Annotated in this window: 54 protein-coding genes and 1 pseudogene (2 of these 55 running past the window's edge); 25 read left to right on the forward strand and 30 right to left on the reverse strand. The window is 68.8% G+C overall.

Annotated features, from left to right (window positions below; translation table 11 throughout):
• Nucleotides 1-527, reverse strand: the 5' portion of a protein-coding gene (locus G6N34_RS11665) for an EamA family transporter (RefSeq protein ID WP_276061736.1). 367 nt of this gene lie to the left of the window's left edge; only the first 527 of its 894 coding nucleotides appear in the window; it begins with the start codon at nt 525-527; the stop codon falls past the left edge of the window.
• 59 nt (nt 528-586) lie between these two features.
• Here G6N34_RS11665 and G6N34_RS11670 point away from each other — a divergent pair, with 59 nt between their 5' ends.
• Nucleotides 587-1,555: a LysR family transcriptional regulator gene (locus tag G6N34_RS11670; protein WP_085151092.1), complete on the forward strand. Its 969-nt coding sequence runs from the start codon at nt 587-589 to the stop codon at nt 1,553-1,555.
• Here the strand turns inward: G6N34_RS11670 and G6N34_RS11675 are convergent.
• Nucleotides 1,546-2,298 (reverse strand): SDR family NAD(P)-dependent oxidoreductase, encoded by a 753-nt coding sequence (locus G6N34_RS11675; protein WP_085151093.1) that lies wholly within the window; start codon nt 2,296-2,298, stop codon nt 1,546-1,548. The two genes, G6N34_RS11670 and G6N34_RS11675, sit on opposite strands and share 10 nt — an antisense overlap.
• A 139-nt stretch (nt 2,299-2,437) precedes the next feature.
• On the opposite strand from G6N34_RS11675, the gene G6N34_RS11680 reads away from it, so the two are divergent.
• Complete coding sequence (locus tag G6N34_RS11680; protein ID WP_085151227.1) at nt 2,438-3,016, forward strand: TetR family transcriptional regulator; 579 nt, start codon at nt 2,438-2,440, stop codon at nt 3,014-3,016.
• A gap of 113 nt (nt 3,017-3,129) precedes the next feature.
• Here G6N34_RS11680 and G6N34_RS11685 read toward each other — a convergent pair whose 3' ends face one another.
• A complete protein-coding gene (locus tag G6N34_RS11685) occupies nt 3,130-3,390 on the reverse strand; it encodes a hypothetical protein (protein ID WP_085151094.1) in 261 nt (86 codons plus the stop codon).
• Nucleotides 3,391-3,760: 370 nt separating this feature from the next.
• Between G6N34_RS11685 and G6N34_RS11690 the strand changes: the two genes are divergently transcribed.
• The 5 genes from G6N34_RS11690 to G6N34_RS11710 all read left to right on the forward strand — a co-directional run bounded on the left by G6N34_RS11690 (nt 3,761) and on the right by G6N34_RS11710 (nt 8,844).
• The gene (locus G6N34_RS11690) at nt 3,761-4,897 is read left to right on the forward strand and encodes an ABC transporter ATP-binding protein (RefSeq protein ID WP_085151095.1); all 1,137 of its coding nucleotides are present in this window, start codon (nt 3,761-3,763) and stop codon (nt 4,895-4,897) included.
• Nucleotides 4,898-4,970: 73 nt separating this feature from the next.
• Complete coding sequence (locus G6N34_RS11695) at nt 4,971-6,170, forward strand: polyamine ABC transporter substrate-binding protein (RefSeq protein ID WP_085151096.1); 1,200 nt, start codon at nt 4,971-4,973, stop codon at nt 6,168-6,170.
• A 22-nt stretch (nt 6,171-6,192) separates the two neighbouring features.
• On the forward strand, nt 6,193-7,068 hold the full coding sequence (locus G6N34_RS11700) for an ABC transporter permease (protein ID WP_085151097.1): 876 nt from the start codon (nt 6,193-6,195) through the stop codon (nt 7,066-7,068).
• A gap of 2 nt (nt 7,069-7,070) precedes the next feature.
• Nucleotides 7,071-7,934: an ABC transporter permease gene (locus tag G6N34_RS11705; protein ID WP_407663268.1), complete on the forward strand. Its 864-nt coding sequence runs from the start codon at nt 7,071-7,073 to the stop codon at nt 7,932-7,934.
• 79 nt (nt 7,935-8,013) lie between these two features.
• Nucleotides 8,014-8,844, forward strand: a complete 831-nt coding sequence (locus G6N34_RS11710) for a DUF1206 domain-containing protein (protein WP_085151099.1) — start codon at nt 8,014-8,016, stop codon at nt 8,842-8,844.
• A gap of 4 nt (nt 8,845-8,848) precedes the next feature.
• On the opposite strand, the gene G6N34_RS11715 is transcribed toward G6N34_RS11710, so the two are convergent.
• A complete protein-coding gene (locus tag G6N34_RS11715) occupies nt 8,849-9,616 on the reverse strand; it encodes a nuclear transport factor 2 family protein (protein ID WP_085151100.1) in 768 nt (255 codons plus the stop codon).
• Between the two features lie 2 nt (nt 9,617-9,618).
• Entirely contained in the window at nt 9,619-10,170 is a 552-nt protein-coding gene (pncA, locus tag G6N34_RS11720) for a pyrazinamidase PncA (RefSeq protein WP_085151101.1), read from the reverse strand.
• 59 nt (nt 10,171-10,229) lie between these two features.
• Between pncA and G6N34_RS11725 the strand changes: the two genes are divergently transcribed.
• The 4 genes from G6N34_RS11725 (at nt 10,230) to G6N34_RS11740 (ending at nt 16,304) form a co-directional block, all read left to right on the forward strand.
• Nucleotides 10,230-13,187, forward strand: coding sequence for an aminotransferase (locus G6N34_RS11725; RefSeq protein ID WP_407663223.1), 2,958 nt, complete (start codon nt 10,230-10,232; stop codon nt 13,185-13,187).
• A gap of 96 nt (nt 13,188-13,283) precedes the next feature.
• Nucleotides 13,284-14,522 carry an MMP alpha-(1->4)-mannosyltransferase gene (locus G6N34_RS11730; RefSeq protein WP_085151102.1) on the forward strand — a complete coding sequence of 413 codons (1,239 nt, stop codon included), beginning with the start codon at nt 13,284-13,286 and terminating at the stop codon, nt 14,520-14,522.
• A complete protein-coding gene (locus G6N34_RS11735; protein WP_085151103.1) occupies nt 14,516-15,247 on the forward strand; it encodes a class I SAM-dependent methyltransferase in 732 nt (243 codons plus the stop codon). The genes G6N34_RS11730 and G6N34_RS11735 overlap by 7 nt, the downstream gene beginning before the upstream one ends.
• Nucleotides 15,231-16,304 carry an MMP endo-(1,4)-3-O-methyl-alpha-D-mannosidase gene (locus tag G6N34_RS11740; RefSeq protein ID WP_109788403.1) on the forward strand — a complete coding sequence of 358 codons (1,074 nt, stop codon included), beginning with the start codon at nt 15,231-15,233 and terminating at the stop codon, nt 16,302-16,304. The genes G6N34_RS11735 and G6N34_RS11740 overlap by 17 nt, the downstream gene beginning before the upstream one ends.
• 13 nt (nt 16,305-16,317) lie before the next feature.
• Here G6N34_RS11740 and G6N34_RS11745 read toward each other — a convergent pair whose 3' ends face one another.
• On the reverse strand, nt 16,318-17,001 hold the full coding sequence (locus G6N34_RS11745; protein ID WP_085151104.1) for a class I SAM-dependent methyltransferase: 684 nt from the start codon (nt 16,999-17,001) through the stop codon (nt 16,318-16,320).
• A gap of 84 nt (nt 17,002-17,085) precedes the next feature.
• Here G6N34_RS11745 and G6N34_RS11750 point away from each other — a divergent pair, with 84 nt between their 5' ends.
• The 3 genes from G6N34_RS11750 (at nt 17,086) to G6N34_RS11760 (ending at nt 19,210) form a co-directional block, all read left to right on the forward strand.
• Complete coding sequence (locus G6N34_RS11750; protein WP_085151105.1) at nt 17,086-17,658, forward strand: TetR family transcriptional regulator; 573 nt, start codon at nt 17,086-17,088, stop codon at nt 17,656-17,658.
• An 87-nt stretch (nt 17,659-17,745) separates the two neighbouring features.
• Entirely contained in the window at nt 17,746-18,666 is a 921-nt protein-coding gene (locus G6N34_RS11755; RefSeq protein ID WP_085151106.1) for a DoxX family protein, read from the forward strand.
• Between the two features lie 40 nt (nt 18,667-18,706).
• Nucleotides 18,707-19,210 (forward strand): RDD family protein, encoded by a 504-nt coding sequence (locus G6N34_RS11760; RefSeq protein WP_085151107.1) that lies wholly within the window; start codon nt 18,707-18,709, stop codon nt 19,208-19,210.
• 12 nt (nt 19,211-19,222) lie between these two features.
• Here the strand turns inward: G6N34_RS11760 and G6N34_RS11765 are convergent, their stop codons facing one another.
• Both G6N34_RS11765 and G6N34_RS11770 read right to left on the reverse strand, forming a co-directional pair.
• The gene (locus G6N34_RS11765) at nt 19,223-20,617 is read right to left on the reverse strand and encodes a GntP family permease (protein ID WP_085151108.1); all 1,395 of its coding nucleotides are present in this window, start codon (nt 20,615-20,617) and stop codon (nt 19,223-19,225) included.
• Nucleotides 20,614-21,114 carry a gluconokinase gene (locus G6N34_RS11770; protein WP_085151230.1) on the reverse strand — a complete coding sequence of 167 codons (501 nt, stop codon included), beginning with the start codon at nt 21,112-21,114 and terminating at the stop codon, nt 20,614-20,616. The genes G6N34_RS11765 and G6N34_RS11770 overlap by 4 nt, the downstream gene beginning before the upstream one ends.
• A 138-nt stretch (nt 21,115-21,252) precedes the next feature.
• Between G6N34_RS11770 and G6N34_RS11775 the strand changes: the two genes are divergently transcribed.
• Together G6N34_RS11775 and G6N34_RS11780 are read left to right on the forward strand one after the other, a co-directional pair.
• On the forward strand, nt 21,253-21,969 hold the full coding sequence (locus tag G6N34_RS11775; RefSeq protein WP_109788404.1) for a FadR/GntR family transcriptional regulator: 717 nt from the start codon (nt 21,253-21,255) through the stop codon (nt 21,967-21,969).
• A gap of 9 nt (nt 21,970-21,978) precedes the next feature.
• Complete coding sequence (locus G6N34_RS11780; RefSeq protein WP_085151109.1) at nt 21,979-22,866, forward strand: SCO6745 family protein; 888 nt, start codon at nt 21,979-21,981, stop codon at nt 22,864-22,866.
• On the opposite strand, the pseudogene G6N34_RS11785 reads toward G6N34_RS11780, so the two are convergent.
• From G6N34_RS11785 to G6N34_RS11795, 3 genes and pseudogenes are all read right to left on the reverse strand, one after another.
• Nucleotides 22,863-24,841, reverse strand: a pseudogene (locus tag G6N34_RS11785) (DUF7064 domain-containing protein). The gene G6N34_RS11780 and the pseudogene G6N34_RS11785 overlap by 4 nt on opposite strands.
• Before the next feature lie 21 nt (nt 24,842-24,862).
• Complete coding sequence (locus G6N34_RS11790; RefSeq protein WP_085151110.1) at nt 24,863-26,803, reverse strand: primary-amine oxidase; 1,941 nt, start codon at nt 26,801-26,803, stop codon at nt 24,863-24,865.
• A gap of 60 nt (nt 26,804-26,863) precedes the next feature.
• Nucleotides 26,864-28,369: a carboxylesterase/lipase family protein gene (locus G6N34_RS11795; protein ID WP_085151111.1), complete on the reverse strand. Its 1,506-nt coding sequence runs from the start codon at nt 28,367-28,369 to the stop codon at nt 26,864-26,866.
• A 75-nt stretch (nt 28,370-28,444) separates the two neighbouring features.
• Between G6N34_RS11795 and G6N34_RS11800 the strand changes: the two genes are divergently transcribed.
• Complete coding sequence (locus G6N34_RS11800) at nt 28,445-29,143, forward strand: hypothetical protein (RefSeq protein WP_085151112.1); 699 nt, start codon at nt 28,445-28,447, stop codon at nt 29,141-29,143.
• A 7-nt stretch (nt 29,144-29,150) separates the two neighbouring features.
• On the opposite strand, the gene G6N34_RS11805 is transcribed toward G6N34_RS11800, so the two are convergent.
• On the reverse strand, nt 29,151-29,486 hold the full coding sequence (locus G6N34_RS11805; protein ID WP_109788405.1) for a hypothetical protein: 336 nt from the start codon (nt 29,484-29,486) through the stop codon (nt 29,151-29,153).
• Nucleotides 29,487-29,621: 135 nt separating this feature from the next.
• On the opposite strand from G6N34_RS11805, the gene G6N34_RS11810 reads away from it, so the two are divergent.
• On the forward strand, nt 29,622-29,960 hold the full coding sequence (locus G6N34_RS11810; RefSeq protein ID WP_085151232.1) for an RNA polymerase-binding protein RbpA: 339 nt from the start codon (nt 29,622-29,624) through the stop codon (nt 29,958-29,960).
• Between the two features lie 9 nt (nt 29,961-29,969).
• Here G6N34_RS11810 and G6N34_RS11815 read toward each other — a convergent pair whose 3' ends face one another.
• From G6N34_RS11815 to cobN, 7 genes are read right to left on the reverse strand one after another with little or no spacing between them, the layout of a single operon-like run.
• On the reverse strand, nt 29,970-30,728 hold the full coding sequence (locus tag G6N34_RS11815; RefSeq protein ID WP_085151114.1) for a polyprenol monophosphomannose synthase: 759 nt from the start codon (nt 30,726-30,728) through the stop codon (nt 29,970-29,972).
• Nucleotides 30,718-32,580, reverse strand: a complete 1,863-nt coding sequence (lnt, locus tag G6N34_RS11820; protein ID WP_085151115.1) for an apolipoprotein N-acyltransferase — start codon at nt 32,578-32,580, stop codon at nt 30,718-30,720. The genes G6N34_RS11815 and lnt overlap by 11 nt, the downstream gene beginning before the upstream one ends.
• Entirely contained in the window at nt 32,573-34,177 is a 1,605-nt protein-coding gene (locus G6N34_RS11825; protein ID WP_085151116.1) for an amidohydrolase, read from the reverse strand. Before G6N34_RS11825 ends, lnt begins: the two co-directional genes overlap by 8 nt.
• Before the next feature lie 36 nt (nt 34,178-34,213).
• The gene (locus G6N34_RS11830; RefSeq protein WP_085151117.1) at nt 34,214-34,705 is read right to left on the reverse strand and encodes an FxsA family protein; all 492 of its coding nucleotides are present in this window, start codon (nt 34,703-34,705) and stop codon (nt 34,214-34,216) included.
• A gap of 34 nt (nt 34,706-34,739) precedes the next feature.
• Entirely contained in the window at nt 34,740-35,123 is a 384-nt protein-coding gene (locus G6N34_RS11835; protein WP_085151118.1) for a PPOX class F420-dependent oxidoreductase, read from the reverse strand.
• Nucleotides 35,124-35,126: 3 nt separating this feature from the next.
• Nucleotides 35,127-35,504 carry a PPOX class F420-dependent oxidoreductase gene (locus G6N34_RS11840; RefSeq protein WP_085151119.1) on the reverse strand — a complete coding sequence of 126 codons (378 nt, stop codon included), beginning with the start codon at nt 35,502-35,504 and terminating at the stop codon, nt 35,127-35,129.
• 17 nt (nt 35,505-35,521) lie between these two features.
• Nucleotides 35,522-39,133, reverse strand: coding sequence for a cobaltochelatase subunit CobN (gene cobN, locus G6N34_RS11845; RefSeq protein WP_085151120.1), 3,612 nt, complete (start codon nt 39,131-39,133; stop codon nt 35,522-35,524).
• Nucleotides 39,134-39,207: 74 nt separating this feature from the next.
• On the opposite strand from cobN, the gene G6N34_RS11850 reads away from it, so the two are divergent.
• Genes G6N34_RS11850 through G6N34_RS11865 form a run of 4 tightly spaced genes read left to right on the forward strand, consistent with a single transcriptional unit; the run spans nt 39,208 to nt 43,371 of the window.
• Complete coding sequence (locus G6N34_RS11850; protein ID WP_085151233.1) at nt 39,208-40,128, forward strand: TauD/TfdA dioxygenase family protein; 921 nt, start codon at nt 39,208-39,210, stop codon at nt 40,126-40,128.
• A 22-nt stretch (nt 40,129-40,150) separates the two neighbouring features.
• On the forward strand, nt 40,151-41,263 hold the full coding sequence (cobG, locus tag G6N34_RS11855) for a precorrin-3B synthase (RefSeq protein ID WP_085151121.1): 1,113 nt from the start codon (nt 40,151-40,153) through the stop codon (nt 41,261-41,263).
• 9 nt (nt 41,264-41,272) lie between these two features.
• Nucleotides 41,273-41,908 carry a precorrin-8X methylmutase gene (locus G6N34_RS11860; protein ID WP_085151122.1) on the forward strand — a complete coding sequence of 212 codons (636 nt, stop codon included), beginning with the start codon at nt 41,273-41,275 and terminating at the stop codon, nt 41,906-41,908.
• Entirely contained in the window at nt 41,905-43,371 is a 1,467-nt protein-coding gene (locus G6N34_RS11865) for a precorrin-2 C(20)-methyltransferase (RefSeq protein WP_085151123.1), read from the forward strand. Before G6N34_RS11860 ends, G6N34_RS11865 begins: the two co-directional genes overlap by 4 nt.
• Here the strand turns inward: G6N34_RS11865 and G6N34_RS11870 are convergent.
• From G6N34_RS11870 to G6N34_RS11885, 4 genes are read right to left on the reverse strand one after another with little or no spacing between them, the layout of a single operon-like run.
• The gene (locus G6N34_RS11870; RefSeq protein ID WP_085151124.1) at nt 43,356-44,096 is read right to left on the reverse strand and encodes a cobalt-precorrin-6A reductase; all 741 of its coding nucleotides are present in this window, start codon (nt 44,094-44,096) and stop codon (nt 43,356-43,358) included. The two genes, G6N34_RS11865 and G6N34_RS11870, sit on opposite strands and share 16 nt — an antisense overlap.
• Nucleotides 44,096-44,851, reverse strand: a complete 756-nt coding sequence (gene cobM, locus G6N34_RS11875) for a precorrin-4 C(11)-methyltransferase (RefSeq protein ID WP_085151125.1) — start codon at nt 44,849-44,851, stop codon at nt 44,096-44,098. Before cobM ends, G6N34_RS11870 begins: the two co-directional genes overlap by 1 nt.
• Entirely contained in the window at nt 44,848-46,026 is a 1,179-nt protein-coding gene (gene cbiE / locus G6N34_RS11880) for a precorrin-6y C5,15-methyltransferase (decarboxylating) subunit CbiE (RefSeq protein WP_109788406.1), read from the reverse strand. The genes cobM and cbiE overlap by 4 nt, the downstream gene beginning before the upstream one ends.
• On the reverse strand, nt 46,026-46,784 hold the full coding sequence (locus G6N34_RS11885; RefSeq protein WP_085151126.1) for a decaprenylphospho-beta-D-erythro-pentofuranosid-2-ulose 2-reductase: 759 nt from the start codon (nt 46,782-46,784) through the stop codon (nt 46,026-46,028). The genes cbiE and G6N34_RS11885 overlap by 1 nt, the downstream gene beginning before the upstream one ends.
• A 35-nt stretch (nt 46,785-46,819) precedes the next feature.
• Here G6N34_RS11885 and G6N34_RS11890 point away from each other — a divergent pair, with 35 nt between their 5' ends.
• The gene (locus G6N34_RS11890; protein WP_085151127.1) at nt 46,820-47,233 is read left to right on the forward strand and encodes a F420-dependent biliverdin reductase; all 414 of its coding nucleotides are present in this window, start codon (nt 46,820-46,822) and stop codon (nt 47,231-47,233) included.
• Between the two features lie 8 nt (nt 47,234-47,241).
• Here the strand turns inward: G6N34_RS11890 and G6N34_RS11895 are convergent, their stop codons facing one another.
• A complete protein-coding gene (locus G6N34_RS11895) occupies nt 47,242-48,372 on the reverse strand; it encodes a M24 family metallopeptidase (protein ID WP_085151128.1) in 1,131 nt (376 codons plus the stop codon).
• 42 nt (nt 48,373-48,414) lie between these two features.
• Here G6N34_RS11895 and G6N34_RS11900 point away from each other — a divergent pair, with 42 nt between their 5' ends.
• Nucleotides 48,415-48,846: a nuclear transport factor 2 family protein gene (locus G6N34_RS11900; protein ID WP_085151129.1), complete on the forward strand. Its 432-nt coding sequence runs from the start codon at nt 48,415-48,417 to the stop codon at nt 48,844-48,846.
• Between the two features lie 15 nt (nt 48,847-48,861).
• On the forward strand, nt 48,862-49,824 hold the full coding sequence (locus G6N34_RS11905; protein WP_109788421.1) for a 5'-3' exonuclease: 963 nt from the start codon (nt 48,862-48,864) through the stop codon (nt 49,822-49,824).
• Between the two features lie 17 nt (nt 49,825-49,841).
• On the opposite strand, the gene G6N34_RS11910 is transcribed toward G6N34_RS11905, so the two are convergent.
• The 6 genes from G6N34_RS11910 to G6N34_RS11935 all read right to left on the reverse strand — a co-directional run.
• A complete protein-coding gene (locus tag G6N34_RS11910) occupies nt 49,842-50,678 on the reverse strand; it encodes a DUF4333 domain-containing protein (protein WP_085151130.1) in 837 nt (278 codons plus the stop codon).
• Between the two features lie 172 nt (nt 50,679-50,850).
• Nucleotides 50,851-53,631 carry a DEAD/DEAH box helicase gene (locus G6N34_RS11915; protein WP_085151131.1) on the reverse strand — a complete coding sequence of 927 codons (2,781 nt, stop codon included), beginning with the start codon at nt 53,629-53,631 and terminating at the stop codon, nt 50,851-50,853.
• Nucleotides 53,615-54,478, reverse strand: coding sequence for a twin-arginine translocase subunit TatC (tatC, locus tag G6N34_RS11920; protein WP_276061794.1), 864 nt, complete (start codon nt 54,476-54,478; stop codon nt 53,615-53,617). The genes G6N34_RS11915 and tatC overlap by 17 nt, the downstream gene beginning before the upstream one ends.
• 152 nt (nt 54,479-54,630) lie before the next feature.
• Nucleotides 54,631-54,873: a Sec-independent protein translocase subunit TatA gene (gene tatA / locus G6N34_RS11925; protein ID WP_085151133.1), complete on the reverse strand. Its 243-nt coding sequence runs from the start codon at nt 54,871-54,873 to the stop codon at nt 54,631-54,633.
• A 30-nt stretch (nt 54,874-54,903) separates the two neighbouring features.
• Nucleotides 54,904-55,866: a helix-turn-helix transcriptional regulator gene (locus G6N34_RS11930; RefSeq protein ID WP_085151134.1), complete on the reverse strand. Its 963-nt coding sequence runs from the start codon at nt 55,864-55,866 to the stop codon at nt 54,904-54,906.
• Nucleotides 55,863-56,058, reverse strand: the 3' end of a protein-coding gene (locus G6N34_RS11935) for a helix-turn-helix transcriptional regulator (protein ID WP_085151236.1). It continues 797 nt past the right edge of the window; 196 of the gene's 993 nt are visible here — the last part of the coding sequence; its start codon lies beyond the right edge, outside the window; the stop codon is at nt 55,863-55,865. Before G6N34_RS11935 ends, G6N34_RS11930 begins: the two co-directional genes overlap by 4 nt.

Consider the following 56,058-nt stretch of genomic DNA (forward strand, 5'->3'; position numbering starts at 1 on the left):
ACGGCGTCCCCGGCACGCTGGGTCAGCAGGATGTAGCCGGCCCAACTCACGGCGGCGGCCAGTGCGAAGAGCACGCCGACGGTGTCGACGTCGCCTGTCCAGGGCTCGGTCAGGAGCACGACCCCGACGGCCGCGAGGGCGGGCCAGAGGATCCGGCGTGCCCCCGAACCAGTGGCAACGGCCACCCCCAGCGGCCCCAGGAACTCCAACGCGCTCGCGGTCCCCAGCGGAATGCGCGCCGCGGCGGCCATGAAGAACAGCGTGACCGCTGCGGTCACCACGCCGAGCAGCACACAGGTGAGGAAGGCCTGGCGGGTGAACGCCGACGCCTTGGGCCGAACGAGGACCAACAGGATCAATCCCGCCCAGGTGAGCCGGACCCATGCCGCACCCTCGGCGCCGATGCGATCGATCAGCGACACCGACACGGCCAGGCCCAACTGCACGCACAGCATGGAGATCACGGCCAGGACGGCGCCGGTGCGGGCTGGATGCGATGTCACTCCTGCATTGAAGCCCTCGCTCATTGTCCCTGTCCACGTGATAATCGTGGACAGTGTGTTCGGAAATGCTGAACAATAGTGGGATGGATCCGCGACGTCTGCGTCTGCTGCTCGCCCTGTCGCGGCTGGGATCGATGCGCGCGGTCGCCGATTCGGAGGGGATGTCCACGTCGACGGTGTCGCAGCAGATTGCCGCACTGGCCGCCGAGGCCGGCACCGCCCTGATCGAACCCGAAGGCCGCCGCGTGCGGTTGACGCCGGCGGGGCGGCGACTCGCAGGCCATGCTGTCGGCATCCTGGCGGCATTGGACGCGGCGCACGCGACGTCGGCTTCGGTGACGCAGAGGTGGTGGTCGGACGATCTGGATCCGCGCGCCGATCCAGTCGGCGTCGTCCGAGTGGGCGGGTTCGCCACCGGCATCCGGGTGTCGCTGCTGCCCGTGCTGGCGGACATCGCCGACACGAACCCCGGCGTGCAGGCCACCATCAGCGAGTTCGAACCCCTCGAGGCATTTCGTCTGCTGGTCGACGACGACCTCGACCTGGCTCTGGCGTACGACTACAACCTCGCACCCGCGTCAGCGGATCCCGTTCTGGAGTTCGTCGCGCTGTGGACCACGCCGTGGGGACTGGCGGTTCCGGGGCAGGCCCCGGCGGTGGTCGACCTGCGCGCCTATGCCGACGCGTCCTGGATTGTCAACTCGCGCAACACCGCTGACGAGGAGGCCGTGCGAATCCTGGCCTCACTGGCGGGATTTCAGCCACGGATCACCCATCAGATCGACAGCCTCGACTTGGTCGAGGACCTGGTGTCGGCAGGCTACGGTGTCGGACTGCTGCCGATGCACCGCCCAACCCAGCCGGGCATCACCGTCCTGCCGCTGCCCGGACCAGGTGTGGTGATGACAGCCTTCGCCGTCACCCGACGCGGGCGGAGCACCTGGCCGCCCCTGCGGCTGATTCTGAATCGCCTGCAGGCCAAGGCATCTGGTGAGGCGCCGGGACTCGACCTCTGGCCGCGTTCACTGATCCCGGCGAAGGCTCAGATGTAGCGACCGCCGTTGACGCCGATCGTCTGTCCCGTGACGTATCCGGCCTCATCGGACACCAGGTAGGCGCACGCGCCAGCGATGTCCTCGGGTTCGCCCTGCCGCCTGATCGGGCCTGAATTCACGATGGTGTCCCGGGCGCCCAGCTTGGGATCGGCCCAGGGCGACGCCTCGGACATCACGGTGTTCATGACGAATCGCGGCGGGATGTTGTTGCAGGTGATGTTGTGCTTGCCGAACTCCTGGGCCAGCGACTTGGTCAGCGCGATCATGCCGCCCTTGGACGCCGAGTAGTGCGCCATCAATTCGGCGCCCGACTGTGCGCTGGACGACGAGATGTTCACGATGCGACCCCACTGCGCCTCGACCATGTCCGGGAGCACGGTCTGGGTCACGATGAATGTGCCCTTGAGATTGATGGCCAGCATCTGATCCCACTGCTCGTCGGTGAGTTTGAGGAACGGCACATAGGCCGAGATTCCCGCATTGTTGACGACGATGGTCACGGGTCCGAAGGTCTCCCGCAGTTCGGCCACGGCACGCTGGACCGGCTCACGCTGCGAGATGTCGGCGGCCAGCGCAGTCGCCCTGCCGCCCGCCGCGATGATCTCGTCCGCGGTCTTCTGCGCGGCCACTCTGTCGAGGTCGAGGACGCCGATAGCGATGCCGTCCCGCGCCAGTCGCAGACTGATGGCCCGGCCGATTCCGGCCGCCGCTCCGGTCACCAAAGCCACTTTTTCGCTCATGCGCCCACTTCTCTAGAGGTCCATGTCGGAGTAGTCGTCGATGCGTGCAGCAGGTTACTCCAGGCCGTGACACTCACCCCCATCGAATGTCACGGGGCTGTCCCTCCCCAGGGGCGCTCAAATGCGCAAGAATCCAGAGATGTCTGACAGCGCCGATCGCGGCCTGCGAGAACGTAAGAAGCAGCGGACACGCGAAGCCGTCCGCGCCGCGGCCTTCCGCCTGTTCGAGGAGAACGGTTACGCGGCCACGACCGTCGATCAGATCGCCGAAGCCGCCGACGTCTCCGCGCGGACCTTCTTCCGCTACTTCCCCAACAAGGCGGCCGTGCTGATCCCCGACCACATGATGGGGCCCATCATCGATCTCTTCCTGGCCGCACCGCCGGAGGTGCCCCCGATCACGGCGTACCGACATGCGTTGACTCGGGTTTTCGGGGGCATGAGCACCCAATACTGGCGCGAGGAGGTGGAACGACAGCGCCTGCTCTACTCCCTGCCCGAGGCAGGCGGGGCCCTCTACAACGAGTACATCAACGTGATCGAGGCGATCACCAAGGCCCTGGCGACGCGGCTGGACCTACCCGCCGACGACCCCCGGTTGCGCACCACTGCAGGCGCGATCACCGGGGTGATGATGGCAGTCCTGCACGGCGCACCCATGTCACCCGACGCGATCGACACGGGCCTGCAGTTCCTGGAGGCCGGCCTCCCCCTCTAGAGAGCGCCAGTCTGAAAAGGGAGCGAGCAGACGCGGAATCGCACGATGAGGGGCCGATCACGGCGATTCTGCGTCTGCTCGCTGCGTGGGCGGGCGGTGGCGGGCCCTGGGGATCAGCCGATGTCGCCGTTCTCACTACCGGAGTTGCCGGGCACGCCGGGATCCTCGGGCTCGACCGTCGGCGGCGAGTACACGGTGGTGGGCGTGACTTCCTCGGTGGTGCTGGTCGTGGCCTCCTCCGTGGGCACCGGGTCCTCACTGCCGAAGCTCTGCGCCGCTGATCCGGTCGCGACTGCGACTGAAGCCGCCGCGACGCCGGCACCGACGCCGACCGCGGCCGCGAAGCGTCGAGCGCGTTGTCGATCGAGTTTCATGACGAGCTCACCTCCGGGTGGTTCGATATCTGTGGTCACGGCACGAGGCCGTGCACCCAGACGGCTACCCGGATGCCCCGAGGCCTAACCGGCGTCGCGTTCCGATGTGAAGGACGCGATGTTCGGCTGCTGTTGCACTCACCAGCCGGAGACCCCAAAATCAACAGATTCCATTGCGAAGATGAAAAATCGTGACGGAATCGGTTGCGATGACCCCGCGAATGGGTGATTGTTAACCGAATGCATCACCGACGGTGGTCCGGGGGGACGTAACCGCACACAAGGAGGCTCTGTCCTGACCGAGATCGGCACGACAGCCACAGAACATCACACCGATCCTGTCGGCGGTCAAAGCACGCCCGGCCCCGCCGTGATCGAGATCGATCACGTCTACAAACGGTTCGACGACTACGTCGCCGTCGATGACGCGGACTTCTCCATTGGGGCCGGGGAGTTCTTCTCCATGCTCGGCCCGTCGGGATGCGGCAAGACCACGACGCTTCGCATGATCGCCGGATTCGAGACGCCGACCGAGGGGGCCATCCGCCTCGAGGGCAACGACGTCTCCCGCATGCCACCGCACAAACGCAACGTCAACACGGTTTTCCAGCACTATGCGCTGTTCCCGCACATGACGGTGTGGGACAACGTCGCCTACGGTCCGCGCAGCCAGAAGCTCGACAAGACCAAGGGCAAGGGTGAGGTCCAGCGGCGTGTCGACGAACTCATCGACGTCGTCCGCCTGACCGACTTCGCGAAGCGCAAGCCGAGCCAGCTGTCCGGTGGCCAGCAGCAGCGCGTCGCGCTGGCCCGCGCCCTGGTCAACTACCCCAGCGCGCTCCTTCTCGATGAGCCTCTCGGCGCGCTCGACCTCAAACTCCGCCACGTCATGCAGTTCGAGCTGAAGCGCATCCAGCGGGAACTGGGCATCACGTTCGTCTACGTGACCCATGACCAGGAGGAGGCGTTGACGATGAGCGACCGCATTGCTGTCATGAACGCAGGCAAGGTCGAGCAGATCGGCTCCCCCACCGAGATCTATGACCAGCCCGCCACGGTTTTCGTCGCGAGCTTCATCGGACAGGCCAATCTGTGGCACGGCCGCCAGACGGGCCGGGTGAACCGTGACTTCGTCGAGGTCGAGGTGCTGGGCACCAAGCTGGCCGCGGCGCCGGGCTCCACCACGATCGAGAGCGGTGGCCGGGCCACCCTGATGGTCCGGCCCGAACGGGTCCGCATCTCGATGGAAGCCCCGGTCAACTCGGAATCGCTGGTGTCGGTCCCCGCGACGGTCACCGATCTGACGTTCCAGGGGCCTGTGCTGCGTCTCTCACTGGCGGCGGCCGACGGCTCGCCGATCATCGCGCACGTCGGACCCGAACAGGCGCTGCCGATGTTGCGGCCGGGCGATCAGGTGCATGCCGGCTGGGCACCGTCCGCCTCACGGGTGCTGCCCGACGCCGACATACCCACCACAGAGGATCTCGAAGAGATGCTCGACGACTGAACAACCGACCACCCCGCACTCGGCTATCTCCCACCACCCCGCCCCGCCCCCAACGACGAAAGGCACTGTGGCCATGGCTCCCTCCCCGAACGACATCGATCCCCGACTGCTGGCACGCATGGCGACCAACCGCTCCTCGCGCCGCCGCTTCCTCGGCGGCAGCGCCGCGGCTGCGGCCGCGCTCGTCCTCGGGCCGTCGTTCCTGACCGCCTGCGGATCTGACAGCGGCTCCCCCAGCACCGCAACCCGCGAACCCGACGACGGTTCTCCGGCCACCGGCACCGTTCGCATCTCGAACTGGCCGTCGTACATGGCCGACGGGTTCGTCGCGGCGTTCCAGAAGGCCAGCGGCCTGACCGTGGACTACAAGGAAGACTTCAACGACAACGAGCAGTGGTTCGCCAAGTTCAAGGAACCGCTGTCGCGCCGCCAGGACATCGGCGCCGACCTGGTGATCCCGAGCGAGTTCATGGCCGCCCGCCTGAAGGGCCTGGGCTGGCTCAACGAGATCAGCGACGAGCGGGTGCCGAACAAGAAGAACCTGCGCACCGATCTCGCGGATGCCGCCGTCGACCCCGGCCGCAAGTACATCGCCCCCTGGATGTCGGGCATGGTCGGCATCGCCTACAACAAGGCGGCCACGGGTCGTCCCATCACCACACTCGACGACATGTGGGACCCCGCCTTCAAGGGCAAGGTCAGCCTGCTCTCCGACATGCAGGACGGACTGGGCCTGGTCATGCTCGCGCAGGGCAACTCGGTGTCCGACCCGACGACCGACACCATCCAGAAGGCCGTCGACCTGATCAAGGAGCAGAAGGACAAGGGGCAGATCCGCCGCTTCACCGGCAACGACTACCTCGACGACCTCGCGGCCGGCAACATCGTCGTCGCGCAGGCCTACTCGGGCGACGTCGTCCAGCTGCAGGCCGACAACCCCGACCTCGAGTTCATCGTTCCCGAATCGGGCGGCACGTGGTTCATCGACACCCAGGTGATCCCGTACACCACGCAGAACCAGACGGGCGCCGAGGCGTGGATCGACTACGTCTACGACCGCGCCAACTACGCCAAGCTGATCGCGGCCACGCAGTTCGTGCCGGTGCTGTCCGACATGACCGACGAGCTGGCCAAGATCGATCCGGCGATCGCGAACAACCCGCTGATCAACCCGTCGCCGGAGACCATCGCCAAGGTGCACTCGTGGCCGTCGCTCACCGATGAGCAGACGCAGGCGTTCAACACCGCCTACGCGGCAGTGACAGGTGGCTGACGCGATGACTGTGAGCTTCTAGATGGCGGGCGTTGCCAGCAGCAGTCGGCAGCGCAGCAGGATCGCGCCGTACCTGATGATCCTGCCTGCCTTGGCGTACCTGGCGATCTTCTTCGTGGTGCCGTTCTGGTCGCTGTTCCGCACGTCGCTGTCCTCGGCGGGCGGTTCGGTGTACCTGCCGACGCTGACGTTCACATGGAACTTCAGCAACTACACCCACGCGTTCAGCACGTACTCCGATCAGATCGTCCGATCGCTGGGGTACGCGCTGACCGCGACGGTGGTGTCGCTGCTGATCTCCTATCCGCTGGCGTACGTGATCGCGTTCAAGTCGGGGCGGTACAAGAACCTCCTGCTGGGTCTGGTGATCCTGCCGTTCTTCGTCACGTTCCTGATCCGCACGCTGGCCTGGAAGACCATCCTGGCCGACGACGGGTTCGTGGTCCGGATGCTCGACACCATCGGCCTGCTGCCATCGGACGGTCGACTACTGTCCACGGCATGGGCCGTGATCGGCGGATTGATCTACAACTCCATGACATTCATGATCCTGCCGCTGTATGTCAGCCTGGAGAAGATCGATCCTCGTCTGCTCGAGGCGTCCCGCGACCTGTACTCGTCGAGTTTCCGGGCGTTCCGCAAAGTCATTCTGCCGCTGTCCATTCCGGGCGTGGTCGCCGGCAGCATGCTGGTGTTCATCCCGGCGGTCGGTGACTTCATCAACGCCGAGTATCTGGGCAGCACCCAGACCACGATGATCGGCAACGTGATCCAGAAGCAGTTCCTGATCGTCAAGGACTACCCGGCCGCGGCCGCGGTGAGCTTCGTGTTGATGGCGCTGATCCTCGCCGGGGTGCTCTCGTACACAAAGGCATTGGGCTCGGAGGACCTGGTATGAGCGTGACTGTGGCAACCACCGGGCCTGACACTCCGCCGGTGGCTCCCAAGAACCCGTCGAGGTTCGCCCGATGGTCGCCGGGCAACGGGAAGTTCGGCGACATCGTCCTGCGGGTCATCGCTGGCCTGGTGATGTTCTACATCTTCCTGCCGATTTTCGTGATCGTGCTGATGTCGTTCAACAAGCCCTCGGGCAAGTTCAACTACACCTGGCAGGGCTTCACGCTGGAGAACTGGGCCAACCCGTTCAAGTACCCGGGACTGACCAAGGCGATGCAGATGAGCCTGACGGTCGCGGGTCTGTCCACCGCGATCGCCCTGGTGCTCGGCACGCTTCTCGCAGTCGCGTTGGTGCGCCAGCGTTTTGCCGGAAGCAAGGCTGTCGAAACGTTCCTGGTGGTGCCGTTGACGGCCCCCGAGGTGGTCATGGGCGCCTCGCTGCTGATCCTGTTCCTGGATCTGGGCTGGGCGGCCGGGTTCACCACGATCGTGATCGCGCACGTGGCGTTCCAGATCAGCTTCATCGCGATGACCGTCCGGGCCAGGGTCCGGGGCTTCGACTGGACGCTGGAGGACGCGTCGATGGACCTCGGTGCCAATCCCACCCGGACGTTCTTCAAAGTGACTCTGCCGCTGATCGTTCCGGGCATCATCGCCGCGGGTATGTTGTCGTTCGCGCTCTCGCTGGACGACTTCATCATCACCTACTTCGTCAGCGGTTCGACCGTGACGTACCCGCTGTACGTCAACGCCGCCTCGAAGGCCGCGGTGCCGCCGCAGATCGACGTGCTCGCCACGGCGATCCTGGTGATCAGTCTGATCATGCTGGCCCTCGGCACGCTGTACCGCCGCAAGCGCGACATCTAGTTCTCTGGAGTACGCCCGAGGTTTGGGCGCAGAGAAGAAGGCTCGTTTGTGTGCGCCTCGTTGCGGGTATTTGACGCACATGTCGCACGGGCAGATCCACCGCGCGGTGGACGACGCCACCAGCACCGACGCGTTCGAGTACGGGGCACGGGCGGGGTATGCGATCAGCGCGGTGCTGCACCTGCTGGTCGCCTACATCATCGTCCGACTCGCACTGAACGCCCCGACAGGCGGTGGCCAGAACGCCGATCAATCCGGCGCGCTGGCCACCCTGGGCGGTCAGACCGGCGGCGCGATCGCGTTATGGCTGGCGGCGGTCGGCCTGTTCGCACTCGCGTTGTGGCGACTGGCCGAGACCGTGGTGGGCTCGCACCCCAACGAACCGAGCCGCGGCGACCATGGACTCAAGAAGCAGTCGAAGCGGGTCAAATCGCTTGCGCTGGCGGTGGTCTACTGCGGTCTCGCGATTTCAGCCATCCGCTTCGCGACAGGACAGGGGCAGTCCAGCGGCCAGCAGAACGCGGGCCTGAGCGCTCGGCTGATGCAGTCCGGGGGCGGTAAAGCCGTGCTGATCGTGGTCGGGCTCGTCGTGATCGGGGTCGGTGGCTACCACGTCTACAAGGGTGCGTCGCAGAAGTTCCTCGACGACCTGCGAGGGTCCAGCGGTTCGGCGGTCACCGTGACCGGAACTGTGGGCTACCTCGCGAAGGGATCGGTGCTCAGCGGAGCGGGCCTGTTGGTCATCATCGCCACGATCAGCGCTGACCCGGCCAAGGCTGCGGGCATCGATGCGGCCGTGAAGACCTTGGGGCAGGCGCCCTTCGGACGGGTGCTTCTGCTGGCCTCGGCGCTGGGCATCGCGGCGTACGGGGCCTACTGCCTGGTGCTGGCCCGCTACGCGCGGATGTGACCGGTCAGGCGAACACCTGCAGCCGTTCGATGCGCCCGGCATCGCTGAAATCGGTGAGCAGCCCCAGCACCCCGTCACGGGCGTGGACCGTCGCGACGGCGCTGTGACCAGCCGAAATCGGGCGGCGCCAGTGTGCGCCGCCCAGTCGCGTCCGGATCTGGTCGAAGTCGTCGGGAAGATCCGCGCCCGCGAGGTGCCGGCGAATCGCGAGGTCGTCGCCCACCGACAGTGCGGTCAGCAGATTCGTGAGGTGGTCGCGCTGTCGCCGCCTGGGCGCCGGCACCCCGCGCAGGAACCCCACAGCGCCGCGCAGGCCCTGATTCGTCAGCAGCGCGCGCGTCAGCGCCAGGCCGGCGGGGACCGCGGCCACGCCGGTGCGAGCGAACTGCCACATCATGGGTGGCAGCTCCCAATACGCCCGGAGCGCGACGATCTGCGGAGTGGACCCCGCATCCCGCAACTCGTAGTGCAGGATGGCCGGCACCACCAGGGAGACGGACGCGCTCATTCGGATGCCCAGGGTGAGGTCACGAAGCACACTGTGGCCCGAGACGATGTCCACGTCGCGATGGAAGGTGATGTCACGGGGTCCGATGAACGTGTCGAAGAACCGCCTGAGTTCATGCCGGCCGACGTGGGGCTGCGACCCCACCGGGTCCACCACGCGTCCGTCGTCGGTGAACAACGCCACCCAGCCGTCGCGATCGTGACGTGCCGCGGCCTCCGGAGACCGTTCCACCGCGGCGAGCAGACGGTCAGCGTCGGTGCCCACGGTCAGGCGATCTCCACGCCGGCGGCGCGAAGTGCGGTGAGCGCATCCGCCGTCGACTCCGGCGCCACGCCGGCGGTCAGTTCCACCAGGACCCTGGTGGAAAACCCTGCGCGCCTGGCATCTTCGGCTGTCGCGCGCACGCAGTAGTCGGTCGCGATTCCGACCACGTCCACCGCGTCGACGCCGCGTGCGCGCAACCAGTCGGCGAGGGCGGTCTGATCGGCGTCGGTGCCCTCGAAACCGCTGTAAGCCGCGGCGTACGCGCCCTTGTGGAACACCGCTTCGATCGCGTCGGTGTCCAGGCCGGGATGGAACCGGGCGCCCTCAGTCTCCGCGACACAGTGCCGGGGCCACGACGCCGAGTAGTCGGGGTTCTCCGAGAAGTGGTCGCCGGGATCGATGTGGAAATCCTTCGTGGCCACCACGTGGCCGTACCCGTGGTCGGCGGCCAGGCGTGCGGTGATCGCGGTCGCCACCTCCGCACCACCCGTGACGGCCAGCGATCCGCCCTCGCAGAAGTCGTTCTGAACGTCGACGATGATCAACGCGCGCATCGCTTCACCGTATCGGCTCGCCACGTACAGTGAAACGGCTGAGTGGGGGTTGGGGCCGGATGGAGGACGATGACCCGGATCACTGCGCGATGACCACGTTCGACTTCTTTGTGGCCGGCGAACTGCCGGCACCCGTCGTCTCGACCGAGGAAGCCACCCGAATCGCCGCCGAGCACTTCGGACTCGACGCGACCGCCGAACCGCTCGGCAGCCAGCAGGACGCGAACTTCCTCCTGCGATCCCCGCACGGCGCCGCGCTCGGCGTGCTCAAGATCGCCAACCCGGCCTTCAGCCTTGCCGAGATCGAGGCACAGGACGCCGCGGCCCGCCACGTGGCTGAGGCAGAATCCGGGATCCGCACGGCCCACAACGCGGGTCCGTCGGGCAGGGCCGCGATCGCCCGCGTCGAACTCGATGGCCGCGAACCCCTGTTCGCCCGGATCCTGGCCTACCTCGACGGCGGCTCGCTGAGCGGTGACCATTACGTCGCACCTCAGCGGTGGGCCGCACTGGGCACCCTGACCGGCCGCGCCAGTCGCGCGCTGGCGAGGTTCGAGGCACCCGGCGTCGATCGGGTCCTGCAGTGGGATCTGCAGCATGCCGACCGCGCCATCGACCTGCTGCTTCCCTTCGTCAACGACCCCGCCCGCCGGACCCGGATCGCCGAGTCTGCGCAGCGCGCATGGAACGCGGTGCGCGACATCGCCGCCGCCCTGCCCGTCCAGGTGATCCACTGCGACATCACTGACGACAACGTGGTGTGCACGCCCGACGGCGACCGGGAGCCCGACGGAATCATCGACTTCGGCGACCTGACCCGGTCCTGGGCCGTCGGCGAACTCGCGGTCGCCGTGTCCTCGGTGCTGCGGCACGCGGGCGGAGAACCCGCGGCCGCGCTGCCGCTGATCGCGGCGTTCCACCGGGAACGCCCGCTGTCGGCCGTCGAGGCGCAGGCATTGTGGCCGCTGGTCGTGCTGCGCGCCGCGACCCTGGTGGTCAGCGGCAACCAGCAGGCCGCCATCGACGCCGACAACGACTATGCGACAGAGGCTCTCGAATTCGAGTGGCAGATCTTCGAGCGGTCCACCGATGTGCCCGCCGAGGTGATGACGGCCCTGATCACCCGCCACCTCGGCCTCGCCGGTGACTGCGACCGCCCCACGGCGGAGACTCCCCTGCTGCCCGCCGAGATCACGGCCGCCGCGGTCCGCCTCGACCTGGGCACCGAGTCCGACCTGCTCGACGGCGGACGGTGGCTGGATCCCGGGGTCGAGGACGACCTCGCCCGCGCGGTCCTGCGGGCCGGTGCTCGCGCAGCGGCGACCCACTTTGGCCTCCCCCGACTCACGCGCTCGGTCGCTCTGCACAGTGAGTCTCCGGCGACCGTTCCGACCGGCGTCGACGTCTGGCTTCCCGCGCCGACGTCGCTGAGGGCCCCCGTCTCCGCCTTCGTCCGCGCCGTCGGAGAGACGGAGATTGTGCTGGCCGCTGACACCGGCACCCTGCACCTCCGCGGTGAGGCGCTGTCGGCGGCCGTCGAGGTCGGGCACGCGGTCAGCGCAGGCGCCGAGATCGCCGTCGCGGCGGGCCGAATCTGGGTGCAGGCGCTCATCGGCGACTCCGCAGCGGTGCCGGCCTTCGTGCGTCCCGAGTACGCCCCTGGGTGGCTGGCGCTCGTCGTCGACCCCTCGGGTCTGTTGGGGCTCGAGGATGCGGCGCCCGCGGAGATCGAGGCCGCACCGGCACTGGCCGCGCGGCGCGGTGCGACCCTCGCCGCGGTGCAGGAGCAGTACTACCGCGAGCCTCCGCGCATCGAACGGGGGTGGCGAGAGTTCCTGCTCGACACCGACGGTCGCAGCCACCTCGACATGGTCAACAACGTCGCGGCCATCGGACACGGCCACCCGAGGCTGGCCGACGCCGTCGCGCGGCAGTGGCGTCGACTGAACACCAACTCGCGCTTCAACTATGGCGCGGTGGTCGAGTTCTCCGAGCGCTTGGCCGCCACGCTGCCGGATCCGCTGGACACGGTCTTCCTGGTGAACTCGGGCTCGGAGGCCGTCGACCTCGCGCTGCGATTGGCGTTCGCCGCGACGGGTCGTTCCGACGTCGTGGCCGTCGCCGAGGCCTACCACGGGTGGACGTACGCGACCGACGCCATCTCGACGTCGGTCGCCGACAACCCGAACGCGCTGAGCACCCGCCCGGACTGGGTGCACACCGTGCCGTCCCCCAACAGCTTTCGCGGTGAGCACCGCGGTGACGACGCCTGGCGGTATGCGCCCGAGGCCGTGTCGATCATCGAAGGGCTTGTCGCGCAGGGACATCCACCGGCTGCGTTGATCTGCGAACCGTTCTACGGCAACGCGGGCGGAATCGCGCTGCCCGACGGCTACCTCGACGCGGTGTACCGCGCGGTGCGGGCCGCTGGGGGTGTGGCGATCGCCGACGAGGTCCAGGTCGGATACGGCCGCCTCGGCACCTGGTTCTGGGGCTTCCAGGGGCAGGGCGTGGTGCCGGACATCGTGACCGTCGCCAAGGCGATGGGCAACGGCCAACCGCTGGGCGCCGTCATCACCACCCGCGACATCGCCGCGGCCTACCGCACACAGGGATACTTCTTCTCCTCGGCGGGCGGCAGTCCGGTGTCGAGCGTCGTGGGACTGACCGTGCTCGATGTGATCGAGCAGGAGGGTCTGCAGCGCAACGCGGCCGTCGTCGGCGACCACCTGAAGGCCCGGCTGGCCGAACTCGCAGATCGGCACCCCTTGATCGGGGCCGTGCACGGCAGCGGCCTGTACATGGGCGTCGAACTCGTCCGCGACCGGACCACGCTGGAACCCGCGGTCGCCGAGACCGCAGGCATCTGTGAGCGCCTGCGCGAGCTCGGCGTGATCGTGCAGCCCACGGGCGACCACCAGAACGTCCTGAAGATGAAACCGCCGATGTGCCTGTCGCAGGCCTCGGCCGACTTCTTCGCTGACATGCTCGACCGGGTGCTGACCACTGGGTGGTGAGCATCGCCCCAGGTCAGTCCGGGGCGCGTTGCACAGGTCAGCACGGAGAATTAAGGTCTGGACACATGTCCAGAATTAACGGTGGGGTGGCCTGAGATGCGGATCGCATTGTTGTCGTACCGCAGCAAGACCCACTGTGGCGGGCAGGGTGTCTATGTTCGGCACCTGTCGCGCGGGCTGGTGGAACTCGGGCACCACGTCGAGGTTTTCTCGGGCCCGCCCTATCCCGAAGGGCTCGATCCTCGCGTGAAGCTCGTCGAGGTGCCCAGCCTCGACCTCTACCGCGAACCGGATCCGTTCCGGGTCCCCCGGCCCAGTGAGATCAAGACCGGAATCGACCTGCTCGAACTTCTGACCATGTGGTCGGCTGGCTTCCCCGAGCCACGGACCTTTGGGTTGCGGGTGGAGCGACTGCTCGCAGAGCGCCGCGACGAGTTCGACGTCGTCCACGACAACCAGAGCCTGGGAACGGGTCTGCTCAGGATCGCTGAGTCCGGCATGCCGGTGGTCGCCACCGTGCATCATCCGATCACCCGGGACCGCGTGTTGGATCTGGCGGCGGCCAAGTGGTGGCGCAAGCCCCTGGTGCACCGGTGGTACGGCTTTGCACAGATGCAGAAGCGCGTCGCGCGGCAGATCCCGGAACTGCTGACGGTGTCGAGCACGTCGGCCGCCGACATCGCGGAGGACTTCGGCGTCAGTGCCGACCAGTTGCATGTGGTGCCCCTCGGCGTCGACACCGAGGTGTTCAAGCCGACGCTGGAGCCCCGGGTGCCGGGCCGCATCATCGCGATCGCCAGCGCCGACGTGCCGCTCAAGGGCGTGTCGAACCTGCTGCACGCCGTCGCCAAGCTGCGCACCGAACGCGACGTCGAACTGCAGTTGGTGGCGCGGTTGGAGAGCAACGGCCCGACGCTGCGGCGGATCGCCGAACTGGGCATCTCCGACATCGTGCACATCTCCAGCGGTCTGTCCGACGACGACCTCGGTGCCCTGCTGGCTTCGGCCGAAATCGCCTGCATCCCTTCGCTGTACGAGGGCTTCTCGTTGCCTGCGGTGGAGGCGATGGCCAGTGGTACACCCATCGTCGCCAGCCGCGCCGGCGCACTCCCCGAGGTGCTGGGCAGTGAGGGTGCGTGCGCCGAACTGGTCCCGCCGGGTGATGTCGAGGCTTTGACCGCGACCCTGGGAGACCTTCTGGATTCACCCGAACGGCGGTACCGGATCGGTATCGCCGGCCGCCAGCGTGCCGTCGACGTCTACAGCTGGGAGTCGGTGGCCGCTCAGACCGTAGGTATCTATCAACGCGCAATGGACCGGAGTGCAGCATGCTGACCGTGGATTTCGACCGTCTCGGAGTCGGGCCGGGCACCAAGGTCATCGATGTGGGTGCGGGCGCGGGCCGGCACAGCTTCGAGGCGTACCGCCGCGGCGCCGACGTGATCGCATTCGACCAGGACGTGGCCGAACTCGACAATGTCGCAACGATGTTCGAGGCGATGGCGGAGGCCGGTGAGGCGCCCGAGTCCGCCCGCGCGCAGGCCGTCGTGGGCAACGCCCTGGAACTGCCCTACGAGGACGGCACATTCGACGTCGTGATCGCCTCCGAGATCCTCGAGCACGTGCCCGAGGACGACGCCGCGATCGCCGAGTTGGTCCGAGTGCTCAAGGATGGCGGCAAGCTCGCCGTGACCGTGCCGCGCTGGCTGCCCGAACGTATCTGCTGGGCGCTTTCGGACGAATACCACGCCAACGAGGGTGGCCACGTGCGCATCTACAAGGCCAGCGAACTGCGCCGCAAGATCGCCTCTCGCGGAATGAAGTTCACCCACACCCACCATGCCCACAGCCTGCATTCGCCGTTCTGGTGGCTGAAATGCGCTGTCGGCGTGGAGCAGAGCGATCATCCCGCGGTGACGACCTACCACCGAATGCTGGTCTGGGACATGATGCAGCGCCCGCTGCTGACTCGGGTCGCAGAGTCTGCGCTCAACCCCGTCATCGGCAAGAGCGTCGCCCTCTACTTCGACAAGCCGGCGGTGAATGTTGCCCTCGTCTGAGCTTCCCGCTGTAGCGGGCATCCTCAGCGGTGCACAGTGCCGGGAGACGGCTGTCTCCATCGCGGCCACCCAGGAGTCCTCGGGGGCGATCCCCTGGTCCCCGACCGGGCACACGGATCCGTGGGACCACGTCGAGTGCGCGATGGCGCTCACGGCGGCGGGCCTGCTCGAACCCGCCCGTCGGGCGTTCGAATGGTGCCGGAGTGAGCAGCGCCCCGACGGGTCGTGGCCGATCCAGTACCGGGCCGGGGTCATCGAGGACGCCAACAGCGACACCAACTTCTGTGCCTACATCGCGACCGGCGTCTGGCATCACGTGCTGTGCACCGGCGACGACGCATTCGCCGAACTGATGTGGCCCATGGTGGCCTCCGCCATCGACTTCGTGGTCGACCTGCAGCTGCCGGGCGGCGAGATCTGTTGGGCGCAATCCCCTTCGGGCCCCTTGAAGGAAGCCCTGCTGACGGGCTCGGCGAGCATCTACCACAGCATGCGGTGCGCGGTTGCGCTCGCCAACCACCTGGGCCGCGAGCAGCCTGAATGGGAGGTTGCGCTGGGCCGTCTCGGCCATGCGATCGCCACCCATCCCGACGCCTTCACCGAGAAGCCGCACCATTCGATGGACTGGTACTACCCGATCCTCGGCGGGGCCCTTCGCGGTCAGCAGGCTGAGGACCGCATCGAGGCCCGCTGGAGCGATTTCGTGGTGCAGGGTCTGGGCATCCGGTGTGTTGATGACCGACCGTGGGTCACGGGAGCCGAAACCTGTGAACTGGTACTGGCTTTGGACACCATGAATGACCGGGACCGCGCGCTCGAACAATTCGCCAATATGCAGCATCTGCGCGAACGTGACGGCTCCTACTGGACCGGCCTGGTGTACGCCGACGGCAAGCGCTGGCCCGTCGAGCGCACCACGTGGACCGGGGCCGCGGTGATCCTGGCCGCGGACGCGCTGTCCGATGCGACACCGGGCGCGGCGATCTTCCGGGACGAGACCCTGCCTCGCGGCCTCGAGAACGACTTCGACTGCGAGTGCGTGACCGTCGAGAGCTGATCGGACCCTTGGGTCAGTCGACCGGCTGACCCGGTTCCCCGGCGGTGCGCTCCAGCACCCGCAATGTGCCCGTCGCCGAAACCTCCTGGAACTGACCGCTTTCCAGGGCACGGCAGTAGATCTGATAGGGCGCCTGGCCGCCGTCGGCCGGATTCGGGAACACGTCGTGGATCACCAGTGCGCCGCCACGCTGCACCCACTGGGCCCAGCCCTCGAAGTCGCGATGAGCCGCGGCCTCGGTGTGCCCACCGTCGATGAACAGGAACTCCAGCGGGGTACGCCAGTGCTTGGCCACCACCGGCGACTTCCCCACCACGGCAACGACATTGTCCGGCAGGCTGGCCGCGTCCAGGTTGTGCCGGAAGGTCGGCAGGGTGTCGAACAACCCGGTGGCCGGATCCACCATCGAGGTGTCGTGGTACTCCCAGCCCACCTGGTGCTCCTCCGAACCGTGGTGATGGTCGACGGTGTAGAGCACGCTGTTGGTCTCGAGCGCTGCCGCGCCCAGCAGCATGGTGGATTTGCCGCAGTAGGTGCCGATCTCGACGCCGGCCCCGCCCGCCAGATGGCCCCGCGCCGCCTCATACAGCGCACGTCCCTCGTCCTCCGGCATGAACCCGGTTACGCGCTCGGCCAGTGCGAAGAGGCGCTGTACGGTCTCCGGGATCCCTGCGGCGGCAACGTCGGTATCGGTCATGCACGCAACCTACACCGGCTTGCCGGCCCGCCAACCAGGGCATATCCTTGCCCACCCCATTGCGCTGTAGTAGCGTCCGGACATGTGTCCGAACCGGTGACTCGGGAGGCTACTCGCCGTCGATTGTCAGCGAAGCAGGCCGACACCGTCGACCGTCTCGGACGTTCCGCGGTGGAGGTGCTCAGCCGAGAGGGTTTCGCCGGCCTCACCATTCGCATGGTCGCCGCCGAGGCCGGCGTCGGCGCCGCGACCGCCTACACCTACTTCTCGTCCAAGGAACATCTGGTGGCCGAGGTGTTCTGGCGGCGCCTGGCCACCACCCCAGCGCCTCCGAATGATTCGCCCGATCCGGCCACCCGCGCGGTCGCGGTCCTGCACCACATCGCGCTGCTCCTGGCCGACCAACATGAACTGGCCGGTGCGGTGACCAGCGCACTGCTGGGCAGGGATCCCGACGTCGACTACCTGCGGCTCAAGATCGGACTCGAGATCAACGCCCGCCTGACGGCCGCGCTTGGTCCCGACGCCGATCCCAGCACGGTCCAGTCGCTGGAACTGCTGTATGCGGGGGCCCTGGTGCGCGCCGGAATGGGGTACGCCTCCTATCAGGAGATCGCCGAACTTCTGGAACGTTCGGCCAGGTCACTGCTCACCTGACGGGCTTCAGCTCATTGGGTTGTGCGGGCACACGTTCACCCGGTTCTTGCAGGTTTGTCGGCGGGTGGCACGGGGAACACCGCGACCATGTTGCTCCGCAGAATTGCGCGTCCCCTCCTGTCCGCAGCGTTCATCGGCCAGGGCATCGAGTCCCTGAGAAGTCCGAAACCGGCCGCCGACGCCGCCCGTCCCGCACTGGAGGGCCTGCAGAAGCTGCCTGATCCCGTCGGCTCCAAGGTCCCGTCCAACGCCGAGACCTTCGCCAAGATCACCGCACTGGTGCAGATCGGCGGCGGTGTGCTGCTGGCCAGTGGCAGGGTGCCCCGGTTCGCGTCGGCCGCGTTGGCCGCGACCGTGATTCCGGCGAACCTGGGCTCGCACATGTTCTGGGCCGAGGTCGACCCGGAACTCAAAGCGCAGAAGCGACGGGAGTTCCTGACCGACCTGAGCCTGCTGGGCGGCCTGACGATCGCCGCGGCCGACACCGCGGGCAAACCCTCGCTGGGGTGGCGGGGCCGTCAGGCGGCCGCCAAGCTGTCCGAGAGCGTCGCCGGAGTTCTGCCGTCGTCGACGGACTCGGATCTGGCCGACCGGTTGGGGCATCGTCTCCAGGACGGTCTGCATGTCGGCGCCGACCGCGGACGGGAACTGGCGGCGGTGGCCGCCGAGCGCGGAGCACCGCTGCTGGAGGCCGCCCGCGATCGCAGCGCCGAACTGGCGGCGGTGGCCGCCGAGCGCGGTGCGCCACTGCTGGAGGCCGCCCGCGACCGCAGCGCCGAACTGGCGGCGGTGGCCGCCGAGCGCGGAGCGCCACTGCTGGAGGCCGCCCGCGACCGCAGCGCCGAACTGGCCGAGATCGCCCGCGAGCGCAGTGCCGAGTTGGCAGAACTGGCGCGTGAGCGCAGCGCGGAACTGGCGGAGGCGGCCCGCGACCAGAGCGAGGAACTCGCCAAGAGCGCCCGCAAGGCCCGTAAGAAGGCCCGCAAGCAGGCCAAGACGCTGCACTGACAGCACCCGCACCGCCGGTGGGCGCGGTACATTACGCGACATGTCCACCGGTGACTTCGATCCGTATCAGCAGCCTCCCGGCTACGGCGGTCCGCCCGCGGGCCAACCCGGCACGCTGGGAATCCGTTTCCTGGCACGCCTGCTCGACGGCATCGTCGTCGGATTCCTGGCCAGCATCCTGACGTCGCTGTTCGGCTTCGGCAGCGACACCGTGCTCGGCGTGCCGAGCTACACCCTGACGGCTGGCCTGTTCTCGGGTGTGCTGATGTTCGCCTACTTCGTCGGCTTCGAGACCTGGAAGGGCTGGACGCCCGCCAAAAAACTGCTCGGCCTCGAGGTGCGCGGTGTCGGCGGCACCCCGAAGCCGGACCTTCGACAGTCGGCCGTGCGCAACCTGTTCACTCTGCTGGCGTTGATTCCGTGCCTGGGCTGGATTCTCGCGCCTGTCGCGTACATCGTGATCGCGGTGACCATCAACAGCAGTCCGACCAAACAGGGCAAGCACGACGAACTCGCGGGCGGAACTCAGGTCGTCAAAGTCTGATCCCGCGCGAGCTCAGATGATGAGGTCGAGCAGCAGCACGACCGCGAGTCCGGCGACGGACAGGATGGTCTCCATGATCGACCAGGTCTTGATCGTCTGGCCCACGGTGAGCCGGAAGTACTGATTCACCAACCAGAATCCCGCGTCGTTGACGTGAGAGAAGAACAGCGAACCCGCGCCGACGGCAAGTACGACCAGGGACACCTGCCCGGTGTCCATGCCCTCGACCAGGCCCAGGATCAGCGACGACGCGGTGATCGTGGCGACCGTGGCCGATCCGGTGGCCAGGCGGATCACCACCGCCAGCACCCAGGCCAGGATCAGCACCGAGATGTTGACCTGCTCGGCCCAGCGCGCCAGCATCGTGCCGATGCCCGTGTCGACCAGCACCTGCTTGAACCCGCCACCGGCCGCGACGATCAGGATGATGCCGGCGATGGGCGGCAACCCCGACTCGACGGCCTTGGTGATCTGCTCACGCGTCATCCCTGCGCCGCGACCCAGTGTGAACAGTCCGACGATCACGGCGAGCAGCAGGGCGATCACCGGTGTGCCGAGGCTGTCGAAGATCTGACGCACCAGGTTCGATTCGTCCTCGATGAAGATGTCGACCAGCGCCTTGCCCATCATCAGCACGACGGGCAGCAGCACCGAGAAGAGCGTGATGCTGAATGACGGGCGACGGAGATTCTCACCGTCGGCGAACCGATCCGCGTCGAAGGTGTCGGGCGCCCCGACCACGACCCAGCGCCCCGCGAGCTTGCCGAACAACGGCCCGGCCACCACGATCGTCGGGATCGCCACCAGCACGCCGAGTGCCAGCGTCACGCCGAGGTCGGCGTTGAGAAGCCCGACGGCGGTCAGTGGGCCGGGGTGCGGCGGCACGAAGCCGTGCATCGCCGAAAGGCCCGCGAGCGCGGGGATTCCGACGGTGATCAGTGACAGCCCGGACCGCCGGGCCACCAGATAGATCACGGGCATCAGCAGCACGAGGCCGATCTCGAAGAACATCGGCAAGCCGATGATGGCACCCACCAACGCCATGGCCCATGGCAGCGAGCGCGGCGAGGCGTGACCGACGATGGTGTCGACGATCTCGTCGGCACCGCCGGAGTCCGCGAGCAGTTTGGCGAACATGGCACCCAGCGCGATGAGGATGCCGACTCCGGCTGCCGTGGAACCGAATCCGTCCGTGAACGACTTGAGCACCGTGGTCAGGCCTTCGCCCGCCACCAGGCCGACGGTCAGGCCGCCGAAGATCAGCGACAGGAACGGGTGCAGTTTCACCACGGTGATGAGCACGACGATGACCGCGATGCCGGCCAGGAAGGCCAGGATCAGCTGCAGGCCCGACGCCACCGGTTCGGTGAGCGAGGGCGCGTCCGCCAGCAGGGTGGGGGTGGTCATGGCTGCTCCTGTCCGGATCGGGTGACGAACTCGTCGATGATTGCGTCGATGCTCTGGTCGACGTCGATGGCCAGTCCCCGCTCGTCGTCTCCGAGTGGCTCGAGGGTGTCGAACTGCGATTGCAACAGCGAGGCAGGCATGAAATGGCCGGGACGACTGGCCTGGCGGCGCCCGATCACCTCGGGCGTGCCGACCAGATGCAGGAAGCACGTGTCCGGATTGTGCTGACGCAACTGGTCGCGGTAGGCGTGCTTGAGTGCCGAGCAGCTCATCACGCCACCGTCGGAATGCTCGCTCAACCACTCCCCGATGCGCTCGAGCCACGGCCGGCGATCGTCATCGTTGAGGGGGTGCCCCGTCGACATCTTCTCGATGTTGGCGGCTGGGTGGAAGTCGTCGGCGTCAGCGAATGGAACGCGTAACCGCTGCGCAAGCGCCGCCCCGACCGTGGACTTTCCGGAGCCGGATACGCCCATCACGACAATCGGTGTGCCCATTTCCCCCATCCGATACTGCTCCGCCCTGCACACTGTGTTCGACCTCACACAGGATGCATTAATCGTCTGATGATTGCAAGCAGATAACGAATAAATCTGCCTTTAAACCGGCAATGCATCCTATGACAGCATGTGTGCGTGGGAGACGCACCGTTCGTCGGGGAGCTGCACAGCAACCTCCTCGATGCTCTGGGAACCGGCATCGTGTCGGGGCGCCTCCCCGCAGGCCATGTGCTCACCCTCGACGGTGTGTCAGCCGAACATCGCGTCTCTCGCAGCGTCGCGCGCGAGGCGATCAGGGTGCTGGAATCGATGCGCATGGTCGCCTCACGGCGCCGGGTCGGCATCACGATCCAACCCGCCGAACGGTGGAACGTCTTCGACCCCCAGGTGATCCGCTGGCGTCTGGACGCTGGCGACCGGGCCGCACAGTTGGCGTCGCTGTCGGAGCTGCGCCGGGGATTCGAGCCCGCGGCGGCGGCGCTGGCGGCGCGGCGGGCCGATCCGGAGCAGTGTCGCACCATGGCCGCCGCGGTGTCCGACATGGTGATGCACGGCCGTTCTGGCGACCTTGAGGCATACCTGTTGGCGGACAAGCTGTTCCACCGCACCCTACTGCAGGCCAGCGGCAATGAGATGTTCCGCGCCCTCAACGACGTGGTGGCCGAGGTGCTCACCGGACGCACGCACCACCACATGATGCCCGAACGCCCGAACCCGGACGCCGTCGCGCTGCACGACGAGGTGGCCCGCGCCATCAGGCTGCGCGACGAAACCGCGGCCGAGGCCGCGATGCGTGCCATCATCGACGAAGCCGCGGCGGCGGTGGCCGAGGACGCAGGCGCGGGTGGTTAACTCCGATGGGTGAACCGCACTCCTGAGCTTGCCCGGCGGCTTTTCGACCGCTACGAGCCGATCCACGCCGTCACCTACTTCGCCCCCGAGAGTCGCAACGCGATGGATGCGCTCGGGTGCCAGGGATTCTGGTCCGGGTATTTCGCGGGCCGCGCCGCTCCCCTGGACCCCGCTCCGGCACCGGTCGTCACCGCGCTGTTCTACAACTTCTCGGCCGAACGGGTGGCCAAATCTCTGGCCGCAGGCCGGGCCGCGGCGACGGCGGCCGAGGCTCTGGCGGCGAGGTCGGCCGGCGCAGTGGCAGCGCTGCGCACATACGGTCTCGCCGAGCACCAGAACCTGGACACCGCGGCCGAACTGACCGGCAAGGCCGCCCGCACCGCGCCTGTCGACGGACGGGCGCTGTTCGCCGCGAACGCCGCACTCCCCTGGCCCGAGTCACCGCTGGAGGCGCTCTGGCACGCGACCACGCTGCTGCGCGAACACCGCGGTGACGGCCACATCGCGGCCCTGGTCGCCGCCGGCATCGGCGGCCGAGAGTCCAACGTGCTGCACTGCGCGGCCGGGACGGTGCCGGTCGATTTCATCATGCGCACCCGCGACTACAACGACGCCGAGTGGCGGGCCTGCACCGAGCGACTGCGCGACCGCGGTCTGCTCGATGACGATGGCTCACTCTCCGACGCGGGCCGCGAACTCAAGTCCGAGGTCGAGGAGGCCACCGACAGAGCCGCCCTCACGGCCCTCGACGCACTCGACGACGACGAGATCGAGGCACTGTTCGGTGCGTTGACCCCGCTGACGCGCCTCGTGGTCGCAGCTGGTGCCGTGCCGGCTGTGACACCGATGGGCTTGCGCCGCAACGAACTCGACGACGACAGCGCGCACCTGAGCTAGCGGTTGCGGTTCCACTCCAGCCAGCCGATGCCGCTCCGACCATCGGCCGTGGTGATTTTCGCCCACGCCCTCGGGAACTGCGCGACCCGGCCGTCGTCGGCGACCAGGCGCACGGGCGCGTGGCCGACGATCTGCGCGGTGGCCACCATGTCACCGGGTTGCAGCGTCAGCGTCGTTGTGACGGGCAGATCGTCCGCGTCGAAGCTGGCCTCGGCGGTGACGCCGGTCAATTCGACGAGCGGTTCACCGGCCCGCTGTGAGTACCCGACTCCGATCGGCGGCAGGTCGGGGATGCGGATGTCGACGCCGTGCAGATGGGTTCCGTCGTCGAGGTGGATCGCGTTCCACACCCAGTCCATGCCCCACCAGTCGCGGACACCCCAGGAGTGGTCACGTTGTCCCACAACGGCGTTGAGTTCGTGGGTGACCCCGTCGACAATCACGGTCCCCGACACCACGCACGGAATCTCGTAGCGGGTCGCGACCCGGTAGGCGTACGGGACCCCGACCGTCTCCCAGGTCAGGTCCAACGACACCTCGACCGCGCGTCCGGACTCACCGCGCAGCAGCGCCGCCGGATCGTCATGGGCCTGCGCGGTGCCGCGGGCCGTCACGCGGTACCGCTGCAGTGCCGCGGTGACCTCCTGGGTGAGAACGAGGCCGGCCGTGCGGACGTCGAACGGATCGGCGGGCGAGGCGACCTCGAAGTCGTTGAGGGCGATGGTCGGCATACCGGGCCCGCACAGCAGGACGTTGACCCACGCCCGGCTCTCGTTGGGGTACAACCCCAGCCGCACCCAACCACCGAGTTCCTGTGCGGGATCGACGAAGTCGAAGTACCAGCTCTCATTCCACAGCGGTTCCGCGCCTGGCGTGTGCGGTCCCTCATCGGACGGACTGGGCTGCAATGGTTCGGTCGTCATGCGGGCAGCACCGCCAGCGCGTCGGTGTCGGTGACCTGGGCGCAGTGCCGCGTCAGCATGGTCATGAACATCTGGTCACCGCGCTCGGTCTGCACCACCAGCATCGACGACACGATGGCCATCATGACCCCGAAGAAGCTCGCCCTGCGCACTCCCTCCCGGACGTCCACAGCGGTGAGTTCGGTGTCCGCGCCGTACCCCGTCAGGTAGGCCTGCACCAGAGCCTCGAAGTTGGCGCGACGGACCTCCGAGTCCAGCGCGCAGCCCAGGAAATAGGCCAGGTCGGTGAAGGCCGCGCCGCGGGTGACGGTCTGCCAGTCCACCACCGTCAGGGGTCGCGTCGCGCCGGCCTGACCGAAGAGCATGTTGTCCAGTCGGTAGTCGCCGTGCACGAGTCCCAACGGGCCCTCAGCCTCGGTGGCCAACCACCCGTCGAAGTTCGCCACCAGGCGCTCGCAGATTGTGCGCTGCTCCTCGGTCATGATGTCCGCGTACCGGGCCGAGAACGCCCCGTACAGGGCCGTCAGCAGGTCACTGGTGACCGGCGGGTCCGCTCGGTCGAGCCAGGCGACGTCGGCCAGATCGCCGCTGACGTGCGCCGAACCGTGCACGCGGCCCAGTTCGGTGACGGCCAACAGGGCCTGCTCGGCGGTTGCTCCGCGGATCTCGTCACCCACCTCGGCAGGCGCCGCGTCGTCGAGCAACAGGTCGAACACTCCGGTCTCGGTGTCGATCGCGGCGTGGTGGCAGCCGGCGACAGGACCGTCCAACCGCGGCGCGATGTCGGTGTAGAAACGCACCTCCCGCTCGTAGAGCCCCAGTGCCAGGCCTGTCTGGCGGCTGGTCGAATCGCCCGCGGCCACTTTCAGCACCACCGACGCCGGACCGGCGGACGCCTCGGGGTAGGTGAGCGAGACGCGGTAGCACTCGCTCATCTGGCCCGTGCCGATCCGCTCGTAGGAGAAGTCGCTGACGGGTGCCCCCAATGCGGCCGTCAGCCATTCCGCCGTGAGGTCACCGGGAGTTTCGATACGCGAAGTTTGCAATGGCACCCGATCAACTTAAGACAGGCGTCAAGAGTGCTCGCACTGGGTGACGGGAGGCGGCGGCACATCGAGCGCGGGGTTGCGGTCGAAGAAGCCCGACGGCTTGAGCCAGAAGGACACCACGTCGACCGACATGATGGGCCACTCCTCGGGACGGGTGATGTGGTGGATGCCGAAGACGTACCACAGCACGACGTCGGTGTCCTGGATCGACCTGTTGCCCCGAACCCAGGCGCCGATCCCGCGATCGTCACTGGACTGGTTGACGAATTCGCCTGCCGGCCAACGCTCGTCGGGATGGTTCGGGGTGACCCAGAGAGTGTGCCCGACCACGGTCGCGCGTTGGAACACCGGGGAGTCCTCGTGGAACATCGCAGGGATGGCGCCGCCGGGCACGAGCTTGTACGCCGGGTGGGTGCCGAGTCCGTTGACCACGTTGGTGTTCACCACCTTCCAGGCCCGCTGCGTCGCGAAGTTCATGTCCTGGATGCCGTCCCTCTCGGTGCGCAACGGGATGTTGCGCTGTACCAGCGACAGCCCGTAAGGGTTGTCTGGGCCCATGGGTTCGGCGTGCGATTCGGTCATGTACACCGTGTTGTCGGTGCCGTCGACGTCGAGGTCGAGGCGGGCCACCAGGAAGTGCTGGTGGAACGGGGCATACGTGCGCTCGTCGACCAGGGTGCCGTTGGGGTGGGCGGCACCCTCGGCGATCGGCGTGGTGACCATGATGCCCGTCGCGCGCACCTCACACTCGACGTTGCCGTCCTGATAGAGGCGCCAGTACACCAGGTACTCGTAGTTGGCGACGGTGACATGGCAGGAGATGGTCAACCGGCGCATGCGCCGGACCTCAGCCCCAGTGTCGTGGTCGACGTGCTTCCAGAGCACCGCGTTGTCCTCTTCGTGGATGCAGACGGCGTTGCGGATCTCGTAGGGCTCACCCCTGCTGTCGTGCAGAGTCGCATCGAGATAACGGATTTCGCCGAGGCAGTCGCAACCCAACTCCAGCGAGGTGGTCATGAACCCCAGCCCCCACTCGCCGATGTCGAAGGCCGTGCGGCGGTAGTGGTCGGTCGAAGGATCCCGGTAGGGCACCATCATTTCGGCGAACGAGAGCCGGTGTGCCACTGAGCGTTCCCGATCACCGTCGCGGTATCGCAGCTGGTGCAGAGTCATTCCTTCGCGGTGGTTGAACCCGACGCGCACACTCCAGTTCTGCCAGCGCAGCAGGTTGCCGTCCACTGTGAAGGACGGTCCCTCGGGCTGGATGATCTCCAGCGGTTTGATCGGATCGCGTTGCCACCTGCTTCGCAGGAGCTCGGGGATGCGGGCGGGAATGTACTCACCCATGACCTGCGGCGCCGGGACTCCGCCGTCGTCCTCGATGCGCAGCAGTTCCATCGAATTCAAATCGATCACGCAGTGCAGTCCGCTGACCGGGTTGGCGTACGGATTGGCGCCCGGTTCCTTCTTCACCCAGGTGTCAGACCAGCCGATGCGGCGGTCCCGGTACTCGGGCGGCGCCACGGCCTCGCCGTAGGTCCAGGTGTCCATGAACACCAGGTCCATGTCGGTGATGCCGCGCTTGGCCAACGCCGCGATGACGTCGGGGTGGGCGCGCAGCATCTGGTCGCACTCGACGAACTCATCGACCGTGAAATTGGCCTGGACACCGGGAATGTGTTCGAAGGACTCGATGCGGTCGTCGGTCAACGACACCACACTCTTGTAGGTGGCGTTGGCCGCCCGGTCCAGGCACAGCACGACGGCCCGCCGGGTGGGCTGTGTGCCGGTCTCCTCGAACGCGGCCAACTCGGCCTTGGCGGGCTCGACCATCTCGATGCAGTTGATTCGCCAGCCCTCGCCGACCCCGCGGTCCCGCCGAAGGATCGCGGTGACGTTCGTGAACTCCGCTGCCGAAAGGGGATCAAGGGGATGGCGGATCGAGGCGCTCGCGGGCTGGCTCATGCGTACATCCTCTTCTTGAGGATTACGTCACGGGACCGGATTCAGCGGATTACGCGCGGCCTATTCGGCCAGTGAGAAACCGCTCCAGGCCGCACGACGTTCCGGGTGTGGATCGAACTCGACGCGGGAGCGCCGGTCGAACACCATGACGGCCCGGCGCTCCAACGTGTGGGCCGGCCACCCATCGCCGGGAACGCCTGTGCGGGCGAACGCGCGCCACCTGCTCTGCAGGTCCCTGCTGACCCGCTGCGCGGCGGCGCGGTCACCGGCCAGCGTCAGGGCGGCACCGAATCTGGTGCGGTAGATGTCGAACACTGCGAACAGTTCGGTGGCATGGGTGGCCCCCAAGCCCGACCAGTGCAGTGGGCGCGGCGCGTAGTCGTAGCGGTAGACGTAGGTCGGTGCGACGGCGGCGCGGGCCTCGGCGACCTGCCAGGACGCCGCCCCGAAGGCGAAGTCGCCGCCGATCCGGACGCAGGCCTTGCGGGCCGGGTAGTCCGGGTAGGCCTCGATGATGCGGTCCCGGGTGGCCGCCCCGGCACCGCCGAGCACGGCCTCGACCGCGTGCTCGGTGGTCGGCAGCAGCTTGAGGAAACGGGTGAAGAGCCGTCCCTCATCGCGATTGGTGCCCACGATCAACGGCACCGACGCGGCGGCACCCGTGCGGATGGCCTCCAACGGTTCCAGCGGCAGCACGTCGTCGCCGTAGGTGGGGCCGGCGGGGAAGGCGCCGAGCATGTCCGAGGAGTTGCTCTCGATCAGCCGGTCCAGGGCGTTGACCAGATCACGAGGCCGCGCGGCCCGCACGGCCGCGGCCCCGTCCGCGCGGGAGGCGCCGAGCAATGACACGAACCGGTCGGCGAACTTCGCCGCGGTTTCGGTCGAGCTCGTCATACCGGCCGCCGGACTCTCCGAGATCGCCTGGGCGAAAAGGCCTTTGGCGGACGGGGTGGCGAGCAGCGTGATGACGGCCTGTGCGCCCGCGCTCTCGCCGAAGATCGTGACGTTCTCGGGGTCACCACCGAATGCGGAGATGTTGTCGCGCACCCACTGCAGCGCGAGCACCAGGTCGCGCAGGAAGAGGTTCGACTCGATCGGATGGTCCTCGGTGGCCAGCGACGACAGGTCCAGACAGCCCAACGCGCCCAACCGGTAGTTCACCGAGACGTAAATGCAGCCGCGCCGCGCCAGCGCCGCGCCGTCGTAGATCGGGGTGGCCGAGCTGCCCAGGAGGTAGGCGCCGCCGTGGATGAAGACCATCACGGGCAGCGCCTCGGTGTCCGCGTCCTCGGGCGCGACGACATTCAGCGTCAGGCAGTCCTCGCTCATCGGCTGATAGCGGCCCACGCCCGTGGCGGTGTACATGCGCTGCTGCGGGGCGCAGTTGGCGAACGAGTGGCAGAACCGCACGCCGCGCCACGGTTCTGCGGGCTGCGGCGCGAGGTAGCGCAGCGGGCCGACCGGCGGTTGTGCGTACGGAATCGATCGCCAGCGGTGCACGCCGTCTCGGGTGAAGCCCTCGACGAGTCCAGCGGTGGTTGCCACGCGGATGATGCGCTCGTGCATTCCTTGACGGTAGCGAACCCGGCGCGCGCATGCGCCTGCACGTCCACCGTGTCGCCGGCGGCTACCGTGGCTGTCATGCGAATTCTCGCTCTGACGGCGTTGACGTTGCTGCTGACCGCCTCCGCGGTGGGGTGCTCCTCGGGCGACGATGACGGTCAGGAGACGTCGCGGGGCCTCACTCCCGTGCCGTCGCGGTCGTCGACATCGGCGACGACACCCTCGGCGACCTCGAAGGTTCCGTCAGCGGCTCCGAAAGCCGGCGCCTCGATCTCGGCGGTGACCACCTGGGTGCGGGCCGGCGCACCCGCCGATGAGGCGGAGTTCCGCACCGCAACCCGTGACGACGTCACCACACAGCTGGGTGAGTATGTCGCGTTCGTCACACCGTCGGGCAAGACCAGGTGCATGACCGGCGAACTGTCCGACGGCGCCCTGGCCTGCCTGGTGACGCTCGCGGATCCCCCGCCCCAGCCCGACGAGGTCTACGGCGAATGGGTCCCGGGTTGGGTCGAGTTCGACGGCACGGAGGTCACGATGGGCGCGGGCCGCGCCGATCCGGGCCAGTTCAGCGCGGGCACGGGCGCGGAACTGCCCTACGGCAGCACGCTGAAATTCGGTGACTACCAGTGCCGTTCGGATCAGGCCGGCGTGTTCTGCATCAACTTCGCCCATCAGTCCGGGGTGCGCATCAGCGACACCGGCGTCGAACCGTTCGGATGCCTGCGTAAGGACGACACGCCGCCCGACGCCGCGGCGCGCTACTCGTGCCGCTGACCGGCGGTCAGCGCCAGCCGTCGGCGGCCTTGGCGGCCGACAGCAGGGCGTCGCACAATTCGCGCAGTTCGTCCCCTTGAGCACCCTCTTCAACGGCCGTGACCACGTCTTCGGCCGCACAGCGCACCTGGTACACCCGATCGGACAGCTGAGTGGCCTCCTCGGCGGACAGCACCACAGCGTCGGCGGGCAGGGCCGTGCCCTTGACCTGGGAGCGCTGCTCATAGGCGCGCTGCCGACACGACTGGCGGCAGTACTGGCGACGTCGGCCCATCCCGACGTCCACGGCCGCAAGGTCACGACCACACCAGCGACAGGGCTGGGGGCGGACGCGACGTGCCATGGCAGTCGACTCTAGCGGGGGCATTGAGGGTTTCCCGGTATCCTTGACAGTCGGGCTGCATCGCGCCGGGAACTTCACCCGGCCCGGCTGCGTTGATAATCCGCAGGAGTTCTGCGCTGATGAGGAGTGATGACGATGGCTGATCGTGTCTTGAGGGGTAGTCGCCTCGGAGCCGTGAGCTACGAGACGGACCGCAACCACGACCTGGCGCCGCGTCAGATCGCGCGGTACCGGACCGAGAACGGCGAGGAGTTCGACGTCCCGTTCGCCGACGACGCCGAGATCCCCGGCACCTGGCTGTGCCGCAACGGCCTGGAGGGCACCCTGCTCGAGGGTGACCTGCCCGAGCCGAAGAAGGTCAAGCCGCCCCGCACCCACTGGGACATGCTGCTCGAGCGTCGCTCGGTCGAAGAGCTTGAGGAACTGCTCAAGGAGCGCCTCGACATCATCAAGTCGAAGCGCCGGGGCAGCTGACCCCTTCCGCTACCGGTACTGGGCTCCGCGGGCGCGATCCAAGCGCCCGCCGATGCCCCACTGGGCGACCTTCAGCATCGCCTCGCGGATGTTGGACCCGCTCATCTTCGACACCCCGAGTTCACGCTCGGTGAAGGTGATCGGGACTTCAACGACCTTGAAGCCGTTGTTGATGGCGCGCCAGGTCAGATCGATCTGGAAGCAGTAACCCATGGAGTCGACCGCGCTCAGGTCGATCTTCTCCAGCACCTCACGACGATAGGCGCGGTAGCCGGCCGTGATGTCGTGGATGCCCACGCCCAGCAGCACGCGGGAGTATGTGTTGGCGGTCTTCGACAGGATCAGTCGGCGCAGCGGCCAGTTGCGCACCGTGCCGCCCTCCACATAGCGCGAGCCGATCGCCAGGTCCGCCCCGTCGTCGACCGCGTCAAGCAGGCGATGCAGCTGTTCGGGGGCATGGCTGCCGTCGGCGTCCATCTCGACCAGGACCGAGTACTCGCGGCCCAGTCCCCACGCGAACCCCGCAAGGTATGCCGCGCCGAGGCCGTCCTTGGCCGTGCGGTGCATGACGTGGATGCGATCAGGATCCGCCAGCGACAGGTCGTCGGCGAGTTCTCCGGTGCCATCCGGGCTGCCGTCGTCGACAACGAGGACGTGCACGTCGGGAAGTGCCGCGTGCACCCGCCCCAGGATGAGCGGGAGGTTTTCGATCTCGTTGTAGGTGGGGATGATCACCAGAGCGCGCTGGCTGGGGCGCTCACTGGTCATGTGGCTCCTTGGGTTCGGTCGTGGGTCCAGTGCTCTTTGCGGTCGGTTGATTCCGGTGTCGGCGCCCTGGACGCATTAACCCTCCATTCTGCCTGATCCGTAGGACCAGCATCGACAGAGCCGCAATCGCACCCGCTGCCACCAGCACGAACTGGATTGCCGGTCCCCACCTGGTGGCTGGTGTTGCAGAGTTCTTGAGCCGGATCTGGGTGTCCAGATACGCCGGTTCGAAGAACTCGGTGCGCGCCAGTTCGCGGCCGTCGGGAGCGATGACGGCACTGATGCCGGTGGTCCCGGCGACGATGACGTAACGGTCGTGCTCGACGGCACGGGCGCGCGCGAACGCCAACTGCTGGGCACTCATCGTGGCGTCGAAGGTGGCGTTGTTGGTGGGCACGGCGATCACCTGGGCGCCGTTGCGCACCGACTGTCGCACGGCCCGGTCGAAGATGACCTCCCAGCAGGTGGCCACCCCCACGGGCACGCCCGCCGCGTTCACCACCCCTGAACCAGTCCCCGGCACGAAATAGCCGGCACGGTCGGCGTAGGACGACAGCAGGCGGAAGAACCCGCGCCACGGCAGGTACTCGCCGAACGGTTGCACGATCTGCTTGTCGTGCCGCTCCCCCGGTCCGCGCACCGGATCCCACACGATGACGGTGTTGGTGGCGGCCGGATTCTCCGGCGTCCAGTCGGGATGGACGACGACCCCGCCGACCAGGATTGGCACGCCGATGGCCCGCGCGGCCACGTCGATGCGGGCCCGCGCGTCCTCGTTGGCGAGCGGATCGATGTCCGAGGAGTTCTCCGGCCAGATCACGAAGTGCGGTTGTGGCGCCCGGCCCTCGCGCACGTCACGCGCCAGGCGCAGCGTCTCGTTGACGTGGTTGTCGAGCACCGCGCGGCGCTGTGCGTTGAACTCCAGACCCAGACGGGGCACATTGCCCTGCACCGCCGCGACGGTCACGGTCGGGTCGTCACCCGAACCCGCGCCGGACTGCCGCACCGCAGGCGTCGCCAGCGCGGTGGCCAACAGCACGATCACGATGCACACCCCCGGGGCCACCACGGCGGGAGGCACCATGTCGCGCTGCGCTCCACGGTTCCACCACGTGACGAACTCCTGCCCGAGGGCCGCCAGGCTGAAGCCCGCCAACGCGACGGCCACCGACACCAGGGGCACGCCGCCGTACTGCGCCAGCGGCAGGAACGGGCCCGTCGTCTGACCGAAAGCGACGATGCCCCAGGGGAATCCACCGAAGGGAATGGTGGCCTTGAGCCATTCGGAGACGCCCCAGACGAGTGCGAACCACACGGGCCACACCGGCAGCGTCCGCACCAGCACCGCCAGCAGTCCGAACAGGGCGGGGAAAAGCGCGCACACCGCGGCCAGCGCGAGCCACGGGAACGCACCCACGAGCCCGCTGATCCACGGCAGCAGCGGAATGTAGAAGACAAGTCCGGCCAGATATCCGTATCCGAACCCGCCCGCGAGTGTGGTTGCGGGCCTGGTCAGCACCCAGGCCAGCGCCACGAACCCGAGCACCGCCGCCCACCACCACGACAACGGCGCGAAGCTCGCACACAGCAGGGCACCCGCCACGGTCGAGGCCAGCAGGCGGGGCCAGCGCGGGACGAACCAGTCCCCCGTCCGGCGTCCCCACCGCGTGATCCGGTCACCGAGCGACACCGAGGGCGCGTCGGGGTCTGGAGCGGAGTCCTCATCGGGCCCAGAGGCGTCCGCGTCGAGGTCCTGGAGATCCTCGTCCTCATCGGTCACGGCCGGGATGATGTCAGTGGTCTCGGCCTGGGTGGCCGCGAGCTTCTCGTCCCGCTGCGGACGGTCAGCCATCGATCGACCCATGGATCACCGCACCGCGGTGCACCGTCGCGCGGCAGTGCGGAAGCGCGGTGTCGGCGTCGAGTCGGGGCAGCGGCGGCACTCGGGAGCCGGGTTCGGTGGACCAGCGCTGCACGGCGTCGGCGGGCGCCGCCACCTCGAGGTCGGCGGCCTCCCACACGGCGTAGGACGCCGGTGCGCCGGGCGCCAACGTGCCGGTCAGCCCGTCGCGCACACCCGCGGCCCGCCACGCCCCGCGCGTGGCCGCCGAGAAGGCCGCGCGGGGGGAGATCGAACTTCCGTCGGTGCGGTGCCTGGTCGCTGCGCGGACTCCTGCCCACGGGGCGATCTCGGTCACCGGCGCGTCTGAGCCGAAGGCGAGTGGCACGCCTTGGGATGCTAACAGCGCAAAGGGGTTGAGCGCCCCGGCTCGACCGATTCCCAGCCGCTGGGCGTACATGCCGTCGGAGCCGCCCCACAGCGCGTCGAACGCGGGCTGCATGCTGGCGATCACGCCCCACGAGCCGAGCTTGGCGGCCTGTGCGGCGTCAACCATCTCGAGGTGCTCGAGACGATGTCCGCACCGGGCGACGGCCGCGATGCCGACGTCGGTCACGACCCGTTCGAGCGCGTCGACGACCGTCGATACCGCCCGATCGCCGATCACGTGGTACCCCGCCGTCACACCCGCCTCGGTGCATGCCGACAGGTGGGCGAAGACGGCCTCGGGGTCCAGATGGCATGTACCGCAGCCATCGCCGTCGGCATACGGCTCGTGCAGCCATGCCGTGCGGGATCCCAGGGCCCCGTCGACGAACAGGTCTCCGGCCAGTCCGCGGGCGCCCGTCGCGGCGATCAGGTCCCGGGCCGCGGCCGCGGTGGTCACCGCCTCACCCCAGTAGCCGGCGATCTCGACGCCGTGCGCGGTGTCGCGCACGGCGTGCCAGTCCTGCAGTCCGCCGATCTGCGGTCCCGCGCATTCGTGCACGGCGACCACGCCCGCCGCGGCGAACGCGTCGAGGGCCGTGTGCAGGGCCCGGTCCCGCTGCACCGGGGTCAGCAACGCGCGGGCCTCGGCGCGCACCAGGTGATGGGCGTCGGCCGAGAGCGGACCGCCTGCGTCGAAGCCGCCCGAGGTGGCCAGCGCGGGAACCCGGGCCCGCAGGGCAGTCGACGCCAGCGCGGAGTGCACGTCGACCCGGCTCAGGTAGGCGGGGCGGGCGCCGACCGCGGCGTCGAGTTCAGCGGTCGTGGGCGCGGCACCCTCAGCCCAGGCCGTGTCATCCCAGCCGTGTCCCCACACCACACCGTCCGGGTGCGCCGCGGCGAACTCCGAGACCAGGCGCAGGCAGTGCGCCTTGGAGGTCGCGGCGCGCAGGTCGAGTCCCGCCAGCGTCAGGCCCGTGGCCGTGAGGTGCACATGACTGTCGACGAAGGCCGGCGCGACGAACGCGCCACGCAGGTCGACCACGCGGGCATCGGGGAACTGGGCGCGGCCCACTTCATCGCTGCCCAGCCACGCGACGACGTCGCCGCGGACGGCAAGGGCGGTCGCATCGGGATGGGTGGGGCTGTAGATCCGCCCACCGAGCAGAAGCGTCGTGGTCACGGAAGAAGAACGTACTTGGCGAACCTGGGGCCGTGGTTATTCGGGTTTCGGCGTGATCGCCGGACCGGCCGGTCCGCTGGTCTTCGGCCCGTCGTGAACGTCCACGACCTCGCCGTCGATGACCTCACCGTTGGCGAAGCCGTTGGCGTAGCCGGGCCTGGCCGGCACGAAGACAACACCTCGTGAGATCGCGCGCGCGGCCACCACGCGGGCCAACGGACGCATCAGTGACCTCGTCGGCGGGGCCAGCATGAGGAGCCCCGCGAGGCTGGTCACGAGGCCGGGGATGACGACCAGCACCGAGCCGAGGCCGACGAGGGCGCTGTCGGTCACCTGAGCGGCCGGATCGCGCAGCCTCTGCTGCAGGGCGACGATCTGGCGACGCAGCTGCGAGCCCGCCAGTGCCAAGCCCAGCAGGAACGCGCCGATCAACGCCAGCACGGTCCAGCCGAAGCCGATGGTGGCCGTCAGAGCGACGATCACCGCCATCTCGACGACCGCATACAGAAGGAACAGCCGCATCACCATGGTCGGTCAACGAACCGGACGGTGTGGAGGTTCCTCACGCGGGCTGCACTTCGATGGCGCTGTGCACCTTGTCGACGCCACCGCGGACCAGGGTGTGCGGCAGCCACCACCAGGCGTGCCACCAGTACCGGCGGGTGATCAGGTCATAGACGCGGCGGGTCTCCGATTTGGGCAGGTTGCGGGCGACGGCCTCCACGGGTTCGCCCTTCGGTTTCCCCAACGCCGTCGACTTCTGGATGGTCACCCGCGGTGTGTTGTTGATCCGCTTGGTCTTCCACGACCCGTCATCGGTGATGATCAGCAGTTTGTCGCCGCGCGGCACACCCCAGACCGCGGTCGGCTTGGGCCGTCCGTCCTTGGTGAACGTGGTCAGCAGCAGATACTTCGCGCCCGCGACCTCACGGAACGTCGGCGCCACGGCTCACGCCGCCTTGATGACCAGGGCCACGTTCTTCTTCATGCCGCCGCGCAGTTTGGAGAAGAAATTGAACGCCTTGCCCATCAGGCCGTACCGGCGGCCGATGGCGTCGTAGGCATCCCCGGCGCGGGCGGCGTCGATGCTGGCGATGGCCTCCACGGCCTCACTCTTGACGTTGCCGCGCATATCGCAGCGCGCGATCGTGACCCGTGGGGTGTTGCGGATGCGTTTGACCTTCCAGGAGTCGGCGCCGGTGATGACGATCAAGCCATCACCGTCCGGCGCCGCCCAGATGGGCGTGGGTTTGGGCCGCCCGTCCTTGGTGAACGTGGTCAGCAGGATGTATTCGGACCCGGCGATGTCGGTGAAGGTCAGAGCCATGTCTGCCAACCTAGCGGTCAGCCCTCGAGATCGCCCTCGGTCTCGAGAAGCACCTGCCTCAGGCCGTCGAGCGTGTTCTGTTCCGGTTCCGCCCACATGCCGCGCTGCACGGCCTCCAGGAGTCGTTCGGCCATCCCGTGCAGCGCCCACGGATTGGATTCGGACATGAACTTGCGGTTCTCCGGATCCAGGACGTAGCTGGAGGTCAGCTGCTCGTACATCCAGTCGGCCATCACGTGGGCCGTCGCGTCGTAGCCGAACAGGTAGTCGACCGTGGCGGCCATCTCGAAGGCACCCTTGTAGCCGTGCCTGCGCATCGCGTTGATCCAGCGTGGGTTGACCACCCGGGCGCGGAAGACGCGGGTGGTCTCCTCCGACAGGGTCCGTGTGCGCACCGCGTCGGGACGGGTGTTGTCGCCGATGTAGGCCGCGGGATCCTTCCCGGTCAGCGCGCGCACCGTGGCGACCATGCCGCCGTGGTACTGGAAGTAGTCGTCGGAGTCGGCGATGTCGTGCTCGCGGGTGTCGGTGTTCTTGGCGGCCACCACGATCCGGCGGTAGGCGCGGTTCATGTCCTCGGTCGCCGGGGCGCCGTCGAGGTCGCGGCCGTAGGCGAACCCGCCCCACGCGGTGTACACCTGCGCCAGATCGTTGTCGTCGCGCCAGTTGCGGCTGTCGATCAACTGCAGCAGGCCCGCACCGTAGGTGCCCGGCTTGGACCCGAAGATCCGGGTCGTCGCGCGCCGGTTGTCACCGTGCTCGGCCAGGTCGGCGCTCGCATGCGCGCGGACGAAGTTCTGGTCGTCGGGTTCGTCGAGGGCAGCCACCAACTGGACCGCGTCGTCGAGCATGGTGACCACGTGCGGGAAGGCGTCCCGGAAGAAGCCCGAAATACGCACCGTGACGTCGATGCGGGGCCGACCCAGTTCGGCCAGCGTGATGGCCTCGAGGTCCACCACCCGGCGCGAGGCCTCATCCCACACCGGGCGGACGCCGAGCAGGGCCAGCACCTCGGCGATGTCGTCACCGGACGTGCGCATGGCCGAGGTCCCCCACACCGACAGGCCCACCGACTCCGGCCACCGGCCGTGATCCTCGCGGTAACGGTTCAACAGCGAATCAGCCATCGCCACACCGGTTTCCCAGGCCAGCCGGGACGGCACCGCCTTGGGGTCCACCGAATAGAAGTTGCGTCCGGTCGGCAAGACGTTGACCAGTCCGCGCAGCGGCGAACCCGACGGTCCCGCGGCGATGAACCGGCCGTCGAGGGCCCGCAGCACCTGCTCGATCTCACACGAGGTGCCGGCGAGGCGGGGCACCACCTCGTTGGCCGCGAAGCGCAGCACAGCCGCGACGTCCGCGTCGTCGGTCAGCGAGTCCACCACCGCGGCGTCCCAGCCCGAAGCCTGAAGGGCCGCAACGAGTTCGCGGGCCTTGGCCTCCGCGGCGTCCACCGAGATCCGGGAGTCCTCACCGTCCTCGGCCAGGCCCAGGGCCTGCCGCAGCCCGGGTACGGACTGCTCGCCGCCGAACAGTTGGCGGGCCCGCAGCATCGCGAGCACGAGGTCGAGTTCCACCTCACCCTCGGGGCGCTGGCCCAGGATGTGCAGGCCGTCACGAATCTGCACATCCTTGATCTCGCAGAGCCACCCGTCGACGTGCAGAAGCATGTCGTCGAACGAGTCCTCGTCGGGCCTGTCGGCCAATCCGAGGTCGTGGTCCATCTTCGCCGCGCGCATGAGCGTCCAGATCTGCTGCCGGATGGCGGGCAGCTTGCCCGGGTCGAGTGCGGAGATGTTCGAGTGCTCGTCGAGCAGTTGTTCCAATCGGGCGATGTCGCCGTAGCTTTCGGCGCGCGCCATCGGCGGGATGAGGTGGTCGACCAGCACCGCGTGCGCCCGGCGCTTGGCCTGTGTGCCCTCGCCGGGATCGTTGACCAGGAACGGATAGATCAACGGCAGGTCCCCCAGCGCCGCGTCGGCGCCGCAGGCCGCCGACAGCCCCAGGGTCTTGCCGGGCAGCCATTCGAGGTTGCCGTGCTTGCCGATGTGGACCGCGGCGTCGGCGCCGAACTTCGTGTCGATCCAGCGGTAGGCCGCCAGGTAGTGGTGGCTGGGGGGCAGATCCGGATCGTGGTAGATCGCCACCGGGTTCTCGCCGAACCCGCGGGGTGGCTGCACCATGAGCACGACGTTGCCGAACTGCATTGCCGCGACCACGATCTCGCCCTGCGGGTCGTTGCTGCGGTCGACGAACAGTTCACCCGGCGGCGGGCCCCAGTGCTCGACCACCGCGTCGGAGAGTTCGGCGGGCAGCGTGGCGAACCACTCCCGGTATTCGGACGCCGAGACCCGGACGGGATTGGACTCCAACTGCTCGGCGGTGAGCCAGTCGGGGTCCTGACCGCCGCGTTCGATCAGGGCGTGGACCAGCGCATCGCCGTCCCCCGCCGCCAGGCCCGGGACGTCGCCGATGACGTAGCCCGCGTCGCTCATCGCCCGCAGCAGGGCGACCGCGCTGGCCGGGGTGTCCAGGCCCACCGCGTTGCCGATGCGGGCGTGCTTGGTCGGATATGCCGAGAAGATCAGGGCGACCCGCTTGTCGGCGGGTGCGACGTGGCGCAGCCTGGCGTGGCGCACCGCCAGGCCCGCGACGCGCGCGCAGCGCTCCGGGTCGGCCGCGTAGGTGATCAATCCCTCCTGGTCGATCTCCTTGAACGAGAACGGCACCGTCACGATGCGGCCGTCGAATTCGGGGACGGCGACCTGGGTCGCGACATCCAGTGGGCTCAGCCCGTCGTCATTGGCCTCCCACTGCGCACGGGGTGACGTCAGACACAGCCCCTGCAGGATCGGGATGTCCAGGGCCGCAAGGTGTTCGACGTTCCAGCTGTCGTCGTCACCACCGGCTGAGGCGGTCGCGGGCCGCGCGCCGCCCGCGGCCAGCACGGTCACGACCATCGCGTCGGCGCTGCGCAGGCGCTCGAGCAGTTCGGCCGGTGCGGTGCGCAGTGACGCGCAGAACAGCGGCAGCGGGCGGCCGCCGGCGTTCTCGATCGCATCACACAGCGCGTGGATGTAGGCGGTGTTGCCGGCCAACTGCTGGGCGCGGTAATAGAGCACCGCGACGGTGGGGCCGTTCGATTCCGATGCCGGCCGGGCGAGCTCACCCCAGCTGGGCATCTCGGCGGGCGGGTCGAAACCGACGCCGGTCATCAGCACGGTGTCCGACAGGAACGCGTGCAGGTTGGCCAGGTTGTCCACGCCGCCCTGGGCCAGATAGAGGTGCGCCTGCACCGCGATGCCCGCGGGCACGGTCGAGCGTTCCATCAGGTCGGCATCGGGCGCCTGCTCACCGCTGATCACCACGGTCGGCACGCCGCTGGCCACCACCGCGTCGATGCCCTCCTCCCAGGCGCGGTAGCCGCCCAGGATGCGCACCACCGCGACGTCGACGCCGTCGAGCAGTGCCGCGAGTTCTGAGGCCAGGTCGGACTCCAGCAGTCTGCTCGGATTGGCCCACCTGTAGTTCCGCCCGCTCTCACGGGCGGTGATCAGGTCAGTGTCAGAGGTGGACAGCAGCAGGACGGTCGGCGAGGAGTCGGTCGGCACCCCCCATTCGTACCCCATGGCTGTGCGGCAGTTCGGTTCACCCTGCACCAAAGGCTGGGGTCAGCCCATGCTTGGCGACCACCATGAAATCCATGTCCTCAACCCTGCGCGTGACCAGACTCGGGGCCAACATCGGCGCCCGGGTGGAAGGTGTCCGGCTCTCCGACAATCTCAGCGACACCACGGTCGCGGCCGTGAACGCGGCGCTGCTGGAGCACAAGGTGCTGTTCTTCCGTGGCCAGCACGACCTCGACGACGACGGTCAGGCGGCCTTCGCGAGCAGGCTCGGCGTCCTGACGGCCTCCCATCCGACCGTGACTTCGCGCGGCACGCGCGTGTTGCCGATCGACTCGCGCTACGACAAGGCCAACAGCTGGCACACCGACGTCACGTTCGTCGACCGCATCCCGAAGGCCTCGCTGCTGCGCGCGATCACGCTGCCCAGCTACGGCGGCACCACCACGTGGGCCTCCACCCAAGCCGCCTACGACCAGTTGCCCGCTCCGCTCAAGGCGCTCACGGAGAACCTGTGGGCCGTGCACACCAACGCCTATGACTACATCCGCTACGACGGCGACGACGTCGGCAGGTCCGATGAGGAGCGGGAGTACCGGCAGGAGTTCGAGTCCGAAACGTTTGAGACCGAACACCCCGTGGTCCGGATCCATCCTGAGACCGGCCGTCGGGTACTGCTGCTCGGGCACTTCGTCAGGCGTTTCGTCGGCCTGGGTGGCTTCGAGTCGGCGACCCTGCTGAACCTGCTGCAGGAGCGCGTGACCCGGTTGGAGAACACCGTGCGCTGGTCCTGGGAGCCCGGCGACGTGGCGCTGTGGGACAACCGCGCCACGCAGCACTACGCCGTAGCCGACTACGACGATCAACACCGCCGGTTGAGCCGCATCACGCTGGCCGGCGACATCCCCGTCGACATCCACGGCAGGCGCTCCCGGGTGATCATCGGCGACGCGTCGCGGTACTCCCCGGTGGTCGAGCCTGTGGCACTGGCCGGCTGAGCCCACGTCGTACCGTGGACGCGTGACCCGCACCCGCGACGACGACGCCTGCCCCGGCGCGCTGAGCCTGCACCAGGCCGCCGACGGCGCGTTGGCGCGCATTCGGTTGCCGGGTGGCCTGCTCACCGCGCAGCAGATGGCGGCGCTGGCCGTCGCGGCCCGCGAGTTCGGGTCGGGCGTGCTGGAGTTGACGGGACGAGGGAACCTGCAGATCCGTGGGATCGGCCCCGACCCGGCACCGGTGGCGCAGGCCGTCGCCGACGTGGGCCTGCTGCCCTCGCCCACGCACGAACGCGTGCGCAACATCGTCGCCTCCCCGCTGTCCGGCCGCGTCGGCGACTTCGGCGATGTCCGCGCCCTGGTGGGCCGACTCGACGCCGCGGTGCAGGCCGAGCCCGATCTGGCCCGCCTGCCCGGCCGCTTCTGGATGGGCCTCGACGACGGCCGAGGCGACATCAGCGGATTGGGCACCGACATCGGACTGCGCTTGGCCGGCGACCGTGCCGCGCTGCAGATCTGCGGCCGGGACACCGGCCTCTTGGTCGCCCCGGACCAGGCCGTCGACGCACTGCTGGGCGCCGCGCACCGCTTCGTCGCGATCCGCGGAAACGCCTGGCGGGTCAACGAACTCCCCGACCCGGCGGTGCTCTTCGACGGCGCCGTGCTGGGCCCGCGGCCCGCGCCGACCCACCGGCCCCCGGTCGGCTGGTTCGGACAGCACGACGGCCGGGTGACGCTGGGCGCGGCGGTGCCGCTGGGCGTGCTGCCGGCCCGCACTGCCGAGTTCCTGGCCGCCATCGAGGCGCCGCTGGCCATCACCCCATGGCGGTCGGTGCTGGTCCACGACCTGACCGAGGAGGTCGCCGACGCCTCACTGCGGGTACTGGCCCCGCTGGGACTGGTGTTCGACGAGCACTCGCCCTGGCTGTCCGTCAGTGCCTGCACGGGCAGTCCGGGCTGTGCGAAGTCGACCGCCGACGTGCGGGCCGACGCCACCGCGGCCGTGGCCGCGGGCGACATCGGCGCCGATCACCGCCACTACGTGGGCTGCGAACGCGCATGCGGCAGCCCGCCCGGAAGTCAGGTTCTCCTGGCGACGCCGGACGGTTATCGGCCACGTCAACCCCACCCGTAGGGTGATCGGGTGCTCGACTACATCCGCGATGCCGGCGAGATCTACCGGCAGTCGTTCGCGACCATCCGCGACGAGGCCGATCTGTCCCGCTTTCCCGAGGATGTCGCCCGGGTTGTCGTGCGCCTGATCCACACGTGCGGTCAGGTCGACGTCGCCGACCACGTGGCCTTCACCGATGACGTCGTGACCCGCGCGCATGCCGCATTGGCCGCCGGTGCGCCGGTGCTCTGCGACTCCTCAATGGTCGCCGCCGGGATCACCGCGGCCCGACTGCCCGCCAAGAACGACGTCATCTCCCTGGTCGCCGACCCCCGCGCCCCCGAACGTGCCGCTGCCACCGGCAACACCCGGTCGGCCGCGGGCGTCGAGTTGTGGGCTGACCGACTCGACGGTGCGGTGGTGGCCATCGGCAATGCCCCCACGGCGCTGTTCCGACTGCTGGAACTCCTCGACGACGGCGTTCCCGCCCCGGCCGCCGTCCTCGGTGGGCCGGTCGGATTCGTCGGTTCGGCGCAGTCGAAGGACGAATTGATCGCCCGCCCCCGCAGCATGTCCTATCTGGTGGTGACGGGCCGGCGGGGCGGCAGCGCCATGGCCGCGGCCGCCGTCAACGCCATCGCGAGCGCCTCGGAGGGGGTGGCATGAGCGGCACCCTGTGGGGCGTCGGACTGGGCCCCGGCGATCCGGAACTGGTGACGGTCAAGGCGGCTCGGGTGATCGGATCCGCCGACGTCGTCGCGTATCACAGCGCGCGGCACGGTCGCAGCATCGCGCGCGGTATCGCCGAGCCGTACCTGCGCGAGGGACAGATCGAAGAGCATCTCGTCTACCCCGTGACCACCGAGACCACGGCACATCCCGGCGGTTACGCCGGTGCCATGGACGACTTCTACCGGGACTCGGCCGAGCGCATCGCGGCCCATCTGGACGCGGGCCGCGACGTCGCGCTGCTGGCCGAGGGCGACCCGCTGTTCTACAGCAGCTACATGCACATGCACACCCGACTGACCGAGCGGTTCAACGCCGTGATCGTGCCCGGCGTGACGTCGGTGAGCGCGGCCTCAGCCGCGATCGCCACGCCGCTGGTCCAGGGCGAGGAGGTGCTCTCGATCCTGCCCGGCACGCTGCCGGAGGCCGAACTGACCCGTCGGCTGCGCGATGCCGACGCCGCCGTGGTGCTCAAGCTCGGCAGGTCGTATCCCGCTGTGCGCGAAGCACTTTCCAAGGCGGGGCGGCTCGACGATGCGTTCTATGTGGAGCGGGCCAGCACGGAGAACCAGCGCGTGCTGCCCGCGGGCGAGGTCGACGCCGAGAAGGTGCCCTACTTCTCCCTGGCAATGGTGCCCGGCACCGGCATGACCACCACCCGACCCGAGTCCGTCGGCTCGGTGGCCGTGGTCGGCCTGGGCCCGGGTGACCCGGAGTGGATGACGACCGAGAGTCGACGCGTGCTGTCGGCCGCGACCGACCTGATCGGGTACGGACCGTACCTGGACCGCGTGGCGCGCCGCGAGGGCCAGCGCCTGCATCCCAGCGACAACACCGACGAACCCGAGCGCGCCCGGTTGGCGTGCTCGCTGGCCGAGCAGGGCCGCGCAGTGGCCGTCGTGTCCTCCGGCGACCCGGGCGTGTTCGCGATGGCGACCGCGGTGCTCGAGGAGGCCACCCGGTGGCCCGACGTGCAGGTGCGCGTGGTTCCCGCGATGACGGCGGCCCAGGCCGTGGCCAGCCGCGTGGGTGCTCCGCTGGGCCACGACTATGCCGTGGTGTCGTTGTCGGACCGGCTCAAGCCCTGGGACGTGATCGCCAAGCGCATCACCGCGGCCGCCGAGTCCGATCTTGTTCTCGCGATCTACAATCCGGCGTCCAAGACCCGCACCTGGCAGGTCGGTGCGATGCGGGATCTGCTGCTCGAGCACCGGTCACCGGACACCCCGGTGGTCATCGGCCGCGACGTGGCCGGCCCGGCCGAGGAGGTCCGCGTGGTGCGCCTCGCCGATCTCGACCCGTCCGAGGTCGACATGCGCTGCCTGCTGATCATCGGTTCGACGCAGACGCAGTGGCACGACGGTCGGGTCTTCACGCCGCGCACCTATCCCGCGAACTGACCCTCGCGCTGCCGCACCCACGCCTCGGCCCCGTCGACGTCCGACACCGAGTCGACCCCGGCGGGCAGGCGTGGGCGATCGATCATCAGCACGGGCACGCCCAGGTCGCGCGCCGCGTCGAGCTTGGGCCGCGTCATCGATCCCCCGCTGTTCTTGGTGACCAGCACGTCGATGGCGTGGTCGCGCAGCAGCGCGCACTCACCCTCGTAGTGGTAGGGCCCGCGCGACAGCACGAGTTCACGGTTCTCGGGCAGCGTGTCCGGATCGGGTGGCGTCACGGCGCGGATCAGGAACCAGGCATCGCTGCCGACGAAGGCCGCGGTGCCCGATCTTCCGGTGGTCAGAAAGACCCGCGACCAGCCACGGCGAGCCACCTCGTCGGCTGCGGCGGTGTCGGACTCGACGAGCACCGCGTCGCCCGGATCCCAACCGGGCCGGGCCAGCACCACATGCGGCAGGCCCCGCTGCCGACATGCCGTCGCGGCGTTCGCGGTGATGGTGGCCGCATACGGATGGGTGGCGTCGACGACCGCGTCAACGGCGTTGTCGCGCAACCAGTCCGCCAATCCTGTGGCTCCGCCGAAGCCACCGATGCGCACGGGCCCGACCGGCAGCGCCGGATCGGGCACCCGACCGGCCAGCGAACTGATCACCTCGACGTCGGGATGCAGGCGTGCGGCCAGGGCTCGGGCCTCCGAGGTGCCGCCGAGCAGCAGCACACGCATCAGTGCCGCGCTCCCCTGGCTCGGTCTGCGGAGTACAGGTAGCTGTCGACGAATCCGTGTGCAGCCAGCACGTCGCCGACGACGATGACCGCGGTGCGCGTCACGCCCGCCGACCGCATCTGCGCCGCGATGTCGCCGAGTGTTCCGCGCAGCACGATCTGCTCCGGCCAACTCGCGAACGCCACGACGGCCGTCGGCGTCGCTGCGTCGACGCCGCCCGCCGTCAACTCGGCGACCACGGTGTCGATCTGGGCCGCAGCGAGGTGCAGCACGAGCGTGCCGCCGACCCCGGCCAGGGTGCGCAGGTCCTCACCCGCGGGCATCGCGGTGGAGAGTGTCGCCACCCTGCTCAGCGTGACGGTCTGCGCCACCCCGGGCACCGTGAGCTCGCGGCCCAGCACGGCCGCCGCGGCCGCGAACGACGGAACGCCCGGGACGATCTCGTAGGAGATGCCCAGTTCGTCGAGGCGGCGGCACTGTTCGGCCAGCGCGCTGTAGAGCGCGGGATCCCCCGAATGCAGCCGCGCCACATCGAGTCCGGCCGCATCGGCGGCCGCCAGTTCGTCGATGATCTGGTCGAGGTTCAGCGGCCCGGTGTCGACCACCTTGGCCCCCGGCGGGCACCACGCCAGCAGGTCGTCGGGCATGATCGACCCGGCGTACAGGCAGACCTGGCACGCCTGGATCAGGCGCTGCCCGCGCACCGTGATCAGGTCGGCCGCACCGGGTCCGGCGCCGATGAAATAGATCGTCATGGTTTGACCACCGTCCACTGAGTCACGGGCATTGCCGGGCGCCAGCCGGTGAAGCCACCGACCGGCTCGCCACGGTAGTGCTGAAACCTGCGAAGTTCGCCGCCGATCTCCGAATAGCGCTGCACAAGAAAGGATTCCGACTCGGCCGTGACGGCGTTGGCGATCAGCCGACCGCCCGGCGCCAGCGCCTGCAGGCTCGCGTCGAACAGGCCCGGCTGGGTCAGGCCGCCGCCGATGAACACCACCGAGGGGGCCGAGGCGCCGGCGAAGTCGTCGGGGGCGGGGCCGCGGACCTCGACCGGGACGCCGAATCTGGCGGCGTTGGCGGTGATCCGGGCGCGTCGGACGTCGTCACGTTCGAATGCGACGGCGCGGCAGCGGTGTCCGTGCCGGCACCATTCGATGGCGATGCTGCCCGAACCCGACCCGACATCCCACAGCAGTTCGCCGGGACGCGGCGCGAGCGCGGCCAGTGTCAGCGCCCGCATGGACTGCTTGGTCAACTGGCCGTCGTGGGCGTAGGCGTCGTCGGGCAGCGTCGTGAGCACCCGCTCGTCGGGCAGGTACTCCACCGCCACCACATTCAGCGGGTCGAGATCGGCCGGCGGGTCGGCGGCCCACTGCGCCGCGGTCGCGGTGCGCCTGCGCTCCCCCGGCCCGCCCAACTGCTCGAGGACCGTCATGCGGGACGACCCCCGGCCCGTCTCGGCCAACAGGGTGGCCAGCGTCGCGGGGGTCGACGCGTCGCGCGACAGCACGACCGCGCGCCCGCCGCGGCGCACCGCGGTGTGCGGCGGGGCCGTGACGAGGCTGATCACCTCGGTGTCGGTCACGGCCCATCCCAGTGCGGCGCAGGCCAGCGACACGCTGGAGACGTGCGGAAGCACCCGGACCTGTTCGGCGCCGAACATGCTCACCAGGGTCGTGCCGATGCCGTGCAGCATGGGGTCGCCGGAAGCCACGACGTGCACGTCCCCGGACATGCCCTCAAGAGCCCCTCGCAGGCCGGGCAACAGCGGCGACGGCCACTCGCGGCGCTCCGCGCGGACCGTGTCGTCCAGCAGCGCCAGTTGCCGCGGTGCGCCGAAGACGACCGTCGCCCGCGCAAATTCGCCGCGGGCCTGTTCGGACAGGCCCGCCATCCCGTCGGCGCCGATACCGACCACCACGATCATCAGCGCGGCATCCTTCGCCAGATCGGCTGCGGCACAAATCGGGTCACGAACGCGAGCACACCGACCGTCCGCGGCACCCACACCTGGCGCCGGCCCTTGGCCAACGCCCGCGCGGCGGCCTCGGCGACCTGCGCGGGGGTGCTCGACAGCGGCGCCGCGTCCATCCCCTCAGTCATGCGGCCGATCACGAATCCGGGGCGCACGATCAGCAGGTGCACTCCGGTGCCGTGCAGGGCGTCCGCCAATCCGCTCGCGAAACCGTCCAGGCCCGCCTTGGCGGACCCGTAGACGTAATTGGCGCGCCGCACCCGCACCCCGGCGATCGAGGAGAACACCACGATGCGGCCCCGGTCCACGGCCCGCATCCGATTGGCGAGCAGCGTCAGCAGGTTCACCTGCGCCACGTAGTCGGTGTGCACCACCGCGACGGCGTGCGCAGCCTCGGCCTCGGCCCGGGCCTGATCGCCCAGCACTCCGAACGCGAGCACCGCGGTGTCGATGCGGCCGTGGTCGGCCACGATCCGGTCGAGGACCTGGGCGTGCGAGCCGAGGTCGTCGGCGTCGAAGACCACGACCTGCACGGCCGCCGCGCCGGCCTCCGTCAGCCTCGCGACCAGCGGTTCCAGGCCCTCGGTGCCGCGGGCCGCGAGTACCACCGTCGCCCCCGGCGCCAACCGCGCCGCCAATTCGCCCCCGATTTCGCTGCGGCCGCCGAAGACCACCACCACCTCGGGCGCCGTTGCAGCCGTGTCGTTCATGGCTGCGATTATGTCCTGCGCTAGCGTGAGCTCCGATGGCGCACGCAACCACACGGCTCACCAACGACGCGCTGGCGTTCCTGACCGAACGCCACCTGGCGATGCTCACGACCCTGCGGGCCGACGGATCACCGCACGTCGTGGCGGTGGGTTTCACCTTCGACCCCAAGACTCACATCGCGCGAGTCATCACCAACGGTGGCTCGCAGAAGGCCGTGAACGCCGACCGGGGCGGCGTGGCCGTCCTCAGTCAGGTCGACGGCGCCCGCTGGCTGTCCCTGGAGGGCAAATCCAGGGTCAACACCGACCCCGAGGCCATCCGGGACGCCGAACTTCGGTACGCGCAGCGGTACCGCACGCCGCGGGTCAATCCGCGCCGTGTGGTGATCGAGGTTCAGGTCGAGCGGGTGCTGGGCTCGTCGGAACTTCTCGATCGCGGCGAGGGCTGACACCCAGCTCAGTTGGGCAGCGGCACCACAATCAGGTCATGCGGTCGGGTGTTGACCGACTCCGCACCGTCCTCGGTGACGATCACGATGTCCTCGATGCGGGCGCCCCATTGTCCCGGGAAGTAGATGCCCGGTTCGACGGAGAAGGCCATGCCCGGCCGCAGCGGCAGGTCGTTGCCCGCCACGATGTAGGGCTCCTCGTGTACCGACAGCCCGATGCCGTGCCCGGTGCGGTGCACGAAGTACTCGGCTAATCCCGCTTCGGCCAGCACGTCGCGGGCCGCAGCGTCGACCTGCTCGGCCGTCACCCCGGGACGCACCGCGTCGACGGCGACCTTCTGGGCGCGTTGCAGCACCGAATAGTGCTGTGCGACTTCGGCGCTGGGCTCGCCGAGGCTGTAGGTGCGGGTGGAGTCGGAGTTGTAGCCGGGGTCGTAGGGGCCGCCGATGTCGACGACGACGACGTCACCGGCACGCAGTTCGCGATCCGAGTGCTCGTGGTGCGGGTCGGCGCCGTGCGGCCCCGAACCCACGATGATGAACGCCGCCTCGCTGTGCCCCTCGGCCAGAATCGCGGCCTCGATGTCGGCGGCCACTTCGGCCTCGGTGCGGCCGGGCACCAGCAGTTGGGGAACCAGGGCGTGCACGCGGTCGATGGCCGCGCCGGCCTTGCGCAGCGCGTCGATCTCGGCCGGGTCCTTGACCATCCGCAGCGAGCGCAGCACCTCGGTCGCGAGCACCGGTGACCGGCCGAGTCGATCGGCGAGCGGCAGCAGATGCAGTGCGGGCATGGAGTCGGTGACCGCAGTCGCGACCGACCCGCCACCGAGTGCCGCCACCACGAGATCGTAGGGATCCTCGCCGTCAACCCAGTCCTCGACCGTGATCCCGAGTTCGACGACGGCCGACTCCCGCAGTGACGCCAACTCCAGCCGCGGTACGACGAGCGTCGGTGCCCCGACCGCCGGAATCACCAGCGCCGTCAGACGTTCGAAGGTCTGCGCCCGCGAACCGACGAGGTACCGCAGGTCGTAGCCGGGCGTGATGATCAGGCCGGACAGACCGGCCTGGGCCGCAGCGGCCGCGGCGGCGCGCAGACGATGCTCGTACACACTGGATTCGAAGCGGCTGGCACCCATGACCACCAGATTAGTGGCTGGGCACCGCCTACCATCACACGAGTGGAGCACTGGGAACTGACCGCGCGCGAACGCATCCGTGACACGCTGGCCCGCTACACGTGGTCAGGAGACTCCGGGAGGGTCGACGACCTGGCCGCGACCTTCTGCACCGACGGCGTACTGCACATCCGCGGCGAGGAGCCACTGCGGGGCCGTGCCGCGATCGTCGAGAGGCTGTCCTCGGTCGCTGCCACGCCCGCCGCGGCGGGCACCCGGCGGATCGTGCGGCACAACCTGGCCAACATCCTGTTCACCGAGCTCGCCCCGGAACGGGTGCATGTGACGTCGTACTTCACGGTGTTCACCGAGATCGGGCTCGACCACTTCGGCCGGTATCGCGACGAATTCGTCGCCGAGGGATCCGATTGGCTGATCGCGCAGCGCTTCGTCTCCACGGACTGGAGCGCCCCCAACTCGACCATGGCCGGCTGAGGCAGGATGACCGGCATGACTTCTGACACCGGCAAGGTGCTGCTGCTCGACGGGGCCAGCATGTGGTTCCGCTCGTTCTTCGGCGTGCCGTCGTCGATCAAGGCGCCCGACGGCAGACCCGTCAACGCCGTGCGCGGGTTTCTGGACGCCGTCTCGACCCTCGTCACCCAGCAGCGTCCCACGCGACTGGTGGTCTGCCTCGACCTGGACTGGCGACCGCAGTGGCGGGTCGACCTGATCCCGTCGTACAAGGCGCACCGCGTCGAACAGGAGGGCGTCGGCGATGCCCCCGACATCGAGGAGGTGCCCGACGAACTGACGCCCCAGGTCGACATGATCCTGGAAATCCTCACCGCGTTCGGGATCACGACGGGCGGCGCCCCGGGCTACGAGGCGGACGACGTGCTGGGCACGCTGGCGGCGCAGGAGACCCGTGATCCGGTGGTCGTGGTCAGTGGGGACCGCGACCTTCTGCAGGTGGTGACCGACGAGCCGGTGCCGGTGCGGGTGCTGTATCTGGGCCGCGGCCTGGCCAAGGCCACGCTGTTCGGTCCCGTCGAGGTGGCCGACAAGTACGGTCTTCCGCTGTCGCGGGCGGGTGCGGCGTACGCCGATCTCGCGGTGCTGCGCGGGGACCCTTCGGACGGCCTGCCCGGTGTCCCCGGTGTGGGCGAGAAGACGGCCGCGACGCTGCTGGCGCAGCACGGTTCGCTGGACGCCATCCGCGCGGCCACCACGGACCCGAAGTCGGAACTCGCCAAGGGGATTCGAGCCAAACTGGCAGGCTCGCAGGCGTATCTCGACGCAGCCGTCCCGGTGGTTCGCGTGGCCACCGATGCCCCGGTCACGCTGTCGAACGACACCGATGCGCTGCCGCTGGCCGCGCGGGAGCCTGGCCTGGTCGCCGAACTCGCCGGTGCCTACGGTGTGGGGTCTTCGATCGCACGCCTGCAGAAGGCGCTCGACGCGCTCGACTGACGGGGGCGAAGGCGGCCTTACTTGGGTCGACCGACCTCGTAGGTGCCCTTGTCGTCCTGGAAGGTCACGGTCACCTGACGCTTGGTGCCGTCGATGCTGACCTCACACGTGAAGGTGTCGCCCTTCTTGACCTTCGGGTTCTGGCCTTCGTTGCACTTGACGTCCTTGACGTTCTTGGCGCCGTACCCGTTGGCCTCATCCGACAGGATCTGCTGCACACCGGCCTGGGCCTTGTTGATGTCCAGCTTCGTGGTCACCCAGAAACCGGGCTTCCAGAAGCCCAGCACCAGGATCGCGGCGATGATCACGAGAACGATCGCGCCGAGGATGGCGGTGAGGGTGGTCACCGATTTCTTCGAGCCGTCCTCGGGTCCGGGCTGCCCGTACTGCCCGTACTGGCCGTAGGGCGGCTGGCCGTACTGCCCGGGCTGCCCGTACTGGGGCTGGCCGTACTGCGGCTGACCCGGCTGCCCGTACTGAGGCTGGCCGTACTGCGGCTGACCCGGCTGCCCGTATTGGGGCTGGCCGTACTGCGGCTGACCCGGCTGCGCGTACTGCGGCTGGCCCGGCTGGCCGTACTGGGGCTGGCCGTACTCCGGCGCCGCCGGGTATCCGGGCGTCGACGGCGGCTGTCCGTATTGGGGCTGCCCGTACTGCTGCTGGGTGTAGGCCGGCGGCTGCCAGCCGCCCGAGGCCTGGGCGGTGGGCTGATCCGGGGTGCCCGAGGGCGGCGCGGCCGGCGGCTGGTACCCGGGGGTCACAGTGGTGGGCTGCTCTGCGGAATCCCCGGCAGGCTGATCCTGACCCTGGCCCTGCCATGGCTGCGTCGGGTCCGGGCCCTGCGGTCCGCTCATCGTCTCTCCTCGGATATTCGAAACTCGTGCGCCGGCATCAACCGTAGCGGTTGCCTAACCCTACCTGCAGACAACACGATGATCGGTGCGCCACGGACAAGGCCGAACGCGTGTCGGAACGGCTTTTTCGCTGGTGAGCGAACAGGTTCCCGGCCGGGAAGCTCAGCCGCACTCAGCCACTGTCCACGGCCACGACCCCGCGCCGCACGTCATCGACGGCGCGTTTGGCCGCGGCCCGCAGTTCAGCGGCCGGAGCGGCGTTGCGCACCTGGTCGAGCAGATCGAGCACCTGCCTGCACCACCGCACGAAATCGCCTGCGGACAACGGCGTCCCGCCCCCGGATTCGGCCGCCGCGGCCAGCGACGTCGTGAGATCGCCCGTCGTGGCCCACCGGTACATCGTCGTGACGAAACCCTCGTCGGGTTCGCGGGTCGGCGAGATCCGGTGCCGAATCTCGTCGGCGCGCAACTCCCCTGCCAGCTTTCGGGTGCGGGCCAGGGCGCGTCGCAGTCCCGCGGTCGGCGCATCATGCAGGGGTGCCGACGGACCGTCTCCGCCGCGGGACTCGTACACCACCGCTGACAGCACGGCCGCCAATTCGGCAGGTGCGAGGTCATTCCACGCTCCGCTGCGCAGGCATTCGGCGACCAGCAGATCGCTCTCGTTGTAGATCCGGGCCAGCAGTCGACCGTCGTCGGCCACCACGACAGGCCCGCCCTCGCTCTCGGGAGCCGCGATGAAACCACGTTCGCTGAGCAGTCCGACGATGCGGTCGAAGGTGCGGGCCAGGGAGTTGGTGGCCGCGGAGATCTTCTGGCGCAGTTGGGCATTGTCGCGTTCGACGCGCAGGTAGCGCTCGGCGATGCGGACCTTGACCTCCCGATCGGCGGCGCTGTGGCCGGGATGCCGGCGCAGCTGATTCCGCAGGTCGACCAGTTCCGCGTCGATGTCCTCGTCCTGGCCGGATCCCCGCCTGCGGCGGGAGTCCCGCTCCTCGGGCATCACCAGACCGTCGGCGGCCGAACGCAGTGCCGAGGCGACGTCACGACGGACCCGGGGTTGCCGGTGCTCGACACGTTTGGGCAGCGACATCGTGCCCAGGGGTGCGACGGCACCTGAGCAGTCCGCCGACGAGATGCGTCCGGCCCAGCGGTGCTCGCTGAGCACCAGGGGCCGCGGGTCGTCGGCGTCCCGGGCCGGTTCCAGCACCACGGCCAGCCCGCCTCGACGGCCCTGCGAGAGTGCGATGATGTCGCCGCGACGCAGCGCGCCCAGCGCGTCGTTGATCGCCGCCCGGCGCTGCACGCGCGACGAACGTGCCTGGGCCCGTTCACGTTCCGAGATCTTCACGCGCAGCCGGGCGTAATCCAGAATGGGGTCGTCACGACCGCCGAGTTCGGCGGCGATCTCGTCGAGCATCTTCTCGCCGCGCTCGGTGCCCCGCACCAGTCCCACGACCGAACGGTCGGCCTGATACTGCGCGAAGGACTGTTCCAGCAGGTGTCTGGCCTGCGCGGGCCCCATCTGGGAGACCAGGTTGATGGTCATGTTGTACGACGGGGCGAACGAACTCTTCAGCGGGAACGTCCGGGTCGACGCCAGACCGGCGACCTCGGCGGGTTCGGACGAACTGTCGGACGGATTCCAGATGACGACGGCGTGGCCCTCCACGTCGATGCCGCGACGGCCCGCGCGCCCGGTCAGCTGGGTGTACTCACCGGGCGTCAGCGGTGCGTGCTGCTCGCCGTTGAACTTCACCAACCGTTCGAGCACCACGGTGCGCGCCGGCATGTTGATCCCCAGCGCCAGTGTCTCGGTCGCGAACACGGCCTTGGTCAGGCCCGCCGCGAACAGTTCCTCGACCGTGTGCCGGAAGATCGGCAGCATGCCGGCGTGGTGCGCCGCGATACCCCGAAGCAGACCTTCGCGGAACTCGTAGTACCCCAGCACCGGAAGGTCGGCGTCGGGCAGGTCACCGCAGCGACGATCGATCACCTCGGCGATGCGGGCGCGTTCGGAGTCTGTGGTCAGCCGCAGCGAGGACCTCAGACACTGTTTGACCGCGCCCTCACACCCGGCCCGGGAGAACACGAAGGTGATGGCGGGCAGCAGACCCTCACGGTCGAGCGTTGCGATCACATCGGTGCGGGCCGGCGGCCGGAACATGCTGGGCCGCCCGCGGTGCGGGCCATGGCCCTTGGACCCGCGTGGCTGCCAGTCATTCATCCGGTCGGCCTCGCGCCGGTGCGCAATGTGGCGCACCAGTTCGGGGTCGACCAGCAGTTGGTCGGCCATGGAACGCCCAGAGTCGTAGTCGAACAGGTCGAACAGGCGACGGCCGACCAGCATGTGCTGCCACAGCGGCACGGGACGGTGCTCGTCGACGATCACCGTGGTGTCCCCGCGCACGGTCTGGATCCAGCCGCCGAACTCCTCGGCGTTGCTGACCGTGGCCGACAGGCTGACCAGTCGGACCTCGTCGGGCAGGTGCAGGATCACCTCCTCCCAGACCGCGCCGCGCATGCGGTCGGCGAGGAAGTGCACCTCGTCCATCACGACGTGGGAGAGACCGTGCAGCGCAGGTGAGTTCGCATACAGCATGTTGCGAAGCACCTCGGTGGTCATCACCACGATGGGCGCATCGGAGTTGACCGAGACGTCACCGGTCAGCAGGCCGATCCGATCAGCGCCGTAACGGCGGACCAGATCGGTGTGCTTCTGGTTGCTCAGGGCCTTGATCGGGGTGGTGTAGAAGCACTTTCGGCCGGCAGCCAGCGCGAGGTGCACGGCGAACTCCCCCACGATCGTCTTACCCGCGCCGGTGGGGGCGCAGACCAGGACACCATGGCCACGTTCGAGCGCCTCGCAGGCGCGCTGCTGGAATCCGTCGAGCGCGAACGGCAGCTCGGCGGTGAACCGCTGCAGTTCGGCCGCGTTAGGTGACGTCGTCATGAGAGATGCTCGCCGGCGCCGCGACCGGCGACGGGACGTCGATCTCCGAGGCTTGATCGTCGGGCAGTTCCCGCTCCTTGGCCGCCTCCCGCTTGGCCTTGCGTCTGTCGTGGATGCGTCCGATCTGGATGGCGAACTCGAGCAGCAGGGTCAGCGCCAAGCCCAGAGCGAGCATCGAGAACGGGTCTGAACCCGGGGTGGCGAACGCCGCGAACACGAAGACGGCAAGGATCAGGCCGCGACGCCAGGCCTTGAGCCGCTCGTAGGGCAGCACGCCGACGAAGTTGAGCATGATGATCAACAGCGGGAACTCAAAGCCCACGCCGAACACCAGCAGCAGGTTGATCAGGAAGCTGAAGTACTGGTCACCCGAGAGGGCCGTCACCTGGACGTCGCTGCCGACCGTCAACAGGAAGTGCAGGGCCTTGGACAGCACGATGTAGGCCAGCAGAGCGCCCGAGACGAACAGCACCGCCGCGCTGACGACGAAGCTGACCGCAAAGCGGCGTTCCTTCTTGTACAGGCCGGGCGTGATGAACGCCCACAGCTGGTGGAACCAGACCGGGCAGGCCAGCACGATGCCCGCCATCAGGCCGACCTTCAGTCGCAGCATGAATTGGTCGAAGGGGGCCGTGGCCAGCAGCCGACAGCCGCCGTCTGCGCTGATGTCCGCCCGTGCCGACTGCGGAAGCGCACAGTAGGGCTGACGCAGCCACTCGCCCAGGCTGTCGAAGCCGAAGAAGCCGTGCCCGTACCAGAGGAACCCGAAGATCGTGGTGACGAAGACCGCAGCCACCGAGATGAGCAGGCGGGTGCGCAACTCCCGGATGTGGTCGACGAGGGACATCGTGCCGTCGGGATTGACCCTGCTGCGGCGTTGACGCGGGTCGAGCCGTTTGAAGACGCCTGGAGGTTTCACGATCGTCGCTTTGATTGGGCACGCTCAGTCGCTGCCCACCTGGAGGTGGGACGGTTGGTCGACAGAGACTGGGTGGGCCGTCAGGCGGGCCGGGCGTCGGTGTGGTTGGGCTCCGGGTTCGGTGCCGGTTCGGCCACACGCTCGGACTGCACCTGGGTCGGCGCCTGCTCGGGCTTGTCGCTCTGCAGCTCCTTGACCTCGGCCTTGAAGATGCGCAGGGACTTGCCCAACGACCGCGCCGCATCGGGCAGCCGCTTGGCGCCGAACAGCAAGATGATCACGATGGCAAGGACCGCCCAATGCCACGGACTAAGTGCACCCACTTTGGTTACCTCCAGACGTTGGTACGAATGTTACTCCGAGTCGGCATACGCGCCCAGCGCAGCGTGCGCAGCGACACGAACCCGCTCGGCGAGTTCGGCAGGTTCCACGACCGTCACCTCTGGCCCGAAGCCCAGCACCAGGCGGGCCATCCAGTCCTCGGAGGCATAGGTCATGACTGCCTCGAAGTGCCCGTCCGGCAGTTCCCGCGCGTCGCGCATCGGGTAGTACTCGAACATCCACGAGGCCTCGGGCGCGACGCGCAGCGTCGCCGCGGGCAGCGCGGGGTCCGCGTCGAACAGCGAGGTGTCGGGAGGGCCCTGCAGCGCCGGTTCGGGCGCGGCGGCGGGCTCGTCCAGGACTGCCGCGTCGACGATGCGGTCGAACCGGAACAGCCGCACCCCCTCGGCCTCCCGGGACCAGGCTTCGAGGTAGCTGTGGTCGTTCACCAGCACGACGCGGATCGGGTCCACCACCCGTGTCGACATGGTGTCCCGCGACGCGGAGTAGTACTCGATGGTCAGCGCATGGCCGGTGCGCACAGCCTCGCGCACCGCGGCCGCGGCCTGGCTTTCGGCGGGAGCCGGTTCGTCCTCGGCCGCTGCGGCCGACGGGTGCGAGACCGCGCCGGCCGCCGACTCGATCTTGGCGATCGCGCTGCGGGCGGCCGCGGGGTCCACCACGCCGGGTACGTCGACGAGCGCGCGCAGCGCCATCAGCAGGCCGGTCGCCTCAGGCGACGTGAGCCGCAGCGGCTCATCGATGCCCGCGGTGAACGTCACCGCGATGGTGTCGTCGGAGAACTCGAAGTCGATGAGGTCGCCGGGCCCGTAGCCGGGCAGCCCGCACATCCACAGCTGGTTGAGATCGGACTCCAACTGCTTGCGGGTGACGCCCAGGTCCGCGGCCGCCTCGGCGTAGGTGATGCGGGGGTTGGCCTGGAAGTACGGGACCATGTTGAGCAGACGCACGAGGCGCGTGGACACCGAGGTCACGAGACCACCTCCCCCGCGGCCGCCCGCAATCGGGTCAGCACCTCCTGGCGCAGTGCCTCGGGTTCGAGCACCACGGCGTCGGCACCGTGTCCGGCGATCTCACGGGCCAGACTGCCGCGCGGGCCAGTGTCGACTTCGATGATTTCGCCGTCGCGCCCGCCCAAGCGGGCGGGCCCGACCGACGTGCCGATG

Source organism: Mycolicibacterium confluentis, from assembly GCF_010729895.1.
GTDB classification, from domain to species: domain Bacteria; phylum Actinomycetota; class Actinomycetes; order Mycobacteriales; family Mycobacteriaceae; genus Mycobacterium; species Mycobacterium confluentis.

What these genes read in the sequence shown, in the direction of transcription:
- G6N34_RS11670 (WP_085151092.1), top strand. Translation starts at nt 587, where the DNA reads ATGGATCCGCGACGTCTGCGTCTGCTGCTCGCCCTGTCGCGGCTGGGA.
- G6N34_RS11675 (WP_085151093.1), bottom strand. Translation starts at nt 2,298, where the DNA reads ATGAGCGAAAAAGTGGCTTTGGTGACCGGAGCGGCGGCCGGAATCGGC.
- G6N34_RS11680 (WP_085151227.1), top strand. Translation starts at nt 2,438, where the DNA reads ATGTCTGACAGCGCCGATCGCGGCCTGCGAGAACGTAAGAAGCAGCGG.
- G6N34_RS11685 (WP_085151094.1), bottom strand. Translation starts at nt 3,390, where the DNA reads ATGAAACTCGATCGACAACGCGCTCGACGCTTCGCGGCCGCGGTCGGC.
- G6N34_RS11695 (WP_085151096.1), top strand. Translation starts at nt 4,971, where the DNA reads ATGGCTCCCTCCCCGAACGACATCGATCCCCGACTGCTGGCACGCATG.
- G6N34_RS11700 (WP_085151097.1), top strand. Translation starts at nt 6,193, where the DNA reads ATGGCGGGCGTTGCCAGCAGCAGTCGGCAGCGCAGCAGGATCGCGCCG.
- G6N34_RS11710 (WP_085151099.1), top strand. Translation starts at nt 8,014, where the DNA reads ATGTCGCACGGGCAGATCCACCGCGCGGTGGACGACGCCACCAGCACC.
- pncA (WP_085151101.1), bottom strand. Translation starts at nt 10,170, where the DNA reads ATGCGCGCGTTGATCATCGTCGACGTTCAGAACGACTTCTGCGAGGGC.
- G6N34_RS11725 (WP_407663223.1), top strand. Translation starts at nt 10,230, where the DNA reads ATGGAGGACGATGACCCGGATCACTGCGCGATGACCACGTTCGACTTC.
- G6N34_RS11730 (WP_085151102.1), top strand. Translation starts at nt 13,284, where the DNA reads ATGCGGATCGCATTGTTGTCGTACCGCAGCAAGACCCACTGTGGCGGG.
- G6N34_RS11735 (WP_085151103.1), top strand. Translation starts at nt 14,516, where the DNA reads ATGCTGACCGTGGATTTCGACCGTCTCGGAGTCGGGCCGGGCACCAAG.
- G6N34_RS11740 (WP_109788403.1), top strand. Translation starts at nt 15,231, where the DNA reads ATGTTGCCCTCGTCTGAGCTTCCCGCTGTAGCGGGCATCCTCAGCGGT.
- G6N34_RS11745 (WP_085151104.1), bottom strand. Translation starts at nt 17,001, where the DNA reads ATGACCGATACCGACGTTGCCGCCGCAGGGATCCCGGAGACCGTACAG.
- G6N34_RS11755 (WP_085151106.1), top strand. Translation starts at nt 17,746, where the DNA reads ATGTTGCTCCGCAGAATTGCGCGTCCCCTCCTGTCCGCAGCGTTCATC.
- G6N34_RS11760 (WP_085151107.1), top strand. Translation starts at nt 18,707, where the DNA reads ATGTCCACCGGTGACTTCGATCCGTATCAGCAGCCTCCCGGCTACGGC.
- G6N34_RS11765 (WP_085151108.1), bottom strand. Translation starts at nt 20,617, where the DNA reads ATGACCACCCCCACCCTGCTGGCGGACGCGCCCTCGCTCACCGAACCG.
- G6N34_RS11770 (WP_085151230.1), bottom strand. Translation starts at nt 21,114, where the DNA reads ATGGGCACACCGATTGTCGTGATGGGCGTATCCGGCTCCGGAAAGTCC.
- G6N34_RS11790 (WP_085151110.1), bottom strand. Translation starts at nt 26,803, where the DNA reads ATGAGCCAGCCCGCGAGCGCCTCGATCCGCCATCCCCTTGATCCCCTT.
- G6N34_RS11795 (WP_085151111.1), bottom strand. Translation starts at nt 28,369, where the DNA reads ATGCACGAGCGCATCATCCGCGTGGCAACCACCGCTGGACTCGTCGAG.
- G6N34_RS11800 (WP_085151112.1), top strand. Translation starts at nt 28,445, where the DNA reads ATGCGAATTCTCGCTCTGACGGCGTTGACGTTGCTGCTGACCGCCTCC.
- G6N34_RS11805 (WP_109788405.1), bottom strand. Translation starts at nt 29,486, where the DNA reads ATGGCACGTCGCGTCCGCCCCCAGCCCTGTCGCTGGTGTGGTCGTGAC.
- G6N34_RS11810 (WP_085151232.1), top strand. Translation starts at nt 29,622, where the DNA reads ATGGCTGATCGTGTCTTGAGGGGTAGTCGCCTCGGAGCCGTGAGCTAC.
- G6N34_RS11815 (WP_085151114.1), bottom strand. Translation starts at nt 30,728, where the DNA reads ATGACCAGTGAGCGCCCCAGCCAGCGCGCTCTGGTGATCATCCCCACC.
- lnt (WP_085151115.1), bottom strand. Translation starts at nt 32,580, where the DNA reads ATGGCTGACCGTCCGCAGCGGGACGAGAAGCTCGCGGCCACCCAGGCC.
- G6N34_RS11830 (WP_085151117.1), bottom strand. Translation starts at nt 34,705, where the DNA reads ATGGTGATGCGGCTGTTCCTTCTGTATGCGGTCGTCGAGATGGCGGTG.
- G6N34_RS11840 (WP_085151119.1), bottom strand. Translation starts at nt 35,504, where the DNA reads ATGGCTCTGACCTTCACCGACATCGCCGGGTCCGAATACATCCTGCTG.
- cobN (WP_085151120.1), bottom strand. Translation starts at nt 39,133, where the DNA reads ATGGGGTACGAATGGGGGGTGCCGACCGACTCCTCGCCGACCGTCCTG.
- G6N34_RS11850 (WP_085151233.1), top strand. Translation starts at nt 39,208, where the DNA reads ATGTCCTCAACCCTGCGCGTGACCAGACTCGGGGCCAACATCGGCGCC.
- G6N34_RS11865 (WP_085151123.1), top strand. Translation starts at nt 41,905, where the DNA reads ATGAGCGGCACCCTGTGGGGCGTCGGACTGGGCCCCGGCGATCCGGAA.
- G6N34_RS11870 (WP_085151124.1), bottom strand. Translation starts at nt 44,096, where the DNA reads ATGCGTGTGCTGCTGCTCGGCGGCACCTCGGAGGCCCGAGCCCTGGCC.
- cobM (WP_085151125.1), bottom strand. Translation starts at nt 44,851, where the DNA reads ATGACGATCTATTTCATCGGCGCCGGACCCGGTGCGGCCGACCTGATC.
- cbiE (WP_109788406.1), bottom strand. Translation starts at nt 46,026, where the DNA reads ATGATCGTGGTGGTCGGTATCGGCGCCGACGGGATGGCGGGCCTGTCC.
- G6N34_RS11885 (WP_085151126.1), bottom strand. Translation starts at nt 46,784, where the DNA reads ATGAACGACACGGCTGCAACGGCGCCCGAGGTGGTGGTGGTCTTCGGC.
- G6N34_RS11890 (WP_085151127.1), top strand. Translation starts at nt 46,820, where the DNA reads ATGGCGCACGCAACCACACGGCTCACCAACGACGCGCTGGCGTTCCTG.
- G6N34_RS11895 (WP_085151128.1), bottom strand. Translation starts at nt 48,372, where the DNA reads ATGGGTGCCAGCCGCTTCGAATCCAGTGTGTACGAGCATCGTCTGCGC.
- G6N34_RS11905 (WP_109788421.1), top strand. Translation starts at nt 48,862, where the DNA reads ATGACTTCTGACACCGGCAAGGTGCTGCTGCTCGACGGGGCCAGCATG.
- G6N34_RS11910 (WP_085151130.1), bottom strand. Translation starts at nt 50,678, where the DNA reads ATGAGCGGACCGCAGGGCCCGGACCCGACGCAGCCATGGCAGGGCCAG.
- G6N34_RS11915 (WP_085151131.1), bottom strand. Translation starts at nt 53,631, where the DNA reads ATGACGACGTCACCTAACGCGGCCGAACTGCAGCGGTTCACCGCCGAG.
- tatC (WP_276061794.1), bottom strand. Translation starts at nt 54,478, where the DNA reads ATGTCCCTCGTCGACCACATCCGGGAGTTGCGCACCCGCCTGCTCATC.